At 48.4% G+C, this 57671-nt stretch carries 61 protein-coding genes (1 of these 61 cut by a window edge); 16 read left to right on the top strand and 45 right to left on the bottom strand.

Translation table 11 applies throughout. The annotated features are described in order from the left end of the window. Positions 1-715: 715 nt before the first annotated feature. The 13 genes from ABRS97_RS13745 to ABRS97_RS13805 all read right to left on the bottom strand — a co-directional run bounded on the left by ABRS97_RS13745 (position 716) and on the right by ABRS97_RS13805 (position 15567). The gene (locus ABRS97_RS13745) at positions 716-1477 is read right to left on the bottom strand and encodes a CAP domain-containing protein (RefSeq protein ID WP_367814708.1); all 762 of its coding nucleotides are present in this window, start codon (positions 1475-1477) and stop codon (positions 716-718) included. Between the two features lie 105 nt (positions 1478-1582). Then, positions 1583-1924 carry a 4Fe-4S binding protein gene (locus ABRS97_RS13750; protein WP_367814710.1) on the bottom strand — a complete coding sequence of 114 codons (342 nt, stop codon included), beginning with the start codon at positions 1922-1924 and terminating at the stop codon, positions 1583-1585. Then, on the bottom strand, positions 1924-3528 hold the full coding sequence (locus ABRS97_RS13755; protein WP_367814711.1) for an FAD-dependent oxidoreductase: 1605 nt from the start codon (positions 3526-3528) through the stop codon (positions 1924-1926). The genes ABRS97_RS13750 and ABRS97_RS13755 overlap by 1 nt, the downstream gene beginning before the upstream one ends. 62 nt (positions 3529-3590) lie before the next feature. After that, entirely contained in the window at positions 3591-4625 is a 1035-nt protein-coding gene (locus ABRS97_RS13760) for an ABC transporter substrate-binding protein (protein WP_367814713.1), read from the bottom strand. Positions 4626-4670: 45 nt separating this feature from the next. After that, positions 4671-5516 carry an ABC transporter permease gene (locus ABRS97_RS13765; protein WP_367814893.1) on the bottom strand — a complete coding sequence of 282 codons (846 nt, stop codon included), beginning with the start codon at positions 5514-5516 and terminating at the stop codon, positions 4671-4673. Between the two features lie 23 nt (positions 5517-5539). Beyond that, a complete protein-coding gene (locus tag ABRS97_RS13770; RefSeq protein WP_483312456.1) occupies positions 5540-6337 on the bottom strand; it encodes an ABC transporter permease in 798 nt (265 codons plus the stop codon). Continuing rightward, positions 6337-7110 carry an ABC transporter ATP-binding protein gene (locus tag ABRS97_RS13775; protein ID WP_367814717.1) on the bottom strand — a complete coding sequence of 258 codons (774 nt, stop codon included), beginning with the start codon at positions 7108-7110 and terminating at the stop codon, positions 6337-6339. Before ABRS97_RS13775 ends, ABRS97_RS13770 begins: the two co-directional genes overlap by 1 nt. 29 nt (positions 7111-7139) lie before the next feature. Further along, entirely contained in the window at positions 7140-7778 is a 639-nt protein-coding gene (locus ABRS97_RS13780; RefSeq protein WP_367814719.1) for a nitroreductase family protein, read from the bottom strand. A gap of 1126 nt (positions 7779-8904) precedes the next feature. After that, positions 8905-9747, bottom strand: a complete 843-nt coding sequence (locus ABRS97_RS13785; RefSeq protein ID WP_367814720.1) for a carbohydrate ABC transporter permease — start codon at positions 9745-9747, stop codon at positions 8905-8907. 16 nt (positions 9748-9763) lie between these two features. Further along, positions 9764-10642, bottom strand: coding sequence for a carbohydrate ABC transporter permease (locus ABRS97_RS13790; RefSeq protein WP_367814722.1), 879 nt, complete (start codon positions 10640-10642; stop codon positions 9764-9766). Between the two features lie 78 nt (positions 10643-10720). After that, complete coding sequence (locus tag ABRS97_RS13795) at positions 10721-12055, bottom strand: ABC transporter substrate-binding protein (protein ID WP_367814724.1); 1335 nt, start codon at positions 12053-12055, stop codon at positions 10721-10723. 119 nt (positions 12056-12174) lie between these two features. Further along, positions 12175-13764, bottom strand: coding sequence for a response regulator (locus tag ABRS97_RS13800; RefSeq protein WP_367814726.1), 1590 nt, complete (start codon positions 13762-13764; stop codon positions 12175-12177). Between the two features lie 3 nt (positions 13765-13767). Beyond that, complete coding sequence (locus ABRS97_RS13805) at positions 13768-15567, bottom strand: sensor histidine kinase (RefSeq protein WP_367814728.1); 1800 nt, start codon at positions 15565-15567, stop codon at positions 13768-13770. Between the two features lie 303 nt (positions 15568-15870). On the opposite strand from ABRS97_RS13805, the gene ABRS97_RS13810 reads away from it, so the two are divergent. The 3 genes from ABRS97_RS13810 to ABRS97_RS13820 are packed head-to-tail and all read left to right on the top strand — an operon-like array spanning position 15871 to position 18661. Then, positions 15871-16698 carry an ABC transporter ATP-binding protein gene (locus ABRS97_RS13810; protein ID WP_367814730.1) on the top strand — a complete coding sequence of 276 codons (828 nt, stop codon included), beginning with the start codon at positions 15871-15873 and terminating at the stop codon, positions 16696-16698. Beyond that, positions 16640-17467 carry an ABC transporter permease gene (locus ABRS97_RS13815; protein ID WP_367814732.1) on the top strand — a complete coding sequence of 276 codons (828 nt, stop codon included), beginning with the start codon at positions 16640-16642 and terminating at the stop codon, positions 17465-17467. Before ABRS97_RS13810 ends, ABRS97_RS13815 begins: the two co-directional genes overlap by 59 nt. A gap of 30 nt (positions 17468-17497) precedes the next feature. Continuing rightward, positions 17498-18661, top strand: coding sequence for an ABC transporter substrate-binding protein (locus ABRS97_RS13820; RefSeq protein WP_367814734.1), 1164 nt, complete (start codon positions 17498-17500; stop codon positions 18659-18661). Positions 18662-19473: 812 nt separating this feature from the next. On the opposite strand, the gene ABRS97_RS13825 is transcribed toward ABRS97_RS13820, so the two are convergent. The 6 genes from ABRS97_RS13825 to ABRS97_RS13850 form a co-directional block, all read right to left on the bottom strand. Beyond that, positions 19474-20313, bottom strand: coding sequence for a cupin domain-containing protein (locus tag ABRS97_RS13825; protein ID WP_367814735.1), 840 nt, complete (start codon positions 20311-20313; stop codon positions 19474-19476). A 75-nt stretch (positions 20314-20388) separates the two neighbouring features. Continuing rightward, positions 20389-21795: a dihydroorotase gene (locus tag ABRS97_RS13830; protein WP_367814737.1), complete on the bottom strand. Its 1407-nt coding sequence runs from the start codon at positions 21793-21795 to the stop codon at positions 20389-20391. After that, a complete protein-coding gene (locus ABRS97_RS13835; protein ID WP_367814739.1) occupies positions 21792-22907 on the bottom strand; it encodes an acyl-CoA dehydrogenase family protein in 1116 nt (371 codons plus the stop codon). Before ABRS97_RS13835 ends, ABRS97_RS13830 begins: the two co-directional genes overlap by 4 nt. Next, entirely contained in the window at positions 22877-23920 is a 1044-nt protein-coding gene (locus ABRS97_RS13840) for a PrpF domain-containing protein (protein WP_367814741.1), read from the bottom strand. The genes ABRS97_RS13835 and ABRS97_RS13840 overlap by 31 nt, the downstream gene beginning before the upstream one ends. Before the next feature lie 5 nt (positions 23921-23925). Then, a complete protein-coding gene (gene asnB / locus ABRS97_RS13845) occupies positions 23926-25734 on the bottom strand; it encodes an asparagine synthase (glutamine-hydrolyzing) (RefSeq protein WP_367814743.1) in 1809 nt (602 codons plus the stop codon). Between the two features lie 220 nt (positions 25735-25954). Continuing rightward, entirely contained in the window at positions 25955-26485 is a 531-nt protein-coding gene (locus tag ABRS97_RS13850; protein WP_367814745.1) for a cupin domain-containing protein, read from the bottom strand. Between the two features lie 221 nt (positions 26486-26706). Between ABRS97_RS13850 and ABRS97_RS13855 the strand changes: the two genes are divergently transcribed. Genes ABRS97_RS13855 through ABRS97_RS13870 form a run of 4 tightly spaced genes read left to right on the top strand, consistent with a single transcriptional unit; the run spans position 26707 to position 29878 of the window. Next, the gene (locus tag ABRS97_RS13855) at positions 26707-27246 is read left to right on the top strand and encodes an NADPH-dependent FMN reductase (protein WP_367814747.1); all 540 of its coding nucleotides are present in this window, start codon (positions 26707-26709) and stop codon (positions 27244-27246) included. Beyond that, positions 27246-28616, top strand: a complete 1371-nt coding sequence (locus tag ABRS97_RS13860) for a purine/pyrimidine permease (protein ID WP_483312460.1) — start codon at positions 27246-27248, stop codon at positions 28614-28616. The genes ABRS97_RS13855 and ABRS97_RS13860 overlap by 1 nt, the downstream gene beginning before the upstream one ends. Beyond that, positions 28588-29241, top strand: a complete 654-nt coding sequence (locus ABRS97_RS13865) for a DsbA family oxidoreductase (protein ID WP_367814751.1) — start codon at positions 28588-28590, stop codon at positions 29239-29241. Before ABRS97_RS13860 ends, ABRS97_RS13865 begins: the two co-directional genes overlap by 29 nt. A gap of 31 nt (positions 29242-29272) precedes the next feature. After that, entirely contained in the window at positions 29273-29878 is a 606-nt protein-coding gene (locus ABRS97_RS13870; RefSeq protein WP_367814752.1) for a DsbA family oxidoreductase, read from the top strand. A gap of 84 nt (positions 29879-29962) precedes the next feature. Here the strand turns inward: ABRS97_RS13870 and ABRS97_RS13875 are convergent, their stop codons facing one another. From ABRS97_RS13875 to ABRS97_RS13885, 3 genes are all read right to left on the bottom strand, one after another. Beyond that, complete coding sequence (locus ABRS97_RS13875; protein ID WP_367814754.1) at positions 29963-30646, bottom strand: amino acid ABC transporter permease; 684 nt, start codon at positions 30644-30646, stop codon at positions 29963-29965. Positions 30647-30681: 35 nt separating this feature from the next. Further along, complete coding sequence (locus ABRS97_RS13880; protein ID WP_367814756.1) at positions 30682-31509, bottom strand: amino acid ABC transporter substrate-binding protein; 828 nt, start codon at positions 31507-31509, stop codon at positions 30682-30684. 147 nt (positions 31510-31656) lie between these two features. Next, positions 31657-32586, bottom strand: a complete 930-nt coding sequence (locus tag ABRS97_RS13885; RefSeq protein WP_367859112.1) for a LysR family transcriptional regulator — start codon at positions 32584-32586, stop codon at positions 31657-31659. Positions 32587-32874: 288 nt separating this feature from the next. Here ABRS97_RS13885 and ABRS97_RS13890 point away from each other — a divergent pair, with 288 nt between their 5' ends. Then, positions 32875-33858 (top strand): ketoacyl-ACP synthase III, encoded by a 984-nt coding sequence (locus tag ABRS97_RS13890; protein ID WP_367814894.1) that lies wholly within the window; start codon positions 32875-32877, stop codon positions 33856-33858. A gap of 15 nt (positions 33859-33873) precedes the next feature. On the opposite strand, the gene ABRS97_RS13895 is transcribed toward ABRS97_RS13890, so the two are convergent. The 7 genes from ABRS97_RS13895 to ABRS97_RS13925 all read right to left on the bottom strand — a co-directional run bounded on the left by ABRS97_RS13895 (position 33874) and on the right by ABRS97_RS13925 (position 37981). Next, complete coding sequence (locus ABRS97_RS13895) at positions 33874-34167, bottom strand: hypothetical protein (protein ID WP_367814760.1); 294 nt, start codon at positions 34165-34167, stop codon at positions 33874-33876. Next, positions 34164-34505 (bottom strand): alpha-helical endospore appendage domain-containing protein, encoded by a 342-nt coding sequence (locus tag ABRS97_RS13900; protein WP_367814762.1) that lies wholly within the window; start codon positions 34503-34505, stop codon positions 34164-34166. Before ABRS97_RS13900 ends, ABRS97_RS13895 begins: the two co-directional genes overlap by 4 nt. An 11-nt stretch (positions 34506-34516) precedes the next feature. Further along, entirely contained in the window at positions 34517-34807 is a 291-nt protein-coding gene (locus ABRS97_RS13905; protein WP_367814764.1) for a nucleoside-diphosphate sugar epimerase, read from the bottom strand. Positions 34808-34874: 67 nt separating this feature from the next. Beyond that, entirely contained in the window at positions 34875-35330 is a 456-nt protein-coding gene (locus tag ABRS97_RS13910) for a dTDP-4-dehydrorhamnose 3,5-epimerase family protein (protein WP_367814766.1), read from the bottom strand. Between the two features lie 33 nt (positions 35331-35363). Further along, positions 35364-36092: a glycosyltransferase family 2 protein gene (locus ABRS97_RS13915; protein WP_367814768.1), complete on the bottom strand. Its 729-nt coding sequence runs from the start codon at positions 36090-36092 to the stop codon at positions 35364-35366. Continuing rightward, positions 36083-37195, bottom strand: coding sequence for a glycosyltransferase family 2 protein (locus ABRS97_RS13920; RefSeq protein ID WP_367814770.1), 1113 nt, complete (start codon positions 37193-37195; stop codon positions 36083-36085). Before ABRS97_RS13920 ends, ABRS97_RS13915 begins: the two co-directional genes overlap by 10 nt. Positions 37196-37201: 6 nt before the next feature. After that, positions 37202-37981 carry a glycosyltransferase family 2 protein gene (locus ABRS97_RS13925; RefSeq protein ID WP_367814772.1) on the bottom strand — a complete coding sequence of 260 codons (780 nt, stop codon included), beginning with the start codon at positions 37979-37981 and terminating at the stop codon, positions 37202-37204. Between the two features lie 227 nt (positions 37982-38208). Here ABRS97_RS13925 and ABRS97_RS13930 point away from each other — a divergent pair, with 227 nt between their 5' ends. Next, entirely contained in the window at positions 38209-39132 is a 924-nt protein-coding gene (locus ABRS97_RS13930) for an NAD-dependent epimerase/dehydratase family protein (RefSeq protein WP_367814774.1), read from the top strand. A 55-nt stretch (positions 39133-39187) separates the two neighbouring features. On the opposite strand, the gene ABRS97_RS13935 is transcribed toward ABRS97_RS13930, so the two are convergent. Further along, entirely contained in the window at positions 39188-39535 is a 348-nt protein-coding gene (locus ABRS97_RS13935) for a hypothetical protein (RefSeq protein WP_367814776.1), read from the bottom strand. Between the two features lie 228 nt (positions 39536-39763). Here ABRS97_RS13935 and ABRS97_RS13940 point away from each other — a divergent pair, with 228 nt between their 5' ends. The 5 genes from ABRS97_RS13940 to ABRS97_RS13960 all read left to right on the top strand — a co-directional run bounded on the left by ABRS97_RS13940 (position 39764) and on the right by ABRS97_RS13960 (position 43416). Next, positions 39764-40171: a hypothetical protein gene (locus ABRS97_RS13940; RefSeq protein WP_367814778.1), complete on the top strand. Its 408-nt coding sequence runs from the start codon at positions 39764-39766 to the stop codon at positions 40169-40171. 160 nt (positions 40172-40331) lie between these two features. Further along, positions 40332-40679, top strand: a complete 348-nt coding sequence (locus ABRS97_RS13945) for a hypothetical protein (RefSeq protein ID WP_367814780.1) — start codon at positions 40332-40334, stop codon at positions 40677-40679. A gap of 34 nt (positions 40680-40713) precedes the next feature. After that, positions 40714-41778, top strand: a complete 1065-nt coding sequence (locus tag ABRS97_RS13950) for a glycosyltransferase family 4 protein (protein ID WP_367814782.1) — start codon at positions 40714-40716, stop codon at positions 41776-41778. Between the two features lie 19 nt (positions 41779-41797). Next, entirely contained in the window at positions 41798-42172 is a 375-nt protein-coding gene (locus ABRS97_RS13955; RefSeq protein WP_367814784.1) for a hypothetical protein, read from the top strand. 17 nt (positions 42173-42189) lie between these two features. Continuing rightward, positions 42190-43416, top strand: a complete 1227-nt coding sequence (locus tag ABRS97_RS13960; protein ID WP_367814786.1) for a sialidase family protein — start codon at positions 42190-42192, stop codon at positions 43414-43416. Positions 43417-43475: 59 nt separating this feature from the next. Here the strand turns inward: ABRS97_RS13960 and ABRS97_RS13965 are convergent, their stop codons facing one another. The 3 genes from ABRS97_RS13965 to ABRS97_RS13975 are packed head-to-tail and all read right to left on the bottom strand — an operon-like array spanning position 43476 to position 45943. Continuing rightward, positions 43476-43880, bottom strand: coding sequence for a hypothetical protein (locus ABRS97_RS13965; protein WP_367814788.1), 405 nt, complete (start codon positions 43878-43880; stop codon positions 43476-43478). Positions 43881-43915: 35 nt separating this feature from the next. Then, complete coding sequence (locus ABRS97_RS13970; protein ID WP_367814790.1) at positions 43916-44491, bottom strand: class I SAM-dependent methyltransferase; 576 nt, start codon at positions 44489-44491, stop codon at positions 43916-43918. Between the two features lie 18 nt (positions 44492-44509). Beyond that, positions 44510-45943, bottom strand: coding sequence for a glycosyltransferase family 4 protein (locus tag ABRS97_RS13975; protein WP_367814792.1), 1434 nt, complete (start codon positions 45941-45943; stop codon positions 44510-44512). Positions 45944-46105: 162 nt separating this feature from the next. On the opposite strand from ABRS97_RS13975, the gene ABRS97_RS13980 reads away from it, so the two are divergent. Continuing rightward, the gene (locus ABRS97_RS13980) at positions 46106-47173 is read left to right on the top strand and encodes a glycosyltransferase family 4 protein (RefSeq protein ID WP_367814794.1); all 1068 of its coding nucleotides are present in this window, start codon (positions 46106-46108) and stop codon (positions 47171-47173) included. 74 nt (positions 47174-47247) lie between these two features. Continuing rightward, positions 47248-47676 (top strand): hypothetical protein, encoded by a 429-nt coding sequence (locus ABRS97_RS13985; RefSeq protein ID WP_367814796.1) that lies wholly within the window; start codon positions 47248-47250, stop codon positions 47674-47676. A 40-nt stretch (positions 47677-47716) separates the two neighbouring features. On the opposite strand, the gene ABRS97_RS13990 is transcribed toward ABRS97_RS13985, so the two are convergent. The 12 genes from ABRS97_RS13990 to ABRS97_RS14045 form a co-directional block, all read right to left on the bottom strand. Beyond that, positions 47717-48436 carry a glycosyltransferase gene (locus ABRS97_RS13990; RefSeq protein ID WP_483312457.1) on the bottom strand — a complete coding sequence of 240 codons (720 nt, stop codon included), beginning with the start codon at positions 48434-48436 and terminating at the stop codon, positions 47717-47719. Between the two features lie 5 nt (positions 48437-48441). After that, the gene (locus tag ABRS97_RS13995) at positions 48442-49161 is read right to left on the bottom strand and encodes a glycosyltransferase (RefSeq protein ID WP_367814800.1); all 720 of its coding nucleotides are present in this window, start codon (positions 49159-49161) and stop codon (positions 48442-48444) included. 46 nt (positions 49162-49207) lie between these two features. Continuing rightward, positions 49208-49924, bottom strand: a complete 717-nt coding sequence (locus ABRS97_RS14000; RefSeq protein WP_367814802.1) for a glycosyltransferase — start codon at positions 49922-49924, stop codon at positions 49208-49210. 4 nt (positions 49925-49928) lie between these two features. Next, entirely contained in the window at positions 49929-50840 is a 912-nt protein-coding gene (locus ABRS97_RS14005) for an NAD-dependent epimerase/dehydratase family protein (RefSeq protein ID WP_483312458.1), read from the bottom strand. Next, positions 50828-51664 (bottom strand): dTDP-4-dehydrorhamnose reductase family protein, encoded by an 837-nt coding sequence (locus ABRS97_RS14010; protein ID WP_367814806.1) that lies wholly within the window; start codon positions 51662-51664, stop codon positions 50828-50830. The genes ABRS97_RS14005 and ABRS97_RS14010 overlap by 13 nt, the downstream gene beginning before the upstream one ends. After that, positions 51661-52647 (bottom strand): SDR family NAD(P)-dependent oxidoreductase, encoded by a 987-nt coding sequence (locus tag ABRS97_RS14015; protein ID WP_367814808.1) that lies wholly within the window; start codon positions 52645-52647, stop codon positions 51661-51663. The genes ABRS97_RS14010 and ABRS97_RS14015 overlap by 4 nt, the downstream gene beginning before the upstream one ends. After that, entirely contained in the window at positions 52637-53731 is a 1095-nt protein-coding gene (gene wecB / locus ABRS97_RS14020; protein ID WP_367814810.1) for a non-hydrolyzing UDP-N-acetylglucosamine 2-epimerase, read from the bottom strand. The genes ABRS97_RS14015 and wecB overlap by 11 nt, the downstream gene beginning before the upstream one ends. 373 nt (positions 53732-54104) lie before the next feature. Continuing rightward, positions 54105-55961 (bottom strand): glycosyltransferase family 4 protein, encoded by a 1857-nt coding sequence (locus tag ABRS97_RS14025; protein ID WP_367814812.1) that lies wholly within the window; start codon positions 55959-55961, stop codon positions 54105-54107. A 694-nt stretch (positions 55962-56655) separates the two neighbouring features. Further along, positions 56656-56787 (bottom strand): hypothetical protein, encoded by a 132-nt coding sequence (locus ABRS97_RS14030; RefSeq protein ID WP_367814814.1) that lies wholly within the window; start codon positions 56785-56787, stop codon positions 56656-56658. A gap of 38 nt (positions 56788-56825) precedes the next feature. Next, the gene (locus ABRS97_RS14035; protein ID WP_367814816.1) at positions 56826-56975 is read right to left on the bottom strand and encodes a hypothetical protein; all 150 of its coding nucleotides are present in this window, start codon (positions 56973-56975) and stop codon (positions 56826-56828) included. A 182-nt stretch (positions 56976-57157) separates the two neighbouring features. Continuing rightward, positions 57158-57412 carry a hypothetical protein gene (locus tag ABRS97_RS14040; RefSeq protein ID WP_367814818.1) on the bottom strand — a complete coding sequence of 85 codons (255 nt, stop codon included), beginning with the start codon at positions 57410-57412 and terminating at the stop codon, positions 57158-57160. Positions 57413-57451: 39 nt separating this feature from the next. Beyond that, positions 57452-57671, bottom strand: the 3' portion of a protein-coding gene (locus tag ABRS97_RS14045; RefSeq protein WP_367814820.1) for a CgeB family protein. Its footprint extends 923 nt past the window's final position; the window shows 220 of its 1143 coding nt (coding positions 924-1143); its start codon lies beyond the right edge, outside the window; it ends in the stop codon at positions 57452-57454.

The raw sequence follows: 57671 nt of genomic DNA on the forward strand, positions 1-57671 counted from the left end.
CACGGGTCTCCGGGCGCTTACCCGCTCCGCGTAAGCGCCATAAAGGCTCTAACAAGCGAGATTTCCTTTCGCTTGTTAGAGCTTCTTTACTTGTAAGGCCCTGTTCAGGCCTTACACCGGTCTCCGGGCGCTTGCTGCTCCGCGTAAGCGCCATAAAGGCTCTAACAAGCGAGATTGCCTTTCGCTTGTTAGAGCCTTGAAACTTGTAAGGCCCTTTTCAGGCCTTACACGGGCCCCGGGCGCTTACCCGCTCCGCGTAAGCGCCATAAAGGCTCTAACAAGCGCGATTTCCTTTCGCTTGTTAGAGCCTTGAAACTTGTAAGGCCCTTTTCAGGCCTTACACGGCCCCCCTGGCGCTTACCCGCTCCGCGTAAGCGCCATAAAGGCTCTAACAAGCGAGATTGCCTTTCGCTTGTTAGAGCCTTGAAACTTGTAAGGCCCTGTTCAGGCCTTACACGGGTCTCCGGGCGCTTACCCGCTCCGCGTAAGCGCCATAAAGGCTCTAACAAGCGAGATTGCCTTTCGCTTGTTAGAGCCTTGAAACATGTAAGGCCCTGTTCAGGCCTTACACCGGCCCCGGGCGCTTACCCGCTCCGCGTAAGCGCCATACTTGCCCCTACAGGCGTGGATTTCATCCGCCTGTTATGCCCAACATAAAGGACCTTGCGGTTCCACACCGCAAAGTCCTTTATCGTCTACGCTAACTACTCTGCATTTACTTGCCAATAAACTGCTGCGTGAACATTTTGCCGCAAGAACCTCCGTCCACGATACCGATGCCGATATGCGTGTAGTCCTTGCTCAAAATATTCGCCTTATGCCCTGGGGAATTCATCAAAGCCTGATGAGCAGCCTCTACGTTTTGATTGCAAGCGATATTCTCTCCTGCTGCGCTGTAGGAAATGCCGAACCGCTTCATCATGTCAAAAGGCGAGCCGTACGTTGGCGAGTCGTGTGAGAAGTAATTATTGTCTACCATATCCTGACTCTTCAGTCTGGCCGTCTTGGTTAATGTCAGATCCACCGTGAGCGGCGGGAGACCTGCAGCAGCACGCGCACTGTTTACCAGATCGATCATCCGCTGTTCCTCTGGCGTCAAGCTTGGCACAGACGGCACTTGCGGCTTCGGCGTCGGACTTGGCGGCGCTGTTGGGGCCGGAGTCGGCGTCGGCTTCTTAGGAATTTTCAAATTACCGTAAGCCCACAAAATCGATTGCAACGTTTGGTCATCGACATTCCCTGTGACAGGAAGGCCATACTTGCTTTGAAAAGCTTTAACCCCTGCCGTCGTCTGGCTGCCATAGTACCCGGTTATGGGTCCGCCATAATAACCCAGCGATTTCAACATCCCCTGCACCGCGTAAACGTCAGGTCCCTTGGCCCCTTTTCCGAATGCAAAAGCGGTCGTTGAAGTCGAAAAGAATAGGGCGACACAGATCAGAACAATCCAGACATGTTTTCTTTTGCCTTGTAGCATGCGATTACTTTCACTCCCCGTCATTAGCATCATTCGTCGCAGAATTGACGATAGGAGTAGGTTCACCTATTTATCATGTATTATCCAAACCAAAGAAATTTTGGTTCAGTTTTTTTGAGGCAAAATGCGATCGATGAAAGGCGTCGTATCGATTTCCGCTAATTTTACGCGTCCGCGGCCCCAGCCTATCGTTTCACGCCAGCTGCCAAGCAGGTGATCTTCGACCAACTGTTCTTCCAGCGGCGCCGTTTCCAGCGGATCGGCAAAAGGAGAGACATAGAGCGCATCAACCGGGCAATACGCTTCGCAAATAAAGCACGTTTGGCAATCATCCTGCCTTGCTATAACCGGGATGCCATCTTCCCCTTGATCGAACACATTCGTCGGGCATACCTTCACACAAAGCTTGCACTGTACACAGCGGTCAGAACTAACGAATTCTATCATTAGAGCAAAACCTCCTGTCCGGCGTGCTGGCTAGCTGGTTGTTCGGCACGCACCCGAATCTGATCAATGCCGGAAACAATCAAGCGGTGCTGTTGGGCAGGGTCTGCCTCGGGATACTCTTTGAGCATATGCAGGCCGCGCGTTTCTTTTCTCGCGAGGGCTGCAGTGTACATCCAGCGTGCATTCGCAAGCATCGACGCCGCTTCTCTGGTTCTCACGCGCGCTTGAACGCCCGACTCTACCTTGCCTTTCAAGTTCGCCCACAAGCCATGCAGCCGTTCCAGCGACTCACGTACGATCGGCTCGCTGCGGAAATAGTTGATATGCAGCGGAAATACTTCCTGCTGTATCGCTTTCACCAAGGAAGCCGTGTCGATCGCTTCCTCCGTTTGCGCGCTGCTTTCGAGGCCATAGCGGCCTGCTGGACGCAGCTCTCTATCTCCTGCGCTGCGACCTTGCGCCAGTGCATATTTCGCTGCCGCGGCTCCGGACCATGTGCCGGAGGAAATGGCCCAGGAGGCGTTGAACGCGCCGCCCCCCGATTTCGCCCCCGTCACTCGCTCGCGAGTGGCCGCGTCTCCTGCGGCGTAGAGGCCAGCTACGGTTGAAGCGCAAGCAGCATCCGTCAAGCGGATGCCTCCCGTGCCGCGAACCGTTCCTTCATATCGAAGCGTGAGCGGGAACCGCTCCTTGAACGGGTCAATGCCCGCACGATCCAGCGGCAGAAAAAATATCGCATGTGAAGTTCGCAGTATGCGCTGTTTCTCTTCCGTATCCGCATGATTGAGCACTGCGTATACGGGGCCTTTGCTCAGCATCGTCGGCAAGAAATCATGCGGTCTCGGACCTCCCGCTTGCAGGACGGTGCCGTCCTCGGACGTATACGTCGCCCAGTTCAGCAGCCTGCCCCGGGTAACTGTACCGAAAGCCGCGCTGGGCGCGTACTGCCGGGTGAACTCCATGCCGGACAGCTCGGCTCCAAGCTCAGTCGCCATGAGCAAACCGTCTCCTGTAAGCACGTTGCACCCTAATCCTTTGCTTAAGTACGCGCAGCCGCCGGTTGCAATGACAACCGCATTGGCGCGCACTTCCCATTCCTTCCCATCTAATCGCGAGATGCCTCTAGCTCCGCCCACGCCGTGCTCATCAACAAGCAGCTCTAACGCGGGTGACTGGTCTAGAATTCGAACACCGGCACGAGCAACCTGCTTGCGCATTAATTTCATGTATTCGGGGCCTTGCAAATGATCCCTCAGAGGAACGCCGTCTTCATCCCGACGGAACGGATATCCCCATTTTTCCACTTGAACAAGGCTTTCATAAACTTGATCCAAAACCCGATGAATCCATTCCGGCTCGGCCAAATAGCCGCTTTCTTTGTATCGCTGCTGGACCGCTTTTTCCCGCAATGCTTCATCTGGAGGAAGATACAGGAGATTCGTGCCTCCTGGAGCCGTAGCTCCACTCGAGCCGAGATACCCTTTATCCACCAGAACAACCTTCGCGCCTTGCTGCGCTGCGCTCCAAGCCGCCCAAGCCCCGGCAGGGCCTCCTCCAATAACCAGCACATCAGCTTCCAATTTCTCTATTTGGGCTGAACTCATATTCCTACCCCCTAGAGTTTTGCTGTAGCAAAACTTTCTTATGCGCTCACAAGCTTATGAATTTATTTTAAAATCCACGTGTTCACATCAAAATCTTTCTCGGCAAGCTTCTCATCCACTAAAAATTTCTTCGTTCCTTCCAACAGCTTGATACCTTCATCTGTAAAAGGAACTTCTTTAATAGAAGAGATTGGGCTTACTTTCTTCATCAGCTCAGGCGTCGAATTGTTCAGCTCCGCCAAAAATTTATAATAGTCATCCGGCTTCGACTTCAAATCCTCCAATGCTTTCAAGCGCGCCTCATTCCAAGCTTTCGGGAAGTTGGGGTTTTTGCTCAAATAATCTTCCGTCACAACTGTTGCGCTCGTTCCAAGCAGATTCGAGTGTTTCGTCGCATCGTCAATTAGCGGATAGCCTGTATCGATCTGCTTCAAAGCGAAAACGCCTGTATTCGTCATAGCATCGATTTCTCCGCGTGCCAGCGCCGCCTCAGCATCAACACGGAGCATATGCACAATTTTGACGTCTGATAGGTTATTTTCTTTCAACAGTCCTGCTAAGTAGCGGTGATGGAAGGAACCTTTTTGTGTCGCAACGGTTTTTCCTTTTAACTCGGCTAACGTTTTGGGTCCTCCCTTTTTACCAACGAGATAACCAATATTGTCGATTAGAGGTTGTGAAATAAATCTAGTCTTCGCTCCCGTCGACTTGGCCAGAATAGCAGGCGTGTCGCCCAAGTTGCCGAAATCCAAGCGACCGCTAATCAGCGATTCGCTCATGTCCGGACCGTTCGGGAACGCTGTCAGCTTAACGTCCGTGATGCCGCTCTTTTTCAATTCTTCTTGAATAATCCCTTTATAGAAGCCCCAGCCTTCAGCTCCGCCTGGGAAATTCAGTTTGCTTGTGCCGATGTACCCGAAGTTCAACGTAGCAGGTACTTGCGCTTTAGCTGCAGGCGCCGAACTGGAAGAAGCCGTTTTGCTGCCGCCGCTCGCGCATGCTTGAGTAAAGAGGATAATGAAGGTTAATGCCAATAATAGGCCGGCAAAACGTCCCTTGCGAAATGCATTTCTGTTGCTGCGAGTAAATAGCTTCATGTGAATGACCCCTTTTCTTTGTATACATCCTATTTGAATCCTGTACTAACCTTGGAAGCTTTCGCGCCATCCCAGCCATTTCTTTTCTAACCAACGGACCAAGGAATCGATCCCTTTACCAATGACCGCAAAAATAATAACACCTACAAAAATAAGTTCCGCACTCGACGTTTGCTTGCCGTAATTGATCAAAAATCCGATACCTGCCTGCGATCCGATCAGCTCCGCAACCACAAGGCCAAGCCAGGAAACCGCAACGGAAAGCCGTAATCCAAGTAAAATGCCAGGCAATGCAGCGGGAAGAATGAGCCGGAAAACTTGTTTGGATTTACTGAAATTAAGGACTCTCGCAACATCGAACAGCTTGTTGTCTACGCTCCGAATGCCAAGAAAGGTCTGAATATACATCGGAAAGAACGCGCCGCTTGCGATGATGACAATTTTCGAAACCTCGCCAAAGCCAAACCATAAGATGACGAGCGGTGCGATGGCCAAATGCGGAATCATCCGGAACATTTGGATCGAGGGATCAAAGAGAAATTCCAGCTTCCGCAAGAAACCTGCCAGGAATCCCAAAAGAAGCCCGAACGCCCCTCCGATCACAAAACCGATCGCCGCTCGCTGAAGCGAAATGGCCAAATGTTCGGTTAATTCTCCCGTGGCCATTAATGTTTTGAACTCAGCTGCAATTTCGAGCGGTGTGGGCAGAAAGGAAGATGAAAACAGTCCTGCATCACCCAACACCTGCCATATGACGATAATAAAAACGGGTAGGATTGCGCCGATTACAAAATCGTTTGCTTTCTCACGAAACCAGCCTGAACGAAAGAGCGTGAACCCTCCTTCTTCGGACGGTTTGATTCGCTGCGCCGAAGACCCCAGCGCTTTCATTGGATTGCTCATGTGACTCCTCCTCATTTCCCTTTGTAACTGTCACGCCAGCTGAGATAGCGCCGTTCTACAAGACGAACTAACGAATCGGAGAGTATCCCAAATAATGCAAAAATGAGGATGCCTACGAATACAACCGGCGTCTTGGAAAATTGTCTGGCATCCGACATCAGATACCCAATCCCGGCCGTGGAACCCATTAGTTCCGCCACAACCAGACCCAGCCAAGCGACCCCCACCGATAATCTGACTCCCAGCAAAATATTAGGCAGCGCAGCTGGAAGAATGAGCCGGATAATTTGCTTCCAGCGGCTAAATCCAAGTACGCGCGTTACTTCAAACAGCTTGTTGTCCACACCGCGAATCCCTAGGAACGTATTAATGTAGAGCGGGAAAAACGCTCCCTTGGCAATCAACAATACCTTAGACGTTTCACCGATGCCAAACCATAAAATGAATAGCGGGGCGATCGCCAAATGCGGAACCATTCGGATCATTTGCACGGTTGGGTCCAGCGCCTTTTCCGTCCTGCGGAATAACCCGACGATGACGCCGAAGGCTAGTCCGAGACTGCCGCCTAAAGCGAAGCCGGATATCGCCCGGACGACACTAATTTTCAAATTATCAATTAACTCCCCTGTTTGCGCTAATCGGATGCCGGCATTCGCAATTCGAAGGGGTGTAGGAAACAACAACTGTGAAATGAATCCTTGATCGCCAAGCACCTGCCATACGATAAGCAGCAGTACAGGGAAGAGCGCTCCGAGATAAATCCTATTCAAATGTGCTTGCTGGTACATGGCTCTCACCTCCGCTTTCATCAGATGCCTGAACTATCGATTAATTCCAGCTCTTCAATTTTTTCAAACTCACTGAGCACTTTCAGGCGGAGTTCTTGAAACGAAGTCGTCGTTTTCTTCCGAGGAACCGGCAAATCGATGGAGACGATATTGCGGATCGCCCCTGGACGCGGTTTTAACACAACAACCCGATTACCCAGGTAGATCGCCTCGTCGATATCGTGCGTCACAAAGATCATCGTCGTTTTATTCTTTTGCCAGATGTCAATGAGCACTTCCTGCATATGGGTTCTTGTGAAAGCATCCAGTGCGCCGAACGGTTCATCGAGCAGCAGCACTTTCGGGTTCCGCAAGAGCGCCCGCGCAATCGCAACCCGCTGAGCCATCCCGCCGGAAAGCTCGCGAGGGTACGATTTCTGAAATCCTTCCAAACGGACAAGCTCGATGAGTTCATCGACTTTCTTCCGCACCTCGGGACTACTAAGCGATAGATCCGCTGCAATATTTTTCTCTACCGTCAACCATGGGAATAAACGCGGTTCTTGAAAAATAAAACCTTTATCAATCCCTGGCCCTTTGATCGGCTGGCCGCCTAATTGAACATTGCCGACATATTGGCTATCAAGTCCGGCAATGATCTTGAGAAGCGTGCTTTTTCCGCAGCCGCTAGGGCCGATGACAGTAATGAACTCGCCTTCTTTAACTTGAAGATTGATGTCCTGCAGCGCCTGAACAATGCCTTTGCTCGTCTGAAACGTTTTATGTAATTGATTGATTTGCAATAATGCTGTCATTTTTTGCATCTCCTGTCATTTGGATTTCATCAGTTAATGGCCTGCGCCGGAAACGATCCTTCAATGATGCTTTCATGCAGCGAACGGCGGCCGTTCGGCTTCTCTTTTTCCTGAAAGCTTTCCTCCAGCAGTTCTTTCTCGCCTTGATAACCAAGCGCGATCACGGCGTGGAGGTTGTAAGCTTCAGGAATATGAAGCGCAATCCGTGCCTGTTCCTGGTCGTACCCGCCCACTGCGCGTGTAGCTAAGCCCAATAGCTTGGCTTGCAGCGCCAGTGAAGCCCAAGCCGCCCCCGCGTCGAACGCGCTCGCTCCGTTCACTGCGCCGTCTTCCCTATATTTGGCCGAAAGGATGAGAATAAGCACTGGCGCATGGTCGGTCCATAGGCGATTATTAGGTTTAATGAACGTTTGGAAAAGGTTCAACTGCTCCTCTGTCTTGGCAATAATGAATTTCCACGGCTGTCCGTTGCTGGAGGAAGGCGCCCACCTCGCTGCTTCCAACACGGCGTAAAGCACTTCGTCGGAAACCTGCTGGTTCGTGTAGGAACGCGGCGACCACCGGTTGAGAAATAGGGGATTCACCCCATACTCCGCTTGGCGATTCTCACGCACCTCCGGGGAAAGCTCCTCAATAATCGCTTTAATTTCTCTTTGTAACGTACTCATTCTCAACACCCTCTCTTTGGGAATACGATTTTTTTTCAAAATAAAAAGAGACATTCCTCTGGCGAGAAAATGTCTCCGTTCGAACGGTAGCCATTAACAATCATAAGTTGTATCCGGTTCGGTTGCTGCTCTACGATTTATTACTAAGAGCTTATTTGTGCGGTTTCCAGATATCTGGTAAACCTGAATTCAATTCAAAGTTAATCAATAGGAATAATTAGATTAAATAACTTATCAACTAGATTACCATCATGTTTGCGCTTCGTCAATTTATTTTTCTAGGAGGCAGGGTACATCGGATGCGTTGCCAGACCTAGCGCATACACAGCGCGTAGGGAAGGCTCGTTGGCAGGGGGTGGCGTTCCGGGGCTTGGCGGCTTGGAGACTTCACTGATCAGAAGCGCAAATAAGATTTAGCCAGGTCCAGGTCCCCCCTGAGCCTAAATCCACACGTCCATATCGGCTTATGAGCGTGCAGCTCCAATCATATGCCTTCCAAGCATAAGAAGAACGCCTAGCGGCGTCCTTGGTATGAACCATATGTTGGCTCATGGGGAGTGGACTTAAAAATGGGGTTCTGACCGTTTCTTGAAATCGTCTTTTTATTTCAAATACGGGCGCTAACGCTTCTCCACCCCAGTCCCCTCCCTTCTTCTGTTCTACTTTGAGTTGCCTTCCACTTCTCTTTTCCATCACGGGCTATCGCCCAGCTACAACGACGGAACTACGGTGCGTTATCTCTTTAAATTTCCTGTTTTTTTACCATGACGAGGAACTATGATGCGTTAAACAGGCAATTGCCAGCGTGAAACTCCTAATTTCTGATGCATAGAGCACTGCAGTTCCGCGAAACGCCCATTCAAGCCAATATGACTAGCCATAACGCACCGTGGTTCCGCTAGCCCGCTCATGATGCCGTCTTTCCAAGAATCCAATGGTTCGGGGGTGAACCGCTTACGGCACCCTCTCTCCAAACCAAGCTTGCTCCCCTTAAAACAGCAAATATATTCTGTAACCTTAAAAAAAGCGGGTTCCGCGCTGTTCGCGCGAAACCCGCTCACCGCAAGCCGCCCTGCGTCAGCTTGCACGTAATGGCCGGCGTCCTCCCTGAGGGAGCCCGACGCCTTCAACCTTTTACAGCCGACCCGACAGTCAGCGCCTTTTCCACTTGTTCGCTGAAAAGCACATACACCAGAACAGTCGGCAAGCTCGCAATCGTCATGGCAGCCCCCATTGCGCCCCAGTTCGTCGTGAACTGGCCTTGGAAGAACAGCAGTCCAAGCGGGAGCGTTTTGAGCGACTCCTTCGTGATTAAAATTAGAGCCATGGTGAATTCATTCCACGCGGACAAAAATACGAAAATCACCATCGTCGCAATCGCCGGCTTCACGATTGGCAATATAATTGTATAATACGTCCGATAGATGCTTGCGCCATCCATGCAAGCCGACTCTTCCAGTTCAACGGGAATGCTGCGGAAGAAGCCGTAGAAAACCATGCTGGAGAATGAGATGTTGAAAGCGATATAAGGGATAATCAGCGCGCCATACGTATTGGCTAGATGAAACTCGCGCACAAGTACCGCTAGCGGAATCATAATGACTTGTACCGGAATGAACATCCCGATCACGATATAGATGCGAGCGACTTCCTTCAGACGCCACTGCATGCGGGCAACGGCGTAGGAGAACGTTACTGACAGCAGAATCGTCCCCACTACGGTTGCCGAGGCGACTAGCAGGCTATTGCCGAAATAAACAGGCACATTGAATCTCGACCAGGCATCCACATAATTCTCAAATCTAAAATGCGTCGGGAACCCAAATGGATTCGTCACGAAGATCTCATCATTATTTTTAAGCGAATAAAACACCATCCAGAGGAGCGGATAAACGGACAGTGCCGCATACACCCACAGAAAAGCCCCTAGAAGCGGATTTTTCTTTCCGAGCCTTATCATTCCTTGCATAAATAATCAGCACTCCTTAAAATGTAATCCGCTCGCGGGCGATCAGCTTATTAATGGCTAGCGTCACGATCAGGCATTCGATGACCAGGAAAGCCGCTGCCGCGCTGCCGTAACCGAATTCGCCGACGCGGAACGCGGAGCGGTACATGAGATATGTCAGTGTGTAGCTCGAATTGCCGGGTCCGCCGCCTGTCATAATGAACATATTGGCAAATGCGTTCAGGCCGCCTGTAATAGCCAGGACCAGGCAAAATTTATACGTCTCGGCAAGCATCGGCACGGTGATGCGAAGATGCGCCTTGAATTTCGATGCTCCGTCAATTCGTGCCGCTTCCAGATACTGCTCGGGCACGGATTTCACGGCTGCCAGGATCAGCGCGAATTGATAGCCCATGTACTGCCAGGCGTTCACGAAAGCGATTGCGAAAATCGCTGTTTTGCTGTTCGTCAGCCAATCCTGGCGATAAGAGATGCCCAGCGCTTCAAGGATTTTATTAATTAAACCGTACTCGCTGTTATACATCGCCAGCCAGAGCTGACAAACAACCGTAATGGACAGCACAACCGGAATGAAATAGCTGATCCGGAGCAGCTTGCTGCCTTTGAATCCTCCTGCAACCGCAAAAGCCAGCACAGAGCCGATTCCGATCTGCACGACAGCCAAGATCACCGCAAACACAAGCCCATTGTACAACGACGTATAGAAAATGCTGTCTTGAAACAAGCGGATGTAGTTGTCCAGGAAAATAAACGTGCCTTCGCTAAGGCCGTCCCACTCGAACGTACTGCGGTAAAACGTCTGGATAATCGGATAAAACACAATAACTGTATACAAAAGGAGCGCAGGCAGCGTGAACAGGAGAATCGCCGCTTTATTGCCCATGAATTTGCTCATGTAATCACTTCCTCTATTTAGTGAAAAACTCACACCGGCTAGATGATCCAGTGTGAGTCTTCCTATCATCAAAACTTGCTATTTCGCCGTCACAGCTACCTTGCTCATATCTTTAACGAACTGATCGGCGGTGTAATTACCCGTCATTAGATTTTGTGTCGCATCTTCAAGCGCTGCTTTGAATTTAGGGTTTGACAATCCCCACGAGAAAGCGGTTGTGCTTGTCGTTTTCGGAATATCTTTCGATAATTGTTCCATCATCGGAGGGAAAGGCTTCACAACAGCCTTGTCCACCTTCGTCGCTACGATTGGATTGCTGCGATTTGTGTACTTGTACTCCGCATACTTCAGAGAGATGAACGAAGCGACTTTAGCTGCAAGCTCTTTATCTTTCGTGTTCGCCGATACCGCGTATCCGCCTGGGCCGCCGCTGCCGCTGAACGCCGTTTTGCCCTTTTCGTAAGCGGCTGCATCTGCAGCAGGAATGTACATGTAGCCCACTTTATCGCCCAACGCCTTCGTCGCGGCTTCGATTTCCCATTGGCCGTTCACAAACATGGCGGCTTTGCCTTCGTGGAACAAGGATGCTGCTTGGTCATAATTCAAGTTGGTCGCGCCTTTTGGCAGCATGCCCGCTTTGACCAGTTGAATAATGTTTTCGGCTGCTGATTTGTACGCTGCATCATCCACTTTCGCTTGACCTTTGTCAAGCTTCGTGATGCCGGCAGGTTCGGCACGCGTGACGAACATATCGTACAGCGCGACGCAAGGCCATTTTTCTTTGGCGAAAATGGAAAGCGGCGTGATGCCTTTATCGTTGAACGTCTTCACAGCCGTCATCATTTCATCGTACGTAGTCGGCACTTTGACGCCGCTTTGCTGGAACAGGTCTTTGTTGTAGTACAACAGCGCCATTTCATTGCCCGCATAAGGGAAGGCATAGGTGTGGCCGTCATCCGTGATAAGCGTGTTCATCGCACTTGGCTGCATTTTGTCTTTGAAGCCGAGCTTATTGACATAATCGTCCAACACAAGAATGTTGTTCGATTTTTTTAAGGCATCAATAATATCCAAACCAGCTTGGAAAATATCGGGCAGGTTGCCTGTCGCTGCATAGGTTTTCAGCTTCTGTCCATCGTCCTGAGCCTGAATATCCAGCTCCAGCTCAACGTTCGGCATTTCCTTTTTCAATTCAGCAACCGCATAATCATAAGGCGTTTTGGTATCTTCGTCCGCGTACTGCGCATAGATGCGAAGCTTAACGGGTTTAGCGTCGTCCTTCTTGGCTCCCGTCGCTGCTGAAGCAGCCGGCGCCGCCGTAGACGCTGCATCCTTCGTCGTGTTCGCGGAACTGCATGCCGCCAGACTGGAAACGACCAATACACTTGCAAGAGTAACTGCCATTTTTTTCATTTACGCGACCTCCCAAGGAAACTCTTTGTCTTGATAAATTGAGTATAAAAGGAAACCCGCCTCATGATAATGTAAAAACCGTGGGCTTCTTGTAAAATCCGCACATTCCGTCAAAGAAGCTACAGCCGGTTGTTTTCATACTCGCTGGGAGAGTAGCCGAAAAACTTCTTGAAGCTTTTGCTAAAATAGCTAGGGTCGCTAAAGCCAATCAGCTCTGCGACATCCGCAAGCCGAATATTGCCTTTGCCAAGAAGCTCCTTCGCCTTCTGCATCCGAACATGCGTCACGTAGTCCGTCACCGTCATCCCGATCTCTTTCTTGAAGACCGCGCGCAAATAACTAGAATTAATGAACACCTGTTGCGCGATTTGCTCCAGTTGGAGCCCGGGGTCAGCGTAACTTGTCTCGATATATTCTTTCGCAGACTGCGCAATCTTGGATGAACGCGTTTTCCGGTGCTTCCCGGCGTAATCAATCGCTTGCTTGAACAGCTGCTTAATCCAATCGAGCGTCGCCTCAACAGACTCCATCTTCTTAATTTCGCTATAGGGATAGAATCCCTCGCCGAAGCAATCCTCAATGGGGTGCCCCGCCTCCGTCACGTAGGAGAGGCACACCGATATTAGCCCCATGGAGATCACATAGGTATAGTCCAGCGAAAGCCGCCGCTCACGAATGGAGTGGAAAATCTCTTCCAGCTTTTTGTTAACATGATCCAGGTTCTGCATCCGGAGCTGAACCAACAGATCTTCATGTGCTTCTGCGGGATAGAAAACCTGATTTCCTGCTTCCAACGACGGGGTTCCATAGGCAATGACGCGATCGCTTCCCAGTACGAACTTATTTTGCAGCGATTCGAGCGCCTCCTGATACGAGGTTCGGATCCCCCTATAGCCGGCTTGACTGCGTCCGACACCAACGGTAATTGTGAATTTCAAATATTTTTTGATCAGAAAACACAGCTTCTCATAACCGCTAAGCACTGGAATCTCCCCAGCAATCGCGGAGTGATGCTCGACTAAGCAAATAATACGGCCTTCGGGCCCGTTAAAAATAAGATGATTCTCGCTCTCTTCAAGCGCCTCATTCAAAATATTCGTCACTGCGTACTTCCATAGCAGCCGCTCGCTAACTTTATTCCATCTTTGATCCATGTTGTCAATCTCGATGCAAGCGACGACAAAGCACGGCGCTTCGAACGATTCCCCAAACTGCTGAAGCTTCAGCTCCGTTTCCGCTTCGGAGTGATTGTAGTCCGCGCTAAGCAGATGATTCAAAAAGCTCTCCTTCATCAGCTGCAAGTTTTCCTTCAGCGTCGATTTCTCCTCCCGCACCTTCTGATGCTCCTTCTGCAGCTTAAGCAGCGTCAGCATCAGCTCGTCCTTCGAGAAAGGCTTCAGGATATAGTCCTCCACGCCAAGCTTCACCGCTTTGCGCGCATAATCGAATTCATTGTGTCCCGTAATCAGCACCACGCTTGTAGAGGGAAACCGCTCTTTCAGAATCTCTGTCAGGCTCAGTCCATCCATAAACGGCATGGTTATATCAACAAGCGCAATGTCCGGAAGATGCTTTTCCACTTCCTCCAAAGCTTCCAAGCCATTCTTGGCTTCCGCGCAAATTTCAAAGCCATACGTTTCCCAATCCAGCGCCGTGCGCAAGTATTCCCGAAAAATCTGCTCATCGTCGACAATGATAATTTTTTGCATGGGTTAACCTTCCTCACGATGAAAAGGGAGCCACAGCGTCACTTCCGTGCCCCGCTCCGGCTCGCTTTCGATTTGTAATCCATACTCTTCCCCAAAATAAAGCTGCACGCGGTTATGTACATTGCGCAATCCGTAGCCGGCTGTCGGCTGCGGCGATGATCCCATCAATCGCAATTCCTGAAGCTGCTCTGCAGACATTCCCACGCCATCATCCGCCACTTTCATCCTAATTTTCCCGTCAGCGAGCTCTCCTGTCACTCTAAGCAGGCCGAAGCTTCCCTTCGTTTTGAGACCGTGATAGATCGCATTCTCAACGAGCGGCTGAATGGTCAACTTCGGTATCGTGCCTGCCATCACTTCGCTCGGGATATCGAATTCGAAATTAAACACATCCGAATAGCGGATCCGCTGGATGGATAAATAATCCTTCACATTGCGGATCTCTTCCTCGATGGTAATCGTTTCTCTGCCTTTGCTCAGCGCAACGCGGTAAAAATCCGCAAGTGCTTTCGTCGTCCGCTGCACATCGCGCACCCGCCCCATCTCGGACAACGTGTAGATGACGTCGAGCGTATTATACAGAAAATGGGGCTTGATCTGAGCTTGAATCAGCGCCAGCTCATATTCCCGCTTTTTCTTTTGCTCAAAGTTGATGTTCGTCAGGAGCTCCTGAATCCGGCTGATCATGGCGTTGAATCCGGAAGCAAGCAACCCGATTTCATCTTCGGAATTCACTTGAAACTCCTGATCCAGGTTGCCTTCCCTCATTTTTTTCATATGTTTGGTTAAGGCCATAATGGGCCTTGCGATAAGCTTCGACAGCATGCTTGCGCCCAGTAAGGCAAAGAACAGGCAAACCATGCCGATAAGCACAATAATGAGCGTAATTTTTCTCGTATCTACGGTTAATGAGTGCAAGGGAGCCATCGAGATCAGCTTCCAACCGAATTTCGGCACATCGGAGCTGACAACCAGCGTTTTGCCGTTTTCCAGGGAAGTCAGATCCGACGTATTTTCTGTGGAGACAATCCATTGTTTCATAACAGGGTCCGCCACTTCCGTCAACAGCTCTTGCGGCTGCTGTGAGGAGATAATGACGCCTTGCGCGTCCGAAATGAAGTAGCTGCCATCTTGAATCGAACCAATCTTCTGATAAATGGCGGAGAGTGCGCTCTCTTTGATATTCAGCACGAGGATACCCAGTTTCTGCCCCGTATTAATGTTCACAATCCTTTTGCCGAGCGTCAGCACGGTTTCTTGCGAATCATGGGTCAAATAGTCGCGCCGCTGCATCGGCATCCAGTAATTCGTTCCGCTCGACGCATCGATTTGCTTCAGCATTTCGCTGCCTTCAATGGCGTCAAGATTGCGTTCCATATACAGGCTGGAGCCATAAACTCTGTTATTCGTATCAATGAAGGCCGCCGACTGGACATCAGGAAACACGAGCAGCGCGAAGCTGAGCTGGTTCGTAATTTGCGTATAGACATGCAAACTCGTTTCCGAAGCTCCGATTGCAATCTGATCATCCACAATGACTTTGTTAAGATTAATCGTCAGCATGTTCGCGCAGCTCTCTACATTGGTTAACATGCCCGTAATGCGGGTATTGATCAGCGAGGAGTTGTCCGATATGTTTTTGATCGTCTTCTTGACGATCGCATTTGAATACACACTGTTGGAAACAAACCCCAACACGAGCAGCGGCAAGAAAATAAGCGGGAAATAAATGAACATAATTTTATGGCGAATCAGCCGATTGCGGAACCAATGATTAGACTTAAGCTTATGTAAAAATGGCATGCGGCGCCCCCCTAGAATGCAAGCTGCTTACAAACAAAAAATCCTTCCCGTTTGAACGTCAAGAAGATCTTGTCCGTTACATTGTAAAGGATTCGGATTGCCAATGAAATATGCGAGATGCAGAAAAGAAGACAGGAGCTAGAGAACCCGAGGGACACGCAACCTTATCCATACATTGGATTCGAACAATAAGACGTATAGGCATTTTCATATTGGATTCAAAAAAAGACGGCTGATACAATGAAATTTAATACTTATAATTCACAGCGGAATTATTGGTTTAAGATTAGAGGAGGTGAACCCATGCACCACGAAGAGGCATTTATGCAACTGCAAGGAGTAAGCGTTACTTACCCAAGTTCGTTGCCGGGGGTGCTTCATCACGTACTAAGTCCGCTTAGTTTCAAGGTCAATAAAGGGGAATTGATTTGTTTGCTTGGCCCAAGCGGTTGCGGCAAAACAACGCTGCTGAACTGCATGGCCGGTTTTCAGCCTTATGAAGGTGCTATTGTGCTTCAAGGCCAGCGAATTACGAAGCCAGGGAAAGATCGCGGTGTTGTCTTCCAGGATTACGCCTTATTCCCTTGGTTTACCGTGGAGCAAAATGTTGCATTAGGCCCCAAAATAAACGGCCTGCCTAAAGCCAAATGTGCGGAGCTAGCCCGCCAATGTATACGATTGGTGGGACTTGAAGGCTTCGAATCGTATTACCCGAACCGTTTATCCGGGGGGATGAAACAACGGGCCAGCTTGGCAAGAGCATTGGCGAATGAGCCATCCATCCTGCTCATGGATGAACCCTTCGCTGCGCTGGATGAACAAACACGGGAAACCATGCAGCGCGAATTGCTGGATATTAAACATGCGAGCGGCATCACCTGCGTATTCGTCACTCATAGCATTTCGGAGGCCGTTTATCTCGCAGACCGGATTCTCGTTCTTTTGCCAAAACCCGGCCGCATCGCACTTGATCTGCATTTGGATCTTCCACGCGTCCGGAATCGGAATGACGATCGTCTTTTCCATTATCAGAAGCTGATCAGTTCCGTACTTAGAGAGGAGGAGCATGCGCATGGAGAAAGCGAACCGGATTACGAAATCCTGGAACCAGTCCTCTCCTCACATCGATAAGGTAATGAAATTACCGTTTCGCAGCTTTTCGAGGAAAGCAGCTACCGGCTCGCTTGGTATCGTTGGCGTGCTGGTCATCTGGACCGTCTTTGCCTGGTTGCACCTAGTCCCGGCCGCGCTTCTACCCGGCCCTCTGGAAGTTGGAGCAGCAGCGGGCAGCATGCTGAGAAATGGCTCCTTGCTTACGCATACGATAGCCAGTCTTCAACGGGTACTGTTGGGGTTTCTGCTTGCTTTCGGTCTTGCTCTTCCACTTGGCTTCGCCATGGGGACATGGAAATTCCTTAGAAACGCGTTAAATCCTCTTCTGGAGCTCATCCGTCCGATTCCGCCCATCGCGATGATTCCGTTAGCTATTCTGTGGTTTGGTATCGGGGAAATGTCCAAAATCTTCATCATTGTTTATGGCGCCTTCTTCCCCATCCTTCTGAATGTCATCGGCGGTGTCAGCCAAACAGAAGCGCTGCACATCAAGGCCGCACAATCTCTCGGTGCCAGCCGCTTCCATATTTTCTATTACGTCACTTTGCGAGCTGCCATTCCGAACATTGTTATCGGCATGCGCTCAGGAGTTTCCATGGCTTTTATTTGTCTTGTCGGCTCCGAGCTTATTGCCGCTAACGCAGGGCTTGGTTTTCTGATCCAGGAAGGCAGATCCTTGTACAAAACGGACCAGGTAGTTGTCGGTATGATCGCCATTGGTCTAGTTGGCCTAGCCATCAATCGTTTGCTCATCGCTTTCGAATCCCAACTTATTCGTTGGAAATAGAACATCTACATACTCAGGAGGCAGAACCCTATGCATTTATTCAATCCGAAATCTGTTCACACAAAAAAAACGCTTAAACAGCGTTATAGCCCCTTGTTTCTTCTCTTGTTTATCGCTGTGCTTACAGCCGCTTGCGGGCAAACCAGGCAAACATCCGTTCCGACAACTTCACCCGCAGCAGCGACGCAAATACCTGCAGATCAAACTACGCCCCAGCCAGCTAACGCCCTCGCCTCGAGCACACCCGCTGTTCCCAAGCTGGAGACAACCTCTCTCACCCTCGGGTCCGGACGTGATCCGCAGCTGTCGCCACTGTTGATTATTGCCAAAGAACAAGGATTCTTTCAACAAGAAGGATTAACCGTCGATATTAAGCTGTTCGCTGCCGGACCTGACGTTGTCTCTGCCATTGCCTCCAAAAGCATACAATTAGGATCCACGGGGGATATACCGCCGATTATTGCCAAAGCCTCGGGTCTTCCCCTCCAGGCAATTGCACAGCATTCTAATATTTCTGGTGTTCAAACGCTAGTCGTCAATCCGGATAAAATCAAAAAGCCCGCGGATTTAAAAGGAAAGAAAGTCGCTTATGTTTCCGGAACCGCATCCGAAGCTTTTTTTCTTAAAATTGTTGAAAAATACGGCCTGGATCTTAGCTCAATCCAATCCTTCAAAGTAGGCCCCACCGAAATTTTACCCGCTTTTCAGAAAAAAGATGTCGATGCCTTCGTCATTTGGCAGCCTATCGCGTCTAAAGGCGTGAAAGAAGCAGGCGGTTTTCAACTTTTAACCGCTACACAATCTTATGTACCTGGTGAAGAAGGGCCCCAAGCACTGTTCGCTTCCTACTCCTTGCTAGTGGGCCATAAGGTATTCCTGGACAAAAACCCGGAAACGACCAAAGCCGCTCTTCGCGCTTTAAAAAAGGCGGCGAGCTATATCAAATCGAACCCGGACGAATCCGCAGCTTATGTCAGCAAGGCGTTGGAGATTGATCAAGAAACGATAAAGAGTATTTTCAAATTGAATACATACGGGTTAGACATTACCCCGCAGGTTGTTGATTCTTTGAGCAATATTTCCAACTTTTTGCTGAAAAATGAAAAAATCAAAGCTTTGCCTGACCTCAAGGAATTTATTCAAACCTCGTACCTGAAAGCTGTCGATCCGGCACTAGTCACTTGGACACCTTGATTTCGAACGAGGCGTCCCCAAATAAGAAAAACCTAGCGGAAGATCACCGCTAGGTTCTTTGCCGTGCTATGCGATACGTTTGCGCGTGGGGATGGAATTGGGAATGGGGTTCCAACCGTTTCTTGAAATCGTGTTTCTTTGAATTGATTTAGCGGTAATAACACGATTTCAAATACGGACGCTATCGCTTTTCCACCCCATACCCATTCCCTCTGTTCTACTTTGTGCTTCCTTCCACTTCTCTTTTCCCTAACCGGTCCTCCATCCGGTATTCATACCATGAATACCCCTGTAAGAGTAAGATTCCGGGTACATTTCACCTTCCCTCCGCAAGCTTCACAAGAAAACGACGAAGGTACTGCCTGGCGCACCGCCAATTCCCCATGCACGCGATATCCACGGAACTACGATGCCTTATTTCACGGTAACGTCCCTTTTCTCCCCCTGAAGCGGAACTAGGGTGCGTTAACTTAGCGAAAATGTGCCTACAACCCAGCATTTCCTGCTCATAAGGTACGGTAGTTCCGCGAAATGTCCCTACAACCGAAAATACCGCCGCATAACGCATCTACGTTCCGCTCACCCGCGCAAAATGACGATCTATCGCAGGATCGAGGCGGTATTGAGTATCTAATCCGCTGAGTCACTTCCGGATCTTCTACATCCAGCCTGTCAAATGCTCGTACCACACGATTCGTGCGGAATCTCTCCGCTCTTCGAGCTCGTCACACACATATAAGAAAAAGAGTTAAGCAGCTTGTGTGCTTAACTCTTTTTCTTATATGTTACTTACTGCCAATAGAGGTGCCTCTCTATTCAACCACCACTTCATCTCGATCATCCGGATTCTTTACCTCCGAGGACAATCCCGCAAAACGATAAAAGCTTTCATCGAACGGCACTGGCCCACCGGAAGTTACAAATCGTTTCGCACCCTCGCCTGTATACAGGTTTCGGGTTCCATGAAATATACCCTGCGGCACATAAATCAGATCACCTGATTCGAATGCTTGCCATTCGCCATTCAAATGCACCTCGCCTTTGCCCTCAATGCCAATAAACAACTCGCTGGACGAAGGATGCTGATGCACAGCGAAGCTCTGTCCAGGCTCTTGAATGCCGCAATGCAAGGATAGCTGCGCACTGCCCGTACCAGGCCAGAAGAGAAAATTCATGTTCGCCGGATTCGTTACTTGCTGCGTTGGATCGTTGCCTTTATACCCTTTCAGCTGTGTTTCGTCGTTGTACAAATGATTAAACAAGCGCGGGCGTTCTGCTCGTGCAGCTCCCTCAGGCAAAGGACTTTGCCAGATATAGAGCGTCAATATTTCCCCCTTATCTGCCTGTACGGCATAGTCCACGCCCGATGGTGCGTGCAGTGTAGAGGCTGCCGATACTTCCCGTGTTTCAGTTCCTACCCGCGCACTGCCTGCTCCGCTGTGAACAATCGCCACAATTTCTTGCGCGGTACCTTTCTCACAGCTCACCCACGTACCGCCCGGCAATAAGCGTACAACTAGGCCAGTAACATGTACGGCCCCCTTATCCTCTGTCACAGGTTTCGCAATCTGGTATGTCCCTCTATCTTCCCACTCTAACTCCGAAACTTTAATTACAGCGCCTGAAAGCAATGGTTTAACGGCTGTCGTCATCACATTTCCTCCTCCTAAGAGTTTTGCTTTAGCAAAACTTTCTTCGTAAGCATAAGCTCATTCATCTGCCCCGATTCAATGAAACGGGCTGCCTGAAACTTGTCGAAATGTTGCGAATGGCGCTGGCGCATAGTTCAGAGAACGGCCCTCTGGCTTTCCAAATTCCCCTCGATCAAACACAACTCGACCTCTGCGAATAGTAACGAGCGGAACACCAGTCAATGCCAAACCTTCATAGGGCGACCATCCGCTAAATGAATACAAATGATTGGCTTCTACTTGCCAGACCTGTTGGTCGTCCACAATGACAATGTCCGCATCGAGTCCTGGCCGCAGACTTCCCTTCAGGTGATTCAACCGAAACCGATTGGCTGGTCCATCGGCCAGCAAGCTCACTACCTTACTAAGCCGCTCATCTCGACTGAGCTCAGGAAGATACTGCTTGAGTCCTGTCAGCAGAACAGGAAATAGCTCCTGTACGCCCGGCAAGCCCGGCGGAGCTTCGCCGAACGCTGCCGCTTTCTCTTCTTTGGAATGCGGCGCATGGTCGCTGCCCACTGAAGCCAGCGCGCCATTCCGAACAGCAGCCCACAGCCGTGCCCGGTCCCTATTATCACGAATCGCTGGGCTCAGCTTGGCCTTCGTTCCCTGCGCAGCAGCGCTTTCCTTGTCAAACCATAATTGGTGCGCTGTCGTCTCGAACGTCACAGGATATCCCCCGCGGGCTGCCGTTTCCAAGAGATCCACTTCCTCCTCCGACGAAACATGAAGAACATGGACGGACGTTCCATACTTGCGCACAAGGCGAAGTACCCGAGCAATGGCTGCGATAGCACCGCTGCGAGGAGCGATCGCCTCATAGGAAGCTAAATCATGCGGTAATTTATGGACTTGGCGATATAATTGAAGAACGGCATCATCCTCAGCGTGCAAGGTTAACGGAATTTGCCTATCAGCGGCAAGCCGAAATATCGATTCGAGATCAGAATCTTGATCAATCACATTACGAGCTGTCCGATGACCGGTTAAGAACAATTTGATACTAGCCGCATGCTCTTGTCGAATTGACTCGAGCGGCAGTAATTTGCCTGGTGCGACACCGACATGGAAACCATAATCAACCAAAGAATGGCCTTGAATTATCTTGTCCTTCTCCTTGATCCGATCAACCGAATCCGTGTAAGGATCCGTATTGGGCATATCCAGCACCGTCGTAATTCCGCCTGCAACCGCTGCCTTGCTGGCGGCTTCCCAGTTCTCCTTATGCCCGTACCCCGGCGTACGGAAGTGCACATGAGAATCGATAAGGCCAGGAAGGACATAATGTCCTTCTGCATCTATTTCCTTCGTGCCTTGAGGCCGCTGCGAAGCATCGAAGACAAGAGCTATCTTCCCGTCCTGAACCGCTATGCCTCCCTCTCTGACCGAGTCTTTATAAACAAGACGGCCATTATAAATGACGAGATCATATACGCTGCTCATGATACCAACTCTTTTCCGATAATTTCTTTCGCCAGGCGGTTTACGGGTCCCATCAGCGAGACCGCCCGCGCATCGCGCAGCAGCCTCTCCAATTTGCGCCCGCGCACATAGCTGGAACCGCCGATGATTTGCTGCGCCTCCCGACATATTTTCTCACTGGCTTCCGAAGCGAATATTTTAGATTGATAGGCAATTTTGGCCAGATGCTCGCCGCCATCCTTAGCTGCGACTTTATCGACCAGGGCTCTAACAGCCTCCAATGTCAAATGCAAGTCGGACAAAGCGGACTGAAGCAGCGGACTGCTGCTCAGCCCTTTACTGCGAACATGCTCCAACGCAAGTTCATAGGCAGCATGACTAATCCCCAGCGAGACTGCGCCCAGCGTCAGTCCGCATTGTCGGATGCCATTAATAACCGCCGGGGCACCCCCAAGAGCGCCAATGAACTGTTCGGATGAAACGAGGCAATTGTTCAAATAAATAAATCCGGTGGACGAACCTCGCATACCTGCCAAATTCGTGTCCGCATCAGCGGTAATGCCTTGAGAAGTTTCGATTAAAAAAAAGGTTTGGCTTGAATTCCCATAGATGGATTTCTCATCATTGCTCCCTGTCTGTACCAGAACCAAATATAAATCCGCTAAGCCAGCGCCTGTCGTAAACGACTTGGTTCCTTCAATCAACCAGTGTCCGTCATCAATTTGAACCGCTTGGGTAGACAGATTCTGCTTGTTCGCTCCCGCTCCTGTTTCAGACCATGCGGAAGCGGCAAGCCACCTGCCGTCAGCGAGTTTGGGCAAATATTGCTGACGCTGCGCCTCGCTCCCCCATTCCAGAATTCGTGAGACGACAGATAAATGCTGAAAAGCAATGATCGCGATCGATGGATCGACACCGGCGACCGCCTCAATAAATCGGCTGGCAAATAAGGATGTCTGCCCTAGACCGCCATATTCGGTCGGCACCATACTGCCTAGCAATCCCGACTGGCGCAGTGCCGCAAGCGACTCTTTCTGAGTTGCCCCCTGCTCATCAGCAGCACTCGCAAATTGTTCCAATTGTTCCAGCAATGCAGATAATTCTAGGCGAACATCTTGGACTGCAGCTCCCATTCACGCGCCGCCCCTTTCTTTAATGGCAATGAGCCGATTAGCCGAACATTTTTATCCGAAATGCTATTGTACAGCAAATAATCATTCAGCTCCGGGCCCGTTGTAGAAGTCGAAATTATTGTACTTCCGCCTTTGGTTCTCACATTTAACCGGTATGTAGATGATTTGGATGCTTGCACAATCCCGTACACAACAGAACCTTTTATGGAAGCCGCCGCCCCCACGCAAGCTGCGCCCGTAAGGGCAATCGTCGGATGCCACGAAGGAACGGAGATCGCTCTAAACGATAGCGAGCCCTGCTGGTAGCTGGCAACCGCAGCAATCTTGGGAAAGACATTATCCGGATTCAAACCGATATGTACCGCTGCGGCTCGGCGAATTTCCTGGAGTCGTGCAAGTACATCCGCGCCTGCTCCGAACAGCTCCTCTTCCGAATGAATGCCTAGTGACTCCGCATGCACGAATACATAGGAATTACCCGAAGAGACAACGGACACTTCAACTTCGCCGAAAGAAGTTTGCAAGCGATCCGTCACTTGTCCCGATGGAAGCAAGCTGGCAAGGCTTGTACCTTGATTTTCAATAAAATGAGCGGTGCAATTCATGCCTGATCGTACGGCGTGATCGACTTCGCAAACGAGGCTATCTCCTACATTCTCTATATACACACGTACGCGCAGTCCCGGGCTTGCACTTGCCACCCATCCCCATTTCATCGCCACCTGGATGGCTGCCAGTATCGAATGCCCGCAGCTGCCTTCATAGTCAAAGGAAACCGGATTACCCGGAACCAGTTGGAAGAACCAATAACTAAGATCATACATCGGATGAGAAGATGGCCGAATAACAACAAATTTGGAAATCAAACCATGCGGATGCTGGCTATCATCCAAATTAGCATGAATCCGGTGCAGCACCGGAATAACATCAGTCGGGTCCGTCCCTATGTCGGTTCCATCGATAATAATGGATGAAGAAACGCTTCCTTCAGCGTGAGCCAAATAGGTCAACATGTGCATCACCCCTCAAATTGATATTGTTTAGACGAAGAAATCGAAACCTGGAACTGATCCAGCCACAGCTGGAAAATAGCCAGAGACCATAAGGTCAAAGCGGTTTTGCCGCTAGGTGCGGTAGCCTGACGCTCAAGCAGTTTCTCTACCTCTTTCGGATTGAACACATTTTGCCTGCGAATCGTTTCACGGTCCAGCGCTTGTTCAATGGCTGTAAATAACGGCAGCCCTTTGCGCATCATCGCATCAATCGGGAGCGTAAACGGTTGTTTCTTGCGCGTTAATATGGAATCCGGCAGAATGCCTGCGGAAGTACGATAGAGAAGTTTTTTCACCCGACCCTCTTCTACTCTCCAGCTATCGGGCAGTCGGTTCGCTATATCAAGAATACGCGGCTGGCAATAAGGAACTCTGACCTCAACGGAATGGGCCATACTGAGATGATCCACACGACGAAGATGATACGAAGGCAGCCGATATTCGCGTTCGAATGAAAGAATGGTATCCAGCCGTCCACGATTGGATTGCCGAAGCGTATGCTCAATATGATCTTCAATAGAACCATTTTCCTTAATAAATGCGCGGTAATCTTCGCTGTAAAGTTCCCAGCGTTGATGCGTGTCAGCTACGCCCAATGAGCTAATATAAGGCTTCACCCAGTCACCTAACGTATGTACAGCTTCCGCAAAGCGATCATAACCGCCGAACATTTCATCCGCTCCGTCGCCGGAAATCGTCACTTTAAAACCGGCTTGTTGAATAGCTTCGAATAGCGCATAACTGCTGAGCGTAATCGGATCGGCATTCGGCTGTCCCAGATGCGTCACAACGGAGGGAAGCAACCGCTCAAAATTCCTTGGATCCATGAGCACTTCATGATGAGTCGTGCCGAAAAGCTGCGCAACCTCGCGAGCATATGCTTTCTCATCAAGCGGCCAATCACCGATATAGGAGAGATTGAATGAATGGATCCCTTTATTGTGCTTGCTAGCCAAGGCCGTGATTAAACTGGAATCCAGCCCCCCGCTATTCACAGTACTCACCGGAACATCTGCAAGCAGCAAGGCGTTAACTTCATGATCCAATTGCTCCCGAAGTTGAGCTGCTGTCTCTTCAAAGTTACTAATCTGAACGTTTGAATATAAATGTGTCGACCAACGCTGAAGCCTTGGCCGTTCTCCGAGCCGAGCATGAAGCAGAGAAGATGGCGGCAGCGCGTAGACGCCGTCAAACATAGTCCGCTCCCCGAACACCACTTTCGTCGTTAAATAGAAATCAACGCCCGTTAGCCATAATTGCTTCGGTATGCGCTCAAATGCGAGCAAGGAAGGCAATTCTGAAGAGAAGTAAATGGTCTGCTTCTGTTCATCCCAGTAATAATAGAGCGACTTCATGCCAGAAGGGTCGGTGGCCAGCGTTAACGTGACCGTCTCGCGAAGATCAATAATCGCAATGGCGAACATGCCATCCAAATAGCGGACAAATTCAGTTCCGTATTCGGCATACAAGGCCGGCAGGATGGAACCGTCACACGTATCGGCAAAGCTGTAGCCTTTCAATTCCAGCTTCTTTCTAAGTTCATGATGATTATAAATTTCACCGTTGAATACGATCCGAATATGTTCCCCGCCTGCATAAGGCTGCTCCCCGCCATCCAGGCCGACAATGGATAATCGATTATTGCCAATCGCCCAATTTCTTTCGGATAAGACAGATTGCTGGTCAGGACCACCTTTGAATTGAAGATCAGATACAGCCTTTAATCGCTTTGAATCTACAAAATCATAACCGAGATAACCAAAAATACGGCACATGTGGTGTGACTCCTCTCATTTCCTCTTCCGATTGTGAACGATTACTCTCTTTAGTCTCTTAAGTTCCCCCCTTTACTGTAAAATACAAAGACATGACATTCACGAAGTATTCACATTAATTTACTTGGTTTTACTATTATAAATGTACCACGTAATTGAAAAACACGTCCAATATCAGATCACATATCAGTTATATCATCCATAGACTATGAAAACACCATTATTTGACATTAAATGACAAATCACTAACTGGATAAGTAACGGATCCTACATCACCAGTAAATAATCGAACAACAGCAAACTTGCGTTCATCTGCTAATTTAAATGCATGATATCGCTCCTGAGGCACGACAACCACATCCCCAATTGACACTTCCAATTCAAAATAATGATCCGCGCGTTGGCTTTTAATAATGAAAATACCTTTGCCTCCGACAACAATGCGGACCTCATCTTCCTTATGGAAGTGTACGTCTCCAAACTTTTGAAGCATATCCGGCGTATCCACCGAAAGCACGGCGATATCCCACTTCGTATAGCCTCTCTTTTCCGCGAATCGAATGATCTCCTCTTCATAAATAGCCAGCAGTTGCGCTCTTTCCTCTTCATTAAAAGCAATTTTTTCATGCACAAATTCCGGGGTGCGATCTGCAGGCCACTTCTCATAGTGAATACCTTCATTTTGCAAAAAAGCTTCAATCTGATCTTGATTAACATATTGGCGTGTAACTCTCTCATAAATACTGGACATGTATGAATCCCTACTCTCTTTTCATATGGTGTTTCGTAACGGAATCTTATTGAATTCGCCAGGATTTGTCAACGTATAGTCCGAATCCTATAAATACTATAAGAAAATTGATATTGGAAGTTAGGATGGTGCTTTGACTATAATTCATATGAAACCTATATGGATGATAAGAAAGGTAAAAGGCCCTTCTTAAAATTACAAACAAATTGGAGTGTGCAACCATGAGTAAAACCGTTCTCTTCATTAGCGGAAGTCCACGTGCAAATTCAAGAACCAGAGCCGTAACGAACGTTGTCTATCGACTGCTCAGAGATCAACGCGGGCATGCACAGCTTATTGATTTACATCTGCATGAACTCCCCCTCTTTAATGGCGATTCCGCTCAAAATGAACTGGCTTCCGTCCAACAATGGCGACAATTGGCAGCCGAAGCAGGCGGCTTCTTCATCGTTACGCCGGAATACCATAACGGCATTAGCGGTGCGTTGAAAAATGCGCTTGATTTCTTAAATGCCGAGCATTTCCTCAACAAACCAGTGGCAATCGCAGCGGCATCAGGCGGCGGCAAGAATGGCATCAATGCGTTGAATAACTTGCGCCTTGTACTGCGCGGGGTATCGGCAAATGTTCTGGCTGGCCAATTTGCAGCCGATCCGAGCCAGATCGATGAAAATGGCATTTTCACCGATGAAAACGGCGTTAAGTCACTCCAATCCCTCGTGCAAGATTTGATAGCTGCAGTAAGCTTACAAGTCGAATGATGCGTGGAAAGGAGGGCATTCGACTTTCTCTCGCTTCTGTCCAGTGGGCTTTCTTCATCTTGACCGGCGGTTTAGTCGCACCAATTGTAGTCGCTGCCGCCTTTCATCTAACAGGTATAGAAACGGTCGGACTCCTCCAGCGAACGCTGGCTGTCATTGGGATCTCATCCTTATTGCAAGTGTTATTTGGTCATAAATTGCCGATTCTGGAAGGACCCGCCGGAGTCTGGTGGGGCGTGTTCATTTTATTGGCTGGCAGTGTTGCGGCAGGACCGGCCTCCGCTGCACTGCTGAGGCAAATGGAAATGGGATTGCTGATCAGCGGGGCCATCATGCTAGCGTTAAGTGCCTTTCAGATCATTGGGCATGTGAAGAAGCTATTTACTCCTGTCGTGACAGGAACTTACCTGCTGCTGCTCATTTTCCAATTCAGTTCATCGATCGTGAAAGGAATTCTTGGCGTAGGCTACTCGGACTCGTACATCCATGCACAAATCGCCATTCCTGCCATCGCTACGCTGGTTTTCACTTTCATTTGCGGACGCTTGAAATATGCTTTTTTTCGCAATTTCTCTGTCTTGCTCGGCGTTATTTTCGGATATGCCGCTTTTCGCTTGCTCGGTTTGATCCCCGACTTTCCTGACATACAGGAAACCGTTACGCTGCCGACATGGTTTGCATGGGGAAAGCCCGAATTTAATTCTGGCATACTTCTGACGACCCTCGTCATTGCCCTGCCTTTATTGATTAATATGATTGCCGCCATCGTCATAGTCGAGAAGGCAGCCGGACGGGAAGCGCAGGATGTGTACCGGCGTGCAGGTCTTGTGATGGGCATTAACCAGCTAATATCCGGACTGTTCTCTGCCGTAGGGTGTGTATCCAATTCGCATACAGCCGGGTTCATCGCCTCCACGCAAATGACCAAACGATTGCCGTTCATCCTTGGCTGCTTGCTCATCCTTGGAGCAAGTTTGTTTCCTTTATTCACGGTAGCTTTGGCCTCTATTCCGGTACCGGTTGCATTTGCTGTCATTTTTTATTCCTTTACTCATCTGCTAACCGCCGGGCTTCGGGAATATGAGACCATTCTCAAGGAAGAGAAAAAACTGCTTGTCATCGGTGTTGCCCTCTTCGCCGGCGTAGGCAGCATGTTTATCCCTGCGGCAAGTCTGTCGCATACCCCTGATGTGATTAAGCCTATTTTGAACAATGGACTTATCGTCGGTGTCCTTGCTTCCATACTGTTCGAGCAAGGCATTCGTGGGAAAGATGCGTTAGCCGCATTCCTAAAAACCCGAAACGATCGACTCAAAATTTCCCGCGAGAGGAACTCTCAACATGGCGTTAACGATCAAAGTGTACTCTGATTACGTATGCCCCTTCTGCCTCTTGGCTGAAGATCAATTGGAGCAAGCCGCGGCAGAGCGCGATGTCATCATCGAATATATGCCCTTCGAACTTAGGCCATACCCCAAACCTACTCTGAAGCCTGAGGATGCCTATATGCAAACCAATTGGGCGGAAAAAGTTTATCCTCTGGCTGAGCAGTTGGGGATTAAGATGGTTATGCCGCCTTTCTCCCCGCAGCCTTATACCCATTTGGCTTTCGAAGGATTTCAATTTGCCAAAGAGCATGGCAAAGGCAAAGCTTACAATTCACGTATGTATACCGCTTTTTTCCAAGATAGTCTGGACATTGGAAATATTGACGTTTTGACTCAGCTCGCTGAAGAGCTTGGTCTTGACGGCACGGCATTCCGCCTGGCCTTGGAACAGCGCACCTATCAGGAGCATCACCGTAAGGCGCTTCATCACGCCTACAACGAAGCGCAGATAACGGCTGCCCCAACCTTCGTCATCGGTGATCGCGTAGCCAAATGGCTCGTATTTAAAGAGCAATTTCTGGAAGAAATTGATGCGGAGCTAGCTAAACGCCAACGGCTTGATCATTGGGCTACAGGTTTAAGCTGCGATGCAGAAGGCTGTTCCTAAGCCAGTCATAAGAAACGAGAGGAGCTCGACCATGTCACTAACTCTAAAAGTATACTCAGATTATGTATGTCCTTACTGCATCTTGGCAGAAGGAGAACTCGAAGCCGCAGCAGAAGAAAGGGGAATTGAGGTCGAATATTTGCCTTATGAGCTTCGTCCTTACCCGACACCAACCTTGCGGCCAGAGGGCGAATATATTACGAAGGATTGGCGAGAACGCGTATATCCGATAGCCGCAGAACTCGGAATTCCGATTGTGAAGCCGCCTTTTTCGCCACAGCCCTATACGCATTTAGCCTTTGAAGGCTACCAATTTGCTATCGAGCATGGCAAAGCCAAGGCTTATAATACTCGTATCTATAAAGCCTTTTTCCTGGAAAGCAAGGATATCGGCAGCATCGATGTATTGACAGAGCTTGCCGGTGAGGTGGGACTCGATCCAGCCTCCTATCGCCAAGCCTTGGAGCAGCGTACGTACAAAGAGAAGCATGGCAAAGCCCTTCATCACGCAAATTATGAAGCCAATATTACATCCGCTCCAACTTTCGTCATTGGCAATACCGTCATTCGCGGTATGGCTTTCAAGCATCAATTCCTCGATGCCATAGATCGTGAACTGGCTCGTATAACACCGTAACAACAAACCCCCTGAGTTCTCTTCGCGAGAATCTCAGGGGGTTTCCTCTTTCTACGGCATCCAAAGGTGCTGCCGTGGAATGATTTACAAGCCTGCTTCCTTGCCGTAAGGCTGATTCACTTTGCGCTCCAGACGTATTTGGATATAGCCGAACAGGATTGCTGTCACCCAATACAGAATCGCTGCGGCCAAGAAACATTCCAGAAACTTGTATGTATCCGCTGCGAGCAGCTTCGCCTTAGCTAACATCTCCGTCAAACCGAGCGTAAAGCCGAGTGAAGTTTCTTTCAGAATCGTGACGAATGTGTTCCCCAAAGAAGGGAGCGCAATGCGAAAAGCCTGCGGCAATACGACACGCTTCATGCTCTGCCACCTGGTCATTCCAATCGATAATCCCGCTTCCCATTGGCCATGATCGACGGAACGGACAGCAGCACGAATAATTTCGGCCATATAAGCGGCACTATTCAAGCTGATGCCGATAACGGTTGCTGTATAAGCGTTCATCTCACTGAAAATAGGGATGATTTGCGGAATGCCATAGTAGAGAATAAACAATTGAACAAGCAGGGGCGTTGCGCGAAAGAATGAAATATATACTCTCGCCATTACGGCCAAGCCCCTGATTCTCTTACGAATAACATGCTCGAGGATGAGTCCCAGAATAAGTCCCAAAAACATGGATATTACGGCTATGCTAACCGTCAAGTACATGTACTGAAGCAATCTCGGGATTGCCGAAAGCAGATAAACCAAATCGAACTGCATTTAGATGGCCTCCATTCCTCCTCCAGGACGCTCATTTATTTTATAGGGTTCGTTAAGTCTTCAGTAAACCATTTTTTGGATATATTGCTTAAGGTACCCTCCTTGCGCAGCTCTTGAAATGCTTGGTTGACCTTTTCAATTAATTGCTTATTCTCTTCATTGTTCAGAAACGGATTTGCTGCCGGGAGTACATTGAATTGTTGGCCTCCTAATTGCAGCGGCAGTCCCGTCTTCTTAATCGTCGCTAACGCCGATGCTTTGGTAGAGAATGTCGCATCTACTCGACTTAGCGCCACATCATTGAAACCTGCTTCCGCTGTTTCATAATTGACGACCGTAATCTCCCCGTTCTTATCAAAATCCTTGACGAAGTTAATGAAATTCGTTCCGGCTTGAATGGCTACTTTCTTTCCTTTCAAATTTTCCAAGGATTGGATACCGTCGTTCCCCTTCTTGACGACCAATTGAGCGCCGGAGAATACATAGGGATCATCGAATAAATATTTCTTTTTCCTCTCTTCCGTTACAGAGATTGAATTGGCAATCGTATTGATTTTACCCGTATCCAGCAGTCCGAAAAGTCCGCTGAATTCGGAGGTTTGCCACTTGATATCATAATTGATTTTCTTGCCGATCTCCGTCCACACATCAACTTCGTAGCCTTCCAATTTATTCGTCTCGCTGTTTTGGAACACATAAGGATAGAATCCAGCCGTGGATCCGATCGTCAGCACTTTGTTTGTGTTTGCTCCAGAAGCGCCGACAGATTTCTTGGCACAAGCCGTCAAGCTAACTGCCAATAATCCCACTGCAAGCAGGAGACCCGCTCTCTTTCCATACTGAAACCCCTTTGAACTCATCATCTGATGTACATCTCCTTTAAAATTCTTTGTATACTCAATCCATTTACCTCATTATTCTGATGAGTTTTATATGAATTAGGTATAAAAAAAATTATAGAGGTGCAGCTTTTTAATATCCAATATGAAAATCCTAATACCTTATATCGCTCAAAACCTATGAATCACCCGGGGCAAGTCCCGCGGTCCCGGTATCTGTTTCTGTTTTCGCAAACTATTGAAGTAATTGATGATAAATAAACGAAACCGCTCAAAAGCCGGTGATTGCTCTGTGCGATTCAGCCAGGAAAGACTCAATGTACGTGTGCATTCAGGGTCTGAAATGGTCAAACTTTCCGTTTCGTTATCGGGTTCGTTCAGGCCAAATAATTCTGGAATAAAGGAGATGCCAATCCCCGAGCGAACTAACGTCTGCATCAAGCGGGGTTCTTCAACTTCGAATACAATGTTGGGTGTAAACCCTGCCCTTTGGCAAAACTCATCGGTTGATTCACGCAGCCCATACCCTTCTTTTAAGCTTACAAAAGGTTCGGAAGCCACTTCAGACAGCTTTACTTGCCCGCGTCCCGCCAGTCGATGTCCTTTAGGAATAAGCAGCCTGATTTCTTCTGTTAGCAGAACTGCGCTGGATACCGAGGGGAGGTCGATTTGCGGCGCTGAAATGCACAAGTCAATTTCACGCGCTTCAAGCAATTTTCTCATAGATGGATAGCACCCTTGATGGAAGCGAAAATGAACACCGGGTTGTTTGGCTACGAAGTTTGCAATGACTTGCGGTAGAAATGGCAGGTGAATAGTCGCAATGGAGAGGACTTCCTGATGTTTTCCTGCCAGCTTCCGCGCTTCCTCTTTCCCTTTCTCCAACTCAATAAAGACGCGATCCACATGTTCCAGAAAAGTTTTCCCTGATTCATTTAACCGAATATTGCGTCCGTGTCTATAAAATAGCGCTACGCCGAGATCCTCTTCTAACCGAGCAATGGTCTGACTTAAGGAAGGTTGGGCGATGTTCAGCTCTTTCGCTGCTTGTGTAATGTGTTCACGTCTGGCTACGGTTTGAAAATATTTCAGCTGCAACAAATCCATATTACTCCCTACTTTCCTCGATTATTGCCTATTGAACAAAAATAGACACGATGCAAATGCGCCGTGTCTACAGATGCCTGTTTGACTTTATTGGGATCAAACTGGAAATTCAATAAGATTGTTCCTTATTTTAGGGGAATTCCATCAGGTAGTCAAGGGAGAATATGACTTAGTTGACCAATGATTCACCCATTGACTTCGAGCAGAGGATCAATTAAAGTAAAATTAGTACCAGATACTATAACTTGATACCAATTTTTCGAGGAGTGATTTCTCTTGCCTATTTCTCCCCCCCTGCATGCGCGAATTACCGCGATCGGCAGCTATGTGCCCACCGGCACTTTAACGAACGCCGATCTGCAAAACATGGTGGATACGAACGACGAATGGATCGTTCAACGGACCGGCATTCGCGAGCGGCGCATCGCTGCCGCGAATGAATTCACCAGCGACCTTTGTATCCGGGCTGTCGAGGATATGGTCGCCAGGTACGGCACTGCGCTGGATGACGTCGAGCTTATCATCGTAGCCACGCATACGCCCGATCTGCCTTTCCCGTCTGTTTCATGCCTGGTTCAAGCTCACTTCGGCATCCCTGCGACAGGCGCCTATGACTTGAACGCCACCTGCGCGGGATTCACCTACGCGCTGCATACAGCCAGCGGGCTGATCTCCGCTGGCGTTCACCGCAAAGTGCTGGTCATCGGCGGCGATACCGTGTCCAAAATAACGGACTACACCGACCGTTCCACCTGCATCCTGTTCGGCGACGGCGCTGGCGCAGTGATGGTGGAGAGCGCCGATGCACAACCCGCCTTTCTCGCCGCACACATGGGGGCGGACGGAAGCGGCGGCAAGCATGTGTACCGCACCGGACTTGCTTCCCAGCTGAACGGATTGCCGCTTGCCGGCGAAGGCAAGCTTGTCCAAAACGGGCGCGAGGTGTACAAATTCGCGGTGACGACAGTCCCGCAGGGCATCCAGCAGTTGCTCGCGAAGAGCGGGATGCAGGTGGCTGATATCGATTGGTTCGTTCCTCACAGCGCAAACCTCCGCATCGTCGAGTCCATCTGCGAGAAGAGTGATATCCCCTTTGAGAAAGCGCTGTACAGCCTTGTTTACTACGGCAATACGTCTGCGGCTTCCATTCCATTGGCTTTGGATCTAGGCATTAAGGAAGATAAGGTGAAGACAGGGGATACGCTGCTGCTCTACGGCTTTGGCGGGGGATTAGCCCACGCAGGTCTGATTCTTCGCTGGGGGTAAATATACGGTATCTATCTATTTCCGGGGAAATTGTCCGATTTTCCGGGAAGCGATTGTAGCGTTGATCCAAGGATCGGCCGGCTTTCCTTTCCTGCGCTTGCGCGGACTCAGCTTCGTAATTTTATAGACCAACGCTCGTTGATACTTGCTAATCGCCTCTAGATTCTCGGAAACATGTTTGACCAACTCTCCGGAAGTTTCTACTTGATCCGCGATCGCTTCCATAATACGGCACAATGCTCGCTGGCTTCTGGCCAGCGAGGTTAGCATATGCAGTTCAATCGAATCACGAGCCGTTGGTTTCATCATTTGTCATCCTCGCCAAACGAAAATAGGTTTTCTAACCCTCCTGAGTTATCCGAACCCGAACCCGAATCATTTTGATTTAACAGCGCCTGCAAATGTCGATTCAAGGAATTTTCCATTTTCGTCAAGCCATCGATTAATTCGATCACATGCTCATGGATTTCCCCTGTTTGTTTCATCTGATTCTCATGTCCTTCCAAGTTCGTAGAGTTGATGTGCAGGCAAATCCAGTTGCGGGATTTCTCCGCCTCTACAGCTCTGGCTTCCAATATCAATGCGATTTCATACTGCAGCTTGGCTGTTGCATCCAGCATGTGCAAATATAGATCAGATCTGTTCAAGACGTATCCCTCTATTCCTCGGCGTCATTGCCGCTTAGTTCCTTCATCACAATTTCCGTTTGCTGCGCCATGGACTCAACCAGATTGGCCAGGCTGTTCAAATAGGAAGTTACATTTTTATTAAGCTGTAGAGCCTGCTCCTGAAGCATGCCTAATCCTTCAAAGTTGGGATGAGAGTCCGGTATATCGTTCGCAATAGCAGCCATCTGTGTCGTCACGCTTCGCTTTGCCTCCAGGATTCTCGACATTTCCCGATGCGAGGCCGCAATATGTGAAATAATAGCCGTCACACGCTCTTCCATTCCTTTCGCCCCCATTCCGCTTTTTCACTTTATGTTATGCATAGTTGCGGTGAACGGTACCGCACTTTTACCGAAATTTGGTTTGCCAATCAAAGCCAATCGCCGGATCATCATAATCCACCCGAAATTCATCGGGCTGCTTCGGGTCATACGCTTCATTCGTAAAGTAAACAATCGTTGCAGGGGAAAGGCCGAGAACCCGGTAACCGTGGGCAACCCCTCGCGGAATGAACAGCAGTATCGGATTATCCTGCCCCATATAATACACATCTGTCTGGCCATACGTGTCTGATCCTTTTCTCATATCGTGCAGAACGACTTGCGCGCTTCCTACAGGAAAATACCAGATATCATCCTGCCGTTGGTGGTAGTGGAACGCTTTGATGACGCCAGGATAAGACATCGACAACGACGCTTGACCGAAACGGCCGAACAAGGCGTCATCCTCCCTGAGCAATTCCATAAAATAACCGCGGTCATCGTTATGTTTGACCAGTTTTTTTTGCATAACGCCTTCAATCATTGTACGTTCCGCCTTCCTGCATGTTGAACAGATTTAAATGAAGCTATGAGGGTCTACGCCCCATTTATCCAGAAATTTCTGCTTATTGATTTGGAGCAGTTCTTTTACAGCCTCTTCGCCTTTTTTCTGAAAACTTGCGCTGCCATGATGATAAATGAAGCAATCGCCGGCGATGAGCAACCGGTAACCCGCGAGCCTTGCCCGGTAACAGAAATCGTCATCCTCGTAATGCCCTGGCGTAAACCTCTCGTCCATGAGCCCGACTTTATCAAGCATTTCTCTTTTGAAAAGCAAACAGATTCCGACCAATCGGCTTGCATCCTGCCACTTCGAGGCATCTGGCTTGTTATATTTCGCAGCCATATCTGCAAGGTTGGTGAAAGGTTCCTGAACTTGCTGTTTGCCGCTGGCATAATTGGTAACGGGACCTACCATCCCGACCTCCTCGCCGCTGTGCAATGCGCGCAAAAGCTGATCCAGCCAATTAGGCGTCAGCAGTGTGTCGTTATTTAACAGCATCAGCGTGCTGCCGCTAGCTACGCGAAGGCCCAGATTGCAGGCCGCTGGAAACCCCCGGTTAATGGGCAGAGAGACCAGCTTCACTTGCTCCTTCGAGCAGTACGCGATGGAGCCATCCGTGGAACCATTATCGACAACAATGATTTCATAGGGAGCGGAAGTGTGCTTGCGAATGGAGTTCACACAATCCTTCAGTAACGAAAGTCCATTGAAATTCGGGATAATGATACTGGTTATTTCCATGATCGTCCCCCTTTGAGAAACTCCCTTTTTCGAATGATGTCTGGAAAAATAAGGCGTTCCCCTTTGGACTTCATTGCACGCTGGAGCGCCTCCACATGATCTCCCACAATTAACCGGGACACGTTGTTATTCACTCCCTGGTTATGTTGGCGCTTTTTGTTAATCGAAACCACGTTGACGCTTGCAGGCGCTGTGATGGTCAGCCCGGCTAACAGGGCGCCTACTTGCGCTTTGGGCGGAACCATGAGCTCGGAGCAGCCGATTCGAAGAAGCGCATTTCTCGATAAGGCGTGAGGGACTGCTGTCAGCGAATTGGCATTGAGATCCGGCCTTTTTAAAGACATGTTCAGAAACCGTTTCATGACCGTAACGGAATCCCATTTCGAGAATGGAGGCAAAAACGGCGTAATGTCGTTAAGCGCCAGATCGGAACCTCGATCAATAGCATAGATAAAAGGAAGCAGGTTCTCGGCGCGAACAACGAAATCACCGTCCAGAAATAATACAATATCCGCATGCGACAGCTTAGCGCCTACGGCTCGGCCCACATCATGACCTAACGGCTCCGGATATTTCACAATCAGGGCATGCGAATGCGCTCTGACTTGCTCCAACGTCTGATCATTCGACCCGTTCACAATGATGATGATTTCATCCAGCGGCAATCGATTCAACTGCTCCAGTACTTTAACTATCGTAGTCTCCTCATTCATTACAGAGACGATGGCTCCCACCGATTTGGTTGTGGGCATCATCACCCAGTCGGCTTCATACATACCGGCCGCTCGGCAGTAACCCTTCACATAACCGCTCGCAGCAGCTTGATAATGACGGGATCCCGGACTCGGCAGGCTGGACATATCCCGCCCGTTCCATATCGTATTCAGCGCTTTCTTATGGTAAGGCATATTCGCAATCGAGTGATGGCGCGCATCTTCTTGCCCCGCTTGAACGCCCCATCTCTTCCAATGCCGTTCGCTCCGCGAGGAAGCCAATGACGACTTGACAGCCGTCTGACGGGAAGAACGCTTGTGTTTCGATGGATGATTCTCCACTTTCATAGATTTGGGCCGGGCTATCTGCTTCTTGATTATGGGCTTCATGTGCGTTCACCTCATTGTTTCTCTAATCCGAGTGAGGTCGCGCAGGCCTGCGCGTTCATCGGAGGCTTGAATCAGCCACTGAATAGCTTCCAGATGATCGCCGATAATTAAATCGCCGACAGGATCAACAGCTTTAGCTCTTCTTCTCACGCGATTTCTCGAACCGACCGGTACGAGCTGAATCGCTTTTATATGAAGCCCCCGCTCCGCAGCAATCGTTTGCGCCAAAGGCGGGACAGCCAAATTTTCAGCTCCGATCGTATGGAAAGCTTTACGGCTTATCGCGTGCGGAATCGTCGTCATCGAGGCACCAAGCAAATCCGTACGGGATAAAATCGCATTGAGGGCATGTTTGGCCAGAACGACCCGATGCACGTTTACCGTGGATGTGATCCCGTTATATTTGTTCAAAGCCACATCTACGCCTTGCTGCACCGCCTTGATTAGCGGCTTCGCTTCCTTCGCCGGAACCACGAAATCGGCATCGAAGAATAAGAGGACATCCCCTTTCGCCTCCATCGCTCCCAGGCTTCTCCCTACATCGTGACCTAGCGGAGATTCATACGAGATGACCCTTGCACCCAGTCGAGCAGCAACACTCTTGCTGCCGTCTGTCGAGCCGTTGTCAACGACGATCACTTCTGTTCGCGGGTGAACAAGGAACGCCTGCCGAATCACTTTAGCCAAGGTTCGGGCTTCATTATATACAGGAATGATGACCGATACGGTAGGTTGCTGTCGATGCAAGGTGACGGAGGAGATTCGGTGATTCCGCTGAGTACTCATTGTTCTCTCAACTCCCCTTCATGTCATGGCGGATTGCCTGCTTTATGTATTCTATGATCTTTCCAGAAAGGGGACAGGGCTGTAGCCGCACTCCCGTAAAACAGGCATATGCATGACCCCGATTGCCCAGATAAGTAAGAGACTCCGCCACTCAGACATTTGTCTTGTACCGCTCACCTCTCTCCGGCGTAAGATAATGAAACCAACAAAGAAGAGAGGAAATCCGGATGAAAGCTATCGTTACCGGTGGAGCCGGCTTTATTGGCTCGCACCTTGTTGAAGAGCTTATTGCCGCGCAAGTTGAGGTGCATATCATCGACAATCTAAGCTCAGGCAAATTGAGCTATGTGCATCCGCAAGCGGCCTTCCATGTGGCGGATGTCTCCAGTGAACAAATAAAGCCCCTCCTCGTGGATATCCGTCCCGACGTTGTCTTCCACCTCGCGGCACAAGCCGATGTGCAGCGCTCCATTCAAGATCCGGCATTCGATGCTATGGTGAATCTGGTGGGAACGATCCACTTGCTTGAAGCCTGCCGCGAAGCTGCTGTGAGCAAGTTTATATTGGCTTCCACTTCCGCTGTATACGGCAATTTGCAGAAAGAGCGGATCGCCGAAACAGATCCGGCCTCTCCGATTTCTTACTATGGCTTATCCAAATATTCCGCTGAATCCTACATCCGCGTGTTTCATCAATTGTACGGGCTGCCTTATACGATTCTTCGCTATGGCAATGTGTATGGCCCGAGACAAACAGCCAAGGGAGAAGGCGGCGTCGTGGCCGTCTTTATGGAGCGCATTCAGAAAGGCATCCCGCTAACGATTCATGGCGATGGCGAGCAGTCCCGGGACTTCGTCTATGTGAAGGACGTAGCACGCGCGAACATCGCGGCCATGCATCGTGGCGCGCAGGAGATTATCCATGTCAGTACGGGCAAACGGACATCTGTCAACGAGCTGGCACGACTGTTGGCGGACTTCCACGGCGAGGCCCTCTCCATGGTCCATGCCGACGCCAGAGAAGGAGATATTAGGCACAGCTGTCTCGATAATGGAAAAGGGCTCTCCTGCTTAGGATGGCAGGCAAGGTATGAGATTGCCTCTGGCTTAGAAGACACTTATCGAGCCTATATAAAGGGAGAGAAATACTAAAAGTGCTGTCCATCATTCATTTACAAATGATGGACAGCACCTTCTTTGAACAACCCTAGGGGATTTTTGAGAAATCCTCTTGCGTGAACAGCGCTACCAAATTCCCGTTGCTTTTTACATACATGGTTATAGCAGCCGTTGAGCGAGTATCTCGATTAGTGACTAGCTGTAAAGTAAAAGGCTCATAATTCGTATAAATATCCGGGATGGTTATTACAGAATTTGGATCAGAAGATTTGTTCAAATGATAGAGATAGATAAAGGCTGTGCCATGCGAATTCAACCCCTTAATCAGCATGTCAAATTCCTCATGGCCCAGGTTTTGAATCGTTAGATCAATGGATTGAATGTATCGTGAGTTGATCGCCTCATTTTCACTACAAACCACTTGATAAATGGACATCCATCTGCTCCTTCCTTTCTCCCTAGCCATTTCCCTGTATTTATATCATATGATTATTTATAAAGTGTGACTTAGGCTTTTACATCAATATAATTTCAAAATCAATCAAAATTGATTCTATGAACTGATTTTTCATATAAAGAGATAAATAGATTCTGAACCATTATATTTGACCGTACGGATTATTCGGAAAGGGAATACGCTGTAAACAAAAGGAGGTGGTAAACCATGACTTTCACTATTCAGGATTTTGGCAAAAGCAATGCGGCACAATTTGCTAACTCTGTTAGTATTACAATCCCAGCTTCTCCAAGTAACGTCAAGCTTGCTGAATTCGGATTATCCGTCGTTGCAGGCGGACAGGCCGTCTTGGAGGCAACGGTAGGGACACAAGCAACCCTAGGCCAGCCCGACATTGTATATAGTATTTTCCGCGGGGTCACCCTTATTTTCACGATAAAATCTTCAGATCTTGTTGCGAGCAAGTTCGATGAGGTAAGCTTTAGCTACACCGATGTCCTCCTTGGCTCCGGTTATTTTGCTTACAGCATTACAGCAGAGATAGCCAACTCCATCGTATCCAATCAGGCGAACGTAATCGGACCTATTACTTTCAGTGGAATCTCCCTGTTGTAATTGACATAATTTGGATTAAACAACCAACCTCGGCAGACAGTTGCTATATGCAGCTGTCTTTTTTTGGCGATTACAGATTGGATTGAGGCACTTGTCTTGTACGGATTACACCCCATTTACGTAGGATAGAAGAATATGAAATGTGGAAATGAGGGAAACCATGTCTATTTTTCGACTTGCCTCCAACGTAAACTATCCGATCGATTCGAGATATATCCAATCCTGTGATATGGATATCCGTAATTTAGGCAGTGATGCATTCGATATTCTCATTCAATTCAATAATGAAACAGGCATCACCCATAGCTCATTGCACCATATTACTAGTCTAGCTGCTCCAGGCTCCACATTAACAGTGCCAAGCATTAATACCCAATATGCCCCATTTTCCATCCTCATCGTGACCAGTTTGTTAACAACCCACACAACGGCTTTAACTCTTTTTGCCAAAAGTAACGAGAAAATGATCGCGATCTTTACACAGAATGATTTCATAAAATTCGAATAAGACTCATATTTTATAAATAGGGACGGTTAAATATATGAAAATGCTCTTTATTTTTTATACACCAAGCGGAGGCATGGAGACACTCAATCGCCACAGATCCAGAGCCCTTGGTCAGCTCGGAATCGATTGTCACTTGCTTTATTTGGAGTATGGTGCTGGACTGCAAAATAAAGAGAATATAAACACCTTCGTGATGACGGACGATATCCAAATCGGCCGCTTATTAAATAAAGAACAATACGATGCTATCGTTGTCACTTCCAACTATAAGATCCTTCCTCGCCTGCGCCATTTGGGATTCTCCAAACCAATTATCTTTGAAGCACAAGGACTCGGCTCCTATGATTCAGCTCAATATGCTCTCATAGAGGCCGTACCTTACATTACCGACCATGCGAATGCAGTGCTTTATCCGCAAACCCCACATCTGATGCAATTGTTTCGTAAGTATTATCCTTCACTGCCTCATTACTGTTTCAACAATTGCATCGACAGCACTCAAATTACGTATCGATCGCCCCCCAAGCTTGATTATCCCGTCATTGGTTGGGTAGGGCGTATGGAAGCCAATAAGAATTGGCGTGCTATGCTCGATATTAGCCGCCGGTTACTGGCATTCCGTCCAGATCTGAGGATCTGGCTATTCGAGGATTCCACGATGGGGCATGAAAAAGCACTATTCGAAGCGTCGTTGCTGCAGTCGGGGCTTTCGGACCATTTCGTACGCTTTTCCAATGTACCCAATCTGCAAATGGTTGATTATTACTCAGCCATCGGAAATTCCGGCGGCTTTCTGCTATCTACCTCCATACTAGAGGGCTTCGGTTATGCCATGGTGGAAGCGATGTGCTGCCGTTGTCCTGTTCTGTGCTCGGATTCTGACGGCGTAAGAAGCTTCTTGCTTCCTCATGTAACAGGAAGCATGTATGCGCAAGGGAATATAACCGAGGCGGTACAGGAAGGAATCTATTTATTGATTACCCCTAAGAGACGAGAAACGATTCGTATACAAGCCTTGCAGTATATCCAGGAGCATTTTTCCCCTGACGCTTATTGCAGTAACTTTAAGTCAATGATTAGTCAGCTTGGCGTGTATTAAAGCAGAAAGGTTGTGTGATGTGCCTTTTACGACGGGACTAATCATTAACCAAACAACAGGGAGTCCTGTGGCGACCTCGGCTATTGTCGGGGTCATCAACGATAATCCCCAGTTTCAAGCAAATGTGATGCTGCTCGTATTTCGGTATACCCTCCCAAATTTGCAACGCTTTACTGTCGGGCAAGACCTCTTTAATCTCGGCCCCAATAAAACTTTCATAAAGACATACCAGCTAGTCAATGCCACAGCTTACGAGGTTCAGATTGATTATTACAGCGCCACGAATGTGGCTTTCAGCGTCTTTGGTGTGGATCAGTCAGGAAACTTCGTTGTGAATCAACGTGCGTTGACGCCAGAGCTGACCCGGATCGATCAATTGAGCAGCGTTCTATAAGAAAGGAGGTTGTATACTTGGCCAATGTTAACATTACCGGCAGCATCCCCGGAGCCCATTTTGAGCCCTCCGTTGCAGTGAGCGTTCTCAATCCGAATATCATTAACGTAGTCGCGACAGATACGACTACAGGCCAGACGCAAATCGGCATCTACCGGAGCATAGATGGAGGCGTCACATTCAGCACGAGTGTCTTGCCTCTTCCTGTAGGATGGGCTGGAGCTGAAGCCCCCACAATTGACTATACGTTTCCCAACATATTTATCGTAGCTATGCATGCTTTTAACGGTATCCAGGACGGCAGCATCTTCGTATACCGTTCTACGGACGATGGTGCAACCTTCAGCGGTCCAACTCTCATTGCCAGAGGATATGGAACTGTTGTGCATTATGATATCCCTTACTTAGCTGTAGATCGTTCTCCATCCAGCCCCTATTTGGGATTTGCTTATATCACTTATGTCCCCTTGTATGACTTTGAATTCGGTAGCGGAAATGCAGCTATTTTTTTTCGAAGATCGTTGGATACGGGCTTGACTTGGGAGAATCCGGTCCGAATTTCGTCTCCGTTCGGTCTTCAGGATCGGGCTTCTATGTCTGTAGGACTCACAGGGCAATTGTATGTAGGGTGGATACTGACAGGACCGACAAGCCCCGTATTTCTGATACGGCTTTCCTTGGACGGCGGGGCAACCTTCATTCCCGATGTCAATCAACTTCCAGCTAAAATAGCAGATGTGGTTCTAGTGCCGAGTCCGCTTCCCGGTTACACCTTCCGTGTCCTGACATTAGCGAGCTTGGGTACGGATATATCCGCTGGCCCGTTCGGCGGGAATATCTATGCTGTCTGGCAGGATAACCGCCAAGGTTATTCAGATGTTTTTCTTTCTATCTCCCAAGACGGGTTGCTGTGGTCAACACCGATTAGCATCACTGGTGCCCCCGCTGGTTCACAAAACTTTTTCCCTTATGTAACGGTCTCTCCATTTACCGGGGAGGTATTCGTCATTTATTATACGAACCGACTGAACCCGCCTCTTCTCGATGTATTCGTCGCTGAGTCAGTTAACGGTGGCACGAGCTTTACCAATCGAAGAGTTACAGATACTTCATTCGATCCTGATAGTCAGCCGCTGATCGGTGACTACATCACCGCTTCCGTTATAAAGCCGCAAACACTGGCGGCGGTATGGACGGGAACGGTAGCACCCACCAATAAGCTGGACGTTTTTTTCGGTACATAAGAAAACCTGGTGAGACAAGGGCTGTCTAATCGACAGCCCTTCATTTTGTGATATTGCCGCTATAGAAGAGAAAGGCCACTGAATACGATAGGGCCTATTACATTTGCGCGATTCGATAATAAGTTATTCGTTATCTCCGCTGTAAGGCTGTATGCTGTATAACCGGACGGCGGATTCAAATCAACGTAATTAAAGGAAGCCAGGTTGAACTGATTGGGCTGCAAAGAACTGGATTTTACCGTAAAAACGACAGTAATCCCTCGAAAAATGCTGTACAGCACATCAGGCGCACCTAATGTTGTTTGTGTGCCTACGGTCGCATTCAGAAGCACTTGTCCAGCCGGCGACACCTGAACACCAAACTGAGCAATGGTTAGGTTGCTTGGTGCGCCTAGAATGGGCAAAGTTACGGAAGAGGAAAATGCTGCCGGAACGCTTCTGCCAAAATCGATAATCTGAACCATAACATTCACTCCTCATGAAGTCATTCGTGGCTATGCTAGAGATCTTTCCAGGCCAGAAGCGCATCAACGGGCGGATGCCCTTCCCCAAAAGCCGTACGAAACGAAGCGTTCCGGGCATCATGGAAATCTTTAAAAACAAGAACTTGATAGCCAAGTTCGACAAACTCCTCCGGCTCCCAGCCGCTGCGGTGCGCTTGATACATTTCGCCATTCAAATTAAAATGATCAAAATCATCTTGCGGGAAGAAGCCTCTAGGGGTAAAAACAATCACCCTCTTCACGGCAATTTGCTCCGCACGCTTCAACATATATAGGCCTTCATTCTTATTGAAATGTTCCAATGTATCGTTAAACAACACCGCAGATATCGACTTCGGCAAAAAGTAGAGACTCATGTCCCTGGCGTCCATATGGATAGGGATAATGTTAGCAGAGTTGTTAACACGATTGGTCAAATAAGGCCGGTGCACATCAATGCCGATAACGACCTGACATTCAAATTTGTCCAAGGACAAACAAAGCCCGCAGCCTACATCCAGAAGACTGTAGACCTGATCGATCAATTCCTTCAGCTTCTCAAATAGGTCCTTACTGCTCGTTTCGGAAATCATTCGTTAACACTCCATTCGTTATACATTGTTTTGCAACGCCGCCAGAAATGTTTGATCCGGTAACGAATAATCTGAAGGAAGGGAATTGTAAATCCGATTCCATATGAAGTAATCTACAGTAACATCAGGATTGGAGACCTGCTCAGCAAACAGCCGATTGTACAGATCCCCTATGATTTCCATCCCATTTGCCTCCTGCGCTCCCGAATGAATAGGACGAGAGATCCGATTTTTTGATGAATATTTACGCTTGGCAAGTTCGTAAGTATGAAGTAATTGTTTGGCCATCGTGTCCATCGACCATTGCTTCATTCCCCATTGCTTGGCCTTTGCTCCCAATTTCCCGCGATAGTTATCGTTTCCTAGTAGTGTAACAATTTGGCTGGCTAGTACTTCGCTGTTCCCATTTGGAAATATTAATCCTATTCTTCCGTTATCAACCATCTCGGGAAGCCCCGCAACATCGGACACGATTACAGGCAAGCCAGCAATTTCAGCTTCCATAATAGAGAAAGGCTGGTTCTCCTGAAGGCTGGCCAACACAAACAGATCAGAGTGCCTTAGCAGATAAGGTACGTCGTTTCTGCGTCCAAGAAACTGTACGTCTTGCCCCAGGCCAAGATCAGCCGTTAACTTTTGGAGCATCCACATCTGCGTTCCATCCCCTACAATCCAGCAAACCCAATCTTCTCGTAATGCTTTAACCGTAGACAATGCATGAAGTAGAATATGCACACCTTTAATATGTTCAAGGCGGCATGTGCAGATGATTACCTTTTTCCCAGCAGGAACTTCTACAGGGTTGCCATGTTCCATTTTTTGAAGAAAAGACGGAATATCCATGCCGTAAGGGAAGACAGTAATCCGTTCGGAAGGTGCGGAAAATTCATTAACAAGCAGATGCTTCAACCAATTTGAAGAAGTGATTGTAATATCACTGGCCTTCACACCGAATAATTCCATAGCACTATAATAATTCCATATAATTGAATTTCTCACTGTTTCTTCAGGCATCTGCGTGGATAGATCGAGCAGTACCTCTCTTGCCGCACAGCCATGAATACTGGCTACCAGCGGGGTCGTTTTCGGCTTAACACGACTTAGTGCCCTGGTAGATAGAATGTCCTGCGTATGAATCAGATCGTACTGATGCAAGCCGAGATAAGCCGCTGATAACTCTAGACAATATCGGTCGAACTCCGAATGCTGAACATAATCACTCTTGTGCAGCAGCGGCACAACTTGCGGATTTAACTTAGCCCTTAGCAATGGCATGATTCTGTCTTTATGGATGGAACGATAATTATGAATGATATGGTAGCGATCGATGCCGTTACCCAACACGTCGACCTCATGCCCCATGGACTCAAGCTTCATCTTAAGCTGTTCTGTGTATGCCGAAATCCCGCCTACAAAAGGCAGCTGCCAATACGTGGCAAGCAATATGCGCATGCGTTTCCCTCATTTCTATCTTTACAATAATATATTCCCCAATTCGGAAATAACCTGTGTGTATGACGCCTTCATGAAAAATATCATGATGTCCAAACGTGTAGCGTCATGGTTTCATAAAATGAACTAATCAACCAAACTGTAAAAGCGGGGAAAATGACCATGAACATCTTATTTGCCTTTTATATTCCGAGTGGCGGGGTGGAAACATTGAATCGCCTGCGTTCCATTGCTCTAAACAAGTACGGCCATCAGTGTCATAGCCTCTATTTAAATGGCGGGTCCGGTCTGCAAAATCGCCATGATATGCCTGTTTTCGTTACAAACAACGACATTGAAATCAAACAGTTATTGGACGCAGGGAACTATGACGTCATCGTTGTAACTTCCGCTTACCGTTTTTTGGCCAAGTTTCGGGCTTTGGGGTTTCATGGGAAATTGATTTATGAGATACAAGGTCTCGGCTCTTTCGAACAAGCACGAGCCACGTTGACGGAAGCCACGCATAATGTGATTACGTATGCAGACGGTTTACTGAATCCGAGCACCCCTCATATCATGAAGTTATTTACCGAATTTTTTCCCAATATGCCCCAATTTAATTTTAACAACTGTATGGATACGGAAGCCTTTTCCTATCATCCTTGTCCTGTTTCACTACATCCTATTGCAGCTTGGGTAGGAAGGATTGAAGATAACAAAAATTGGAGCGAATTTTTACACATCTGTCATCAACTGATTATCCATCATATTCCTCGATTAAACATTTGGATGTTTGAGGACCCCCTTTTATCGGAGCCCGCCGAAAGAGCTCGGTTTGAAGAATTAAAGAGTACGCTGAACCTCGCCGACCATATAAGGAATCTGAACAATATTCCCCATGAACAAATGCCTGAATACTTTTCCAGGATTGGCGATTCGGGCGGATTTTTGTGCTCCACTTCGAAGGTCGAAGGAGCCCCTTACTCCGTGCTCGAAGCAATGAGCTGCCGTTGTCCCGTGCTGACAACCGACTCTGATGGCGTGAAAAGCTCGATACTGCACAATCAAACGGGGAAATATTACACTGCCGGTAACATCGGCGAAGCCGTCAATCAAGCCTTCGAGCTGATGACCCATCCAAGCTTGAGGCAATCTATTTGCATACAGGCGGAACAGCATGTTAAATATCATTTCAGCCCTAAAAGCTATTCTGAAAATTTTTTAACCATGATCCATTCTTTGCCATAAGCTGCTACTAGTCCAAGCATGATTTCATAGTTCCTCATATCTTGTAACATATCAAAAGAAAGGAAGTGAAAAATATGACACAATTACTAGATGCTAGAACCTCACAAAATGCAAGCTTTAACAACTCTATTTCAATTCCGATTACCGTAATAAACACGCCACAATTGGCAGGTCAAGTTGGTCTCGAGACCGGCCTCGCCACAAGTCTCATCCGCGCACAATTTAACGGAATCGTCACGCTTCAGCTTCCATTAATCCCCCTTGCTACAACAATTAACGTATTCGTCGTAAGGGGTACGCTTCCTACAGACCCCGAAGTTTTTGGTGTTTCGGAGGCACTTAATCTTGCCATTCTCGGGCCTCAGAGCATCACCTTTACGGGATCTGATTACAATGTGCCCCTAACATCTTTCTTGACTTATACAATGTTTGTCAGCTCTACAGCACTTGGAGCGATACGGGTAGGTCCGGAAAGCTTCAACGCAGCAGCTTATTTCGGATAGTGAAATCAAAACGGCACCCTCACAAGGTGCCGTTTCTGTGTTATCCAGATTTAATTTTTCCAATTAAATCATGCAGATAGGGATGAAAGGTTTCACGGATATACCGAACTTCCTCTGCCATTTTGCTTTGATGCCGTATCGTTCCGTTTTCACCATGCCAGCGAAAGAGAGTCAGCGATTCATGCAAATAATAAAAATCAAAGCCGGTCAATATAGCTCGCATCCACATATCGTAATCCTGTGTATAAAGCAGATTCTCATTAAAATATCCCATTTGGCTAAACATTTCTTTTTTTGCCATAACCGTACAGCCATGTACCGGAACGCTTTCAAAAAACGCCTGATAAAATTCCAATACGGTGGAAAAACATGGGCCTGCCAACTTCTCGGTTATCTCGCTGTCCGCGTTGATCAAGTCATAGTTGGTAAAACTAACCTCAGCATCACGCGCTAGCATGAAGGATAACTGCCTGGCAATTTTATCGGGATGAAACCTGTCATCCGAGCTCAGCCAGGCGACATACCGGCCGCTAGCGTGCCGAATCCCGTGGTTCAGAGCGCTGGCCGTTCCCCCATTGGCCTTGCCAAGGTAATACACACGCTCTCTGAAGGGTTCAATTAAGTCGACATGCATCGTGGAACCGTCATCCACGACAATGATCTCTACATTTTCATAAGTTTGATCCAAGACGCTCTGAATCGCTTGATCCACAAAACGACAATTATAAAAGGGGATGACTACTGTAACCTTAGGAAACAAAGCTATCACACCTCCCCCATCTGGGCGATAAGCGTGAGCAGCGATTCCCGGTATCTCGTTTGCGTAAGCTGAATTTCCCGTTCAATCTCCGGCCAGTGCTTTTTTGTCCCCATTTGCTCGTGCCAACGGTATTTGATTAAAGACTCATCGAGAAAATGAATCGGAACCCCCTTCAAAATAACCCGTAGCCACAGATCGTAATCGTGTGTGTAGAGCAATTCCTCATCGAAGTAACCGACGTGTGAGAATAATTCCTTATGCATCATAACTGTACAGCCGTTGATTGGATCATGTTGAAGCCAACACTTGACGAATTCGGGGTAAGTTCGGAAACGCATGCTTGCAGAAAGATTAAGAAAGTGCTGATTGGCATCGATCTCATCAAATGCAGTGTAGCTGATCAGCGCTTGCTTCGCTTGCATATGTGCGAGCTGCTTCTCCACTTTATCCGGATAAAATAAATCATCGGAGCTAAGCCAAGCCACATATTGTCCAGAGGCTGCCCGAATCCCTTGATTCAAAGCACTTGCCGTCCCTCCGTTGGCTTTGCAGAAGTATTGCACACGGTCTTTATAAGGGCCAACCTTGTCAGCATGGATCGTGGAACCGTCATCCACGACGAGAACTTCGATATGGGGATACGTTTGGTTTAAAGCGCTGGTAATCGCCTGATCAATATACGGACAATTGTAGAACGGAATGACAATAGATACTTTGGGCAGCACGCGTTCTCCCTCCCTCAAGGTAGAATTCGAATCATTCACAGGTGCGTCACCCGCCGATTTCATGGACATATTGCAGCAGGCGCCCCCGGTATTTCGTTTGAATATGAGCAATTTCGTTAAGAATATCCTGCCAATGCTTCTTGGTTCCCATCTCTCCATGCCACCGGTACATGGTCAGAGGCGCATCCAGATAATGAATCGGGACTCTGCCTAGTAGAGTACGAATCCACAAATCGTAATCTTGCGTATACGGAAGTCCCTCATCGAACAAGCCTATATATGAAAACAACTCTTTTTTCATCATCACCGTACACCCATTAATCGGATCACAGCTCACAAAGGATCGGACAAACGCCGGATAGTTGGCAAATTGGACCCCCACATGGCGTCCAGTCACATTGTTATATGCATCAATTTCATCAAATGCGGTGAAGCTGATAGCAGAGTGTTCGCTCAACATGAATCGCAATTGTCTTTCCACCTTATCTGGATAGAACATGTCATCCGAGCTGAGCCATGCAATGTATTCGCCCGAAGCCATACGAATACCGTGATTCAACGCGCTTGCCGTGCCGCCATTTGCTTTGCCGAGATAATGGACGCGCGTTAGAAAAGGATTGATCTTCTCCTGATGCTGGGTTGAACCGTCATCCACGACAATGATTTCGATATTCGGATACGTCTGACTTAACGCACTCACAATGGACGGCTCGATGTAGGGATCGTTATAAAATGGGATAACGATGGATACTTTCGGATTCATGTTCTCACCTCTGCCCATTTGTTAATCCCTGGCGATAATAAGTCAAGGCATCCCGTAAGGAAACCTCCAAAGGAATTGCCGGGTTCCACCCCAAACCTTTTGTTAGCGCGGTATTTATTCTTTCAGGCGGCGTATAAAAGCTTATCTGTCCCGCTTCAATCGGAAGTTCTACTACTAATTGCTGCTGTAGCGTCTGGGCAATTTGCCCGAGTGATCGATTTTCCCCTGATGCAACCGGGTAGATCGTCCCAGGAACGCCTCCCTCTAGCATTCGATCATAGGCAGCAACGGCATCCCTAACATCTACATAATCACGTTCTTCCACGAGGGAAGAAAGCTTAAATGGCGCCAAGTTCGTACCGTTCTCGACCTGCACCGCTCTATGTGCCAGAAGTCCGCAAATGCCGTTAGAAGGACCTGGGCCAATCAAATTCGACGGGCTAGCAATCATGATTTGCTGCTCAAAGAGATGCGCCCATCCCTGCGCCCCCCATGTTTGAAAAGACTTGCTCAAGCTGTAAGGATGCGGAGGTGTCTGCGTTTCGGATCGAACATAGCTGAGCATGGAGCCGACTATCACAATGCGGCTATGTGGCACGCAGCGCAATGCATCCAGCAAATAGAAGGTAGACATCATATTAGTCTCTAAATAAACAACTGGCTCACGCCACGACTCCGCAACCGCGTTTCTTCCTGCAAGATGCAGCACAAAGTCTGGTTGGATCTGTTCAATGAATTCGCACACCTGCTCATACTTCGTCAAATCGCATGTCCATGATTGTACTTGCGGTATAGAGGATCTACTAGACCGTGAAACGGCAGCAACCTGCAGCCCTTTTTGTACAAAATGCTGACAGGCATGCTGACCAGTAAAGCCATTCGCCCCCGTGATAAGGATCTTTTTCAATGCGAACACATCCAGCTCTTCAATTCATGAAGCATAGCATCATAACCCGGTACCAAGTAATGAAAATCCGTTCGGGTTTGCTGAAGTGTACGGTTCAGCTTCACGGTTTCATCCTTATGGATCGTGACATCCTCCTTCTGAAATACGAACTGAAAAAGCTGAAGCAGCTCATACTTGTTAATAGGCTGTGGCGCAGTGACGTGCAGGAGCCCCGATAAGGGCTCCTCTTCCATCACATGGCGGATGCACTTCGCAAGCTCCAGTGTCGTCACTCCATTCCAAAAGGCTTGGCTATAACCGCTAATATCTCCTTGTTGTTGGAGAAACCATTGCAGTAACCCAATTCCATGCGGCCTAATTTCCGGACCGATAATCGAAGTGCGAATTGTCAAATGCGGAGCTGCTTTCACTTCGCCCAACGCCTTAGACTTTGCATAGACCGATGTACCATCCGGCTCTGCAAACTCCGTGTGACCTCCCTCTTCACCGGAAAAGACACAATCCGTGCTAATATGAATCAATTTACCTCCTATGCGATCCATCGATTGCTGTATCCTGTGCGGCACAAGACCATTTACCCAGAAAGCCTGTTGGGGATTGGCCTGAGCATATTGATTGAGGATTCCCATGCAATTGACAGCAATATCCGGGGAGACAGCTTCGATAACTTTATCCAGCAAAATGGGATCTTCTGCATCCAAATAGAGTCCTTTAGGGTCTTTCTTGTCTCTTGTCGTATAAAAGAGATGGCAGTCACCGCTCTCAAGGAAATAATCAACGAGCATATTCCCTAACATCCCCTGTCCACCAAGGATGAGCAGTTTCCGTTTCATATCAAAAATCCCCCTCGAATGAGAAGTGATTTGATCTCATTTTTGCTCATTAAAGGCCCCTCAGAGCTAAAGCTTTCAAATGGAACCTTGGGGTAATCCGCATAGTAATCCCTAAGGCCTGGTATGTCGATCGTCGGTAAAATGACTAAATATTGCCGATCATAGCTAACGGTATAGTGACTTTCAAATTCAGATAACAATATTTCATGAATTTTTTCTCCAGGTCGAACCCCAAGTTCTACAATTTCAACATTGCTTTTCCCCATCTCATCCATCAATACTTCAGCTAAATCCATAATTTTGCAGGTAGGCATCGTCATAACGAATATTTCTCCGCCCTTTCCTTCCTTAGCACCTCTAAGAAGGAGGGAAATCGCCTCTTGCTTGGTGAGAAAGAAGCGAGTCATCATTTTATCCGTAATGCCAATTTGATTCTTCTCCCGAATTTGCTTCATGAAAAGGTGAATAACACTGCCATTCGTGCCTAATACATTACCGCCCCGCACGCAAACAAACTTCGTATGTTCACTCATCAAATTAGCATAAACAATCAGCTTCTCTCCGATTGCTTTGGTCATCCCGTAGAAGTTGGAGGGGTTAGCCGCTTTATCCGTGGAAATATTAATTACTTTTTTGACCCTGTTCTCGATGGCGGCTTCGATCACGTTTTGCGTGCCGATCACATTCGTCTTCAAGGCTTCATAGGGCTGATCCTCACATACGGGGACATGCTTAAGTGCTGCTAGATGGAACAAATAATCGACCTTTTCACAGGCTTTCATCAAAGCCTCTTTATCTCTGACATCCCCGATGCAGAAAGTTAATCTGGGATCATCGAAAGCTCGCTTCATCGCAACCTGCGTGGATTCATTGCGGGAGAATACGATGATTTTCTTTGGATTTTCCGGAAGCAGCTGTTCGATGAGTTCGTAGCCCCAGGACCCCGTCCCTCCTGTGACTAGAATAGTTGTGTTAGCAAACATTCGCTTGACCTCCTAATAAATATTGAACGACCTTCTGGGAAACATGGGGTTCCAAGTAACCGTCCGGACAACGCCAATTCGCCGGACAACTCACCATAACCCGAACTGCATGCAAGATTTGTTCAGCCCGAAGACCGGATACAACATTGCTGCCGCAATCGACGGTCTCAGGCCGTTCTGTCGTCGTACGTATCGTGACAGTCGGCACATGGAAGATGCAGCACTCCTCTTGAACCGTACCGCTATCGGTTAATGCGCACAATGCGCGTTTCTCCAAATGAACAAAATCAAAAAATCCAAAAGGTTCATGAAATTCGACCAATGGGTTCATCATGATTTGCGCATCCTGTTCAAGACGTGATTTCGTTCGGGGATGAATGCTGCAAATAACTCTATGACCAAAAGCTTCCGCAACCAGATTGAGTCCTTTCAATATTTGGGCTAATCGTTCAGGGTGATCCACATTTTCAGCACGGTGGGTAGTAACAAGGAAATAAGATTGTTCGGAGAGTCCCAGCTTCTTCAGAATGGAGCTCTCCTCAATAAGTGCCTCATAATGGGTTAATACCTCATGAATCGGGTTTCCGGTCACAATAATCCGATTGCTAGGCACACCCTCGCGCAGCAGATTATCCCGGCTATAGCGGGTGTAAGGCATATTGATACTGGATATCGCATCAATGACCTTCCGGTTCTTCTCTTCCGGCACAGCCAAATCGAAACAACGGTTCCCCGCTTCCATATGAATGACGGGAATTCCCATGCGCTCTGCGAGAATTGCGCTCAGCGCGCTGTTCGTATCCCCCAGGACCAATACCTTATCCGGACGTTCCTGTATGAAAATCTGCTCCAACTCCGCAAATAGTACGGAAAGTTGCCCTCCTAATGTGCTTTGCCGATGCTGCAGCATATAATCAGGATTTCGCAGCCCCAGCTCCTCAAAAAACACGTCGCTGAGCGTTGAGGTGAAATTTTGTCCAGTATGAATAAGCACATGACGTTCAGCAAGTTCATCCAGCTTCTGAATAATCAGACTCAGCCGAATTATTTCGGGACGCGTTCCCAAAATCGTCGCGATTTTCATCGTTTCCCTCCTTAGGGTCATGATTTGTTCCATGAAATTGTTGACATTCTGCTGGATCTCGGCAAGTTCTTGGATTTGCTGCTCCCGATGGAAGAATCTCCTTTTGGAGGAACGTAGGTGCCTTATTTTGCCAAAAACCGACGAATTGACTCGGCAAGAGGAACGTGGGTGCGTTATTCCCTTGTTTTTGCCACTCAAAGAACCAATTTTCCACAAATAACGTCCTCAGGTTCCGACAATTCAAATTTCAGAGCAATTTCCCCAGAATAGTGGATTGTAGTTCCTCTTCAGAGAACTAACCTAGTTCCTCAGAGTCAACCATTTTGATTGGGAACAAAGGAATCTTTCGTTCAGCTTATATTGCGTTGTAAGCCTAAGCAGCCTTCACGCTGCTCTTTTTCTTCTTTTTGCGCGCAGCGTAGGCAGCTCTCCCAGCTTTTCTAGTCTTACCCTTGCGCAGCTTCTTCCTGGAAGCAGCTTTCCAAGCTGGCTTTCGCTTGAAGTTAGGTTTGCCTGTTCCGCGTTTGGCTCTGCGCAGCTTGATCCCTTTTTTGCGTTTGCGTATCCCGATCAACTTGCCCTTGCGTTTGCGTAAAGGCTTCTTCTCCGAATGATTGCCTAACTCTGCAATGGGTTGACCTAACGAATATGCGGCTAACGCAGACTCCGTCAGAGCAACAACCTGTGTCAATTCATATCCATAGCGTTTAAGGGCTACTTCCGACTGAAATGGATAGCGAATGCCGTGCTGGAGCAAATAGACGGTCGTGCCCGTTGCTTTGGCCACAAAAATAGCTGGAGCATACTTCAAAAAAGGCTCTGCGGCGCGAATCGCTTCACCTGTCGGATGGGGCATCAACTTCTCTTCCGGAACAACGGACACACGGTGCCAATTGAATTTATAGAAGTGGAAATCTTCCATACTGTGAAAAGGACGTTTCTTTCCTTGCTCCAGAAGAAATACGGCATTTGAAGTTCCGCCTTTCAGCAGGAGGCCATCCGGCTGTCTGGCTGCGCTTTGCATGGCTGAGGCTCTTGCAGCCAAGCGTGGCCCGAGCTGAGCAACAAAATAGCCTAATCTGGAGCGGTACGCGTCAATCCCAAACACTTTCCGAATCGACTGGCTGTTACGTTCGCCAACCTCTTGGCGAAGTCGATTGTCAACAATCAGCCCTTCGACCTTAGCTGTAAGGTCTTGAATATCGCCTTTATTGGCCAGAAATGCGCTATTGCCCGTCGTGGTCAATATTTCATTCAATCCGCCTGAGCGATAAGCGACAACGGGTTTACCGAAAATAAGTCCTTCAAACGCCGTTAAACCGAAGCCTTCATTTAACAAACTGGGAACGACAACGACATCCATGGCCGGGTAGAGAGACTGAATATCCTGGGCAAAAGAAAGAAAGGTGAATTGGGAGGAATAACCGGAGAGCAGGATCATTTGAACACAGGATTCCATATAAACAGGATCGACCGGTTTGCCTGCGATCATGAAATGAGCATCGTGATTCTTATAGCAAATGGACACAGCCATTTGAATGAAATGATCGAGACCTTTATTCGCATAAATGTCCGAAGAGATGTAACCGATGACGGGCTGATCGCCATGGACGCCAAGCTCTGCACGTCGGTTTTGTCTGCTTGCCGACCACTGATTGGCATCGTACTCTTCCGTTCGCCAAGAGGGAGGCAAGGTGTATTTTTTATGATCGCTTCCTATCATTTGGAAGGGCTGAAGGGTGGCATGGGAGATGCCAACAATCCAATCCGCGTATTGATCCACGAGTCTAACTGAAAGCGAAGTCGATTCATTCTGTTCGATGGTTTCTGCAATAATCCAGATGACGGGAATGCCCAGCTTCTTCGCAGCAGCCGCAGGTAACATATTCACGCATGTATTCGTGATGACAACATCCGGCTCTTGAATCAAAAGTAGATCCAGTAAGGATCTGTAGGCCGGATTCTCAAGCAGCGCTTCAAACATGCTTAACAAAGCTGGCTCCGGTTTATACATTTCATACAAGAGGGGGAACGATTGAATCATGGTTTTAATGCCGTGTCGCCTGGCTTCTGCGGCCAAAAGCCCCTCTCTCGGCACCACTAAAGTGCAATCATACTGCCGTCCGAGTTCCAGGGTCGTAAAGAGCAGCATCTTCTCCGCTCCTGTAATATGATCTGGATTACAGATATGAGAAAATAATAAAGCTCTTGGTCTTCGTGGAGTCGACATGTGTACATACCTGCTTTCACGGTCACAGGTATGGAATTCACCTCCTATATCCTGGGTAGTACAATATATTAGACAGGTCTCATTATCGACACGACAATTACCCTCGTACATTCGTACATTTGCTTCCTCCAAGCGTTTTCCGGCCTCTTGAATGTGGGTGTTCAATCCGGAACCCCATTGGCCCAGCTATGACGGTGGAGTGACGGAGCGGCCAGAGTAGCGGGACGGCGGAGCAGCTGAACTGCGGAGCCATGGGGCGATGCGGCGGCGGAGTGACCAGAGTAGCGGGACGGCGGAGCAGCTGAACAGCGGAGCGATGCGGCGGCAGAGTGACCAGAGTGGCCGGACGGCGGAGCAGCTCAACAGCGGAGCGATGCGGCGGCGGAGTGACCTGAGTGGCAGGACGGCGCAGCAGCTGAACAGCGGAGCGATGCGGCGGCGGAATGACTAGAGTGGCCGGACGGCGGAGCAGCTCAACAGCTAAGCGATGCGGCGGCGTCCTCTCTGTTCTCTGTCCGAGATTCCTCTGGCTCTGCTGTAACCGGCGGAACTATGATGCGCTATTTCTCAAGTTTGTCCTCTTTTTTAACCCGGAGAGGAACTATGATGCGCTAAACAGTAAAAAAGTTTCCTAAACACTATTATTTTCTATGAATAGCGTACTCTAGTTCCGCGAAATAGCCGTAAACCGCAATTACGACTGCCATAAGGCATCTACGTTCCGCTGCTCCCATTCGGCTGCCATAAAGCATCTACGTTCCGCCATTCCCGTTCGGCACCATAAAGCATCTACGTTCCGCTGCTCCCGTTCGGCACCATAAAGCATCTATGTTCCGCAGCTCCCATTCCGCTGTCATAAGGCATCTAATTTCCGCTGCTCCCATTCAGCTGCCATAAGGCATCTACGTTCCGTCGCTCCCATTCCGCTTCCATAAGGCATCTACGTTCCGCAGCTCCCATTCCGCTCCATAAGGCATCTACGTTCCGCAGCTCCCATTCCGCTCCATAAAGCATCTACGTTCCGCAGCTCCTATTCCGCTCCCATAGCGTGCGAATCCTGGGAGCGCACCGCTCCCCACGCATCCTCATCCACTAAAAAACGACCTGCTTTGGCGATTCAAAGACAGGCCGTTTTTCAGATTTCTCTTTCGTTTTCCGATAGATTTACGCCAATTTCACAAGCTTCATATACTCAATTACACAGCTAGCTGTTGCTGTTCCTGCTGATAGCCTTGCGCGAATCCCGCATTAAAGCCTTCGTTATAGGCTTGATCGAAAGCCAAGTTGTACGCATGGTTAGCATGAGCCGGCTTCGGCACCTTACCAACTTTGGCATGTCTTCGCTTATGCCGAATCGTTTTCGCTGCTCGGCTTGCCAGCGGTTTTTTCTTCAGAGTCCGTTTTTTCTTCGTCTTCGGCTGCGCACTCTTACGCACCTTCTTTTTTAGCATGATCCTTGCACCTCCGCTTTTCTAACCGCATCTCGATTCTTATCCTTGAAAAACAAGATCCAGCAATTGAGATAATCGATTCTCATACGTATGGTCCCGCATTGTACGATACAACCCACGCAAAGCGATTTGCTTTCGCTCCTCTTCGTGGTTCAAGTAGTAGTCCATTTTGTGCAGAAGCTCTTCCGGAGACGAGTATGTCACAATATCATAGTCCGGGGTATAGAAGCGGACCAAATCTTCGCGCCCATCCGTGATT

The organism is Paenibacillus tabacirhizosphaerae, from assembly GCF_040812395.1.
In the GTDB taxonomy this organism is placed as follows: Bacteria; Bacillota; Bacilli; order Paenibacillales; family NBRC-103111; genus Paenibacillus_E.

Coding starts and splice junctions, on each gene's coding strand:
- ABRS97_RS13815 (WP_367814732.1), top strand. CDS start 16,640: ATGGAGAAAGCGAACCGGATTACGAAATCCTGGAACCAGTCCTCTCCT.
- ABRS97_RS13860 (WP_483312460.1), top strand. CDS start 27,246: ATGCGTGGAAAGGAGGGCATTCGACTTTCTCTCGCTTCTGTCCAGTGG.
- ABRS97_RS13925 (WP_367814772.1), bottom strand. CDS start 37,981: ATGAGTACTCAGCGGAATCACCGAATCTCCTCCGTCACCTTGCATCGA.
- ABRS97_RS13920 (WP_367814770.1), bottom strand. CDS start 37,195: ATGAAGCCCATAATCAAGAAGCAGATAGCCCGGCCCAAATCTATGAAA.
- ABRS97_RS13750 (WP_367814710.1), bottom strand. CDS start 1,924: ATGATAGAATTCGTTAGTTCTGACCGCTGTGTACAGTGCAAGCTTTGT.
- ABRS97_RS14035 (WP_367814816.1), bottom strand. CDS start 56,975: ATGCTTTATGGAGCGGAATGGGAGCTGCGGAACGTAGATGCCTTATGG.
- ABRS97_RS13825 (WP_367814735.1), bottom strand. CDS start 20,313: ATGACGACAGCCGTTAAACCATTGCTTTCAGGCGCTGTAATTAAAGTT.
- ABRS97_RS14030 (WP_367814814.1), bottom strand. CDS start 56,787: ATGCTTTATGGTGCCGAACGGGAGCAGCGGAACGTAGATGCTTTATGG.
- ABRS97_RS14010 (WP_367814806.1), bottom strand. CDS start 51,664: ATGAAACGGAAACTGCTCATCCTTGGTGGACAGGGGATGTTAGGGAAT.
- ABRS97_RS13935 (WP_367814776.1), bottom strand. CDS start 39,535: ATGTCCATTTATCAAGTGGTTTGTAGTGAAAATGAGGCGATCAACTCA.
- ABRS97_RS13910 (WP_367814766.1), bottom strand. CDS start 35,330: ATGATTGAAGGCGTTATGCAAAAAAAACTGGTCAAACATAACGATGAC.
- ABRS97_RS13980 (WP_367814794.1), top strand. CDS start 46,106: ATGAACATCTTATTTGCCTTTTATATTCCGAGTGGCGGGGTGGAAACA.
- ABRS97_RS13765 (WP_367814893.1), bottom strand. CDS start 5,516: ATGAAAGCGCTGGGGTCTTCGGCGCAGCGAATCAAACCGTCCGAAGAA.
- ABRS97_RS13810 (WP_367814730.1), top strand. CDS start 15,871: ATGCACCACGAAGAGGCATTTATGCAACTGCAAGGAGTAAGCGTTACT.
- wecB (WP_367814810.1), bottom strand. CDS start 53,731: ATGAAAATCGCGACGATTTTGGGAACGCGTCCCGAAATAATTCGGCTG.
- ABRS97_RS13830 (WP_367814737.1), bottom strand. CDS start 21,795: ATGAGCAGCGTATATGATCTCGTCATTTATAATGGCCGTCTTGTTTAT.
- ABRS97_RS13865 (WP_367814751.1), top strand. CDS start 28,588: ATGGCGTTAACGATCAAAGTGTACTCTGATTACGTATGCCCCTTCTGC.
- ABRS97_RS13775 (WP_367814717.1), bottom strand. CDS start 7,110: ATGACAGCATTATTGCAAATCAATCAATTACATAAAACGTTTCAGACG.
- ABRS97_RS13835 (WP_367814739.1), bottom strand. CDS start 22,907: ATGGGAGCTGCAGTCCAAGATGTTCGCCTAGAATTATCTGCATTGCTG.
- ABRS97_RS13895 (WP_367814760.1), bottom strand. CDS start 34,167: ATGATGAAACCAACGGCTCGTGATTCGATTGAACTGCATATGCTAACC.
- asnB (WP_367814743.1), bottom strand. CDS start 25,734: ATGTGCCGTATTTTTGGTTATCTCGGTTATGATTTTGTAGATTCAAAG.
- ABRS97_RS13785 (WP_367814720.1), bottom strand. CDS start 9,747: ATGCAAGGAATGATAAGGCTCGGAAAGAAAAATCCGCTTCTAGGGGCT.
- ABRS97_RS13820 (WP_367814734.1), top strand. CDS start 17,498: ATGCATTTATTCAATCCGAAATCTGTTCACACAAAAAAAACGCTTAAA.
- ABRS97_RS13790 (WP_367814722.1), bottom strand. CDS start 10,642: ATGAGCAAATTCATGGGCAATAAAGCGGCGATTCTCCTGTTCACGCTG.
- ABRS97_RS13855 (WP_367814747.1), top strand. CDS start 26,707: ATGAGTAAAACCGTTCTCTTCATTAGCGGAAGTCCACGTGCAAATTCA.
- ABRS97_RS13945 (WP_367814780.1), top strand. CDS start 40,332: ATGTCTATTTTTCGACTTGCCTCCAACGTAAACTATCCGATCGATTCG.
- ABRS97_RS13745 (WP_367814708.1), bottom strand. CDS start 1,477: ATGCTACAAGGCAAAAGAAAACATGTCTGGATTGTTCTGATCTGTGTC.
- ABRS97_RS13965 (WP_367814788.1), bottom strand. CDS start 43,880: ATGGTTCAGATTATCGATTTTGGCAGAAGCGTTCCGGCAGCATTTTCC.
- ABRS97_RS13870 (WP_367814752.1), top strand. CDS start 29,273: ATGTCACTAACTCTAAAAGTATACTCAGATTATGTATGTCCTTACTGC.
- ABRS97_RS14015 (WP_367814808.1), bottom strand. CDS start 52,647: ATGTTTGCTAACACAACTATTCTAGTCACAGGAGGGACGGGGTCCTGG.
- ABRS97_RS13880 (WP_367814756.1), bottom strand. CDS start 31,509: ATGATGAGTTCAAAGGGGTTTCAGTATGGAAAGAGAGCGGGTCTCCTG.
- ABRS97_RS13780 (WP_367814719.1), bottom strand. CDS start 7,778: ATGAGTACGTTACAAAGAGAAATTAAAGCGATTATTGAGGAGCTTTCC.
- ABRS97_RS13850 (WP_367814745.1), bottom strand. CDS start 26,485: ATGTCCAGTATTTATGAGAGAGTTACACGCCAATATGTTAATCAAGAT.
- ABRS97_RS13985 (WP_367814796.1), top strand. CDS start 47,248: ATGACACAATTACTAGATGCTAGAACCTCACAAAATGCAAGCTTTAAC.
- ABRS97_RS13950 (WP_367814782.1), top strand. CDS start 40,714: ATGAAAATGCTCTTTATTTTTTATACACCAAGCGGAGGCATGGAGACA.
- ABRS97_RS14040 (WP_367814818.1), bottom strand. CDS start 57,412: ATGCTAAAAAAGAAGGTGCGTAAGAGTGCGCAGCCGAAGACGAAGAAA.
- ABRS97_RS14025 (WP_367814812.1), bottom strand. CDS start 55,961: ATGTCGACTCCACGAAGACCAAGAGCTTTATTATTTTCTCATATCTGT.
- ABRS97_RS13975 (WP_367814792.1), bottom strand. CDS start 45,943: ATGCGCATATTGCTTGCCACGTATTGGCAGCTGCCTTTTGTAGGCGGG.
- ABRS97_RS13755 (WP_367814711.1), bottom strand. CDS start 3,528: ATGAGTTCAGCCCAAATAGAGAAATTGGAAGCTGATGTGCTGGTTATT.
- ABRS97_RS13905 (WP_367814764.1), bottom strand. CDS start 34,807: ATGGAAGAGCGTGTGACGGCTATTATTTCACATATTGCGGCCTCGCAT.
- ABRS97_RS13875 (WP_367814754.1), bottom strand. CDS start 30,646: ATGCAGTTCGATTTGGTTTATCTGCTTTCGGCAATCCCGAGATTGCTT.
- ABRS97_RS13760 (WP_367814713.1), bottom strand. CDS start 4,625: ATGAAGCTATTTACTCGCAGCAACAGAAATGCATTTCGCAAGGGACGT.
- ABRS97_RS13930 (WP_367814774.1), top strand. CDS start 38,209: ATGAAAGCTATCGTTACCGGTGGAGCCGGCTTTATTGGCTCGCACCTT.
- ABRS97_RS13805 (WP_367814728.1), bottom strand. CDS start 15,567: ATGCCATTTTTACATAAGCTTAAGTCTAATCATTGGTTCCGCAATCGG.
- ABRS97_RS13770 (WP_483312456.1), bottom strand. CDS start 6,337: ATGAAAGCGGAGGTGAGAGCCATGTACCAGCAAGCACATTTGAATAGG.
- ABRS97_RS13970 (WP_367814790.1), bottom strand. CDS start 44,491: ATGATTTCCGAAACGAGCAGTAAGGACCTATTTGAGAAGCTGAAGGAA.
- ABRS97_RS13800 (WP_367814726.1), bottom strand. CDS start 13,764: ATGCAAAAAATTATCATTGTCGACGATGAGCAGATTTTTCGGGAATAC.
- ABRS97_RS13940 (WP_367814778.1), top strand. CDS start 39,764: ATGACTTTCACTATTCAGGATTTTGGCAAAAGCAATGCGGCACAATTT.
- ABRS97_RS13795 (WP_367814724.1), bottom strand. CDS start 12,055: ATGAAAAAAATGGCAGTTACTCTTGCAAGTGTATTGGTCGTTTCCAGT.
- ABRS97_RS13915 (WP_367814768.1), bottom strand. CDS start 36,092: ATGGAAATAACCAGTATCATTATCCCGAATTTCAATGGACTTTCGTTA.
- ABRS97_RS14000 (WP_367814802.1), bottom strand. CDS start 49,924: ATGAATCCGAAAGTATCCATCGTTATCCCATTTTATAACGATCCCTAC.
- ABRS97_RS13840 (WP_367814741.1), bottom strand. CDS start 23,920: ATGTTGACCTATTTGGCTCACGCTGAAGGAAGCGTTTCTTCATCCATT.